At 68.0% G+C, this 57,671-nt stretch carries 46 protein-coding genes (2 of these 46 only partly in view); 27 read left to right on the top strand and 19 right to left on the bottom strand.

Going from position 1 to position 57,671, the window contains the following annotated elements:
* Window positions 1-142, top strand: partial view of a response regulator gene (locus SB771_RS00970; RefSeq protein ID WP_006759394.1) — the final stretch only. 224 nt of this gene lie to the left of the window's left edge; 142 of the gene's 366 nt are visible here — the last part of the coding sequence; its start codon lies beyond the left edge, outside the window; the stop codon is at window positions 140-142.
* 14 nt (window positions 143-156) lie between these two features.
* Here the strand turns inward: SB771_RS00970 and SB771_RS00965 are convergent, their stop codons facing one another.
* Complete coding sequence (locus tag SB771_RS00965; protein ID WP_175659762.1) at window positions 157-1,038, bottom strand: LysR family transcriptional regulator; 882 nt, start codon at window positions 1,036-1,038, stop codon at window positions 157-159.
* Between the two features lie 134 nt (window positions 1,039-1,172).
* Between SB771_RS00965 and SB771_RS00960 the strand changes: the two genes are divergently transcribed.
* Window positions 1,173-2,582 carry an MFS transporter gene (locus SB771_RS00960; protein ID WP_175659457.1) on the top strand — a complete coding sequence of 470 codons (1,410 nt, stop codon included), beginning with the start codon at window positions 1,173-1,175 and terminating at the stop codon, window positions 2,580-2,582.
* 118 nt (window positions 2,583-2,700) lie between these two features.
* Window positions 2,701-3,495 carry an enoyl-CoA hydratase gene (locus SB771_RS00955; protein WP_175659456.1) on the top strand — a complete coding sequence of 265 codons (795 nt, stop codon included), beginning with the start codon at window positions 2,701-2,703 and terminating at the stop codon, window positions 3,493-3,495.
* Window positions 3,496-3,634: 139 nt separating this feature from the next.
* Here the strand turns inward: SB771_RS00955 and alr are convergent, their stop codons facing one another.
* Window positions 3,635-4,756 (bottom strand): alanine racemase, encoded by a 1,122-nt coding sequence (gene alr / locus SB771_RS00950; protein WP_175659455.1) that lies wholly within the window; start codon window positions 4,754-4,756, stop codon window positions 3,635-3,637.
* A gap of 303 nt (window positions 4,757-5,059) precedes the next feature.
* On the opposite strand from alr, the gene SB771_RS00945 reads away from it, so the two are divergent.
* Window positions 5,060-5,431 carry an MAPEG family protein gene (locus SB771_RS00945; protein WP_126225183.1) on the top strand — a complete coding sequence of 124 codons (372 nt, stop codon included), beginning with the start codon at window positions 5,060-5,062 and terminating at the stop codon, window positions 5,429-5,431.
* Between the two features lie 42 nt (window positions 5,432-5,473).
* On the opposite strand, the gene SB771_RS00940 is transcribed toward SB771_RS00945, so the two are convergent.
* On the bottom strand, window positions 5,474-6,421 hold the full coding sequence (locus SB771_RS00940; protein ID WP_105788729.1) for a LysR family transcriptional regulator: 948 nt from the start codon (window positions 6,419-6,421) through the stop codon (window positions 5,474-5,476).
* 120 nt (window positions 6,422-6,541) lie between these two features.
* Here SB771_RS00940 and SB771_RS00935 point away from each other — a divergent pair, with 120 nt between their 5' ends.
* The 9 genes from SB771_RS00935 to SB771_RS00895 all read left to right on the top strand — a co-directional run bounded on the left by SB771_RS00935 (window position 6,542) and on the right by SB771_RS00895 (window position 17,977).
* Window positions 6,542-10,078 carry an ABC transporter ATP-binding protein gene (locus SB771_RS00935; RefSeq protein ID WP_175659454.1) on the top strand — a complete coding sequence of 1,179 codons (3,537 nt, stop codon included), beginning with the start codon at window positions 6,542-6,544 and terminating at the stop codon, window positions 10,076-10,078.
* Between the two features lie 548 nt (window positions 10,079-10,626).
* On the top strand, window positions 10,627-11,379 hold the full coding sequence (gene glnH / locus SB771_RS00930; RefSeq protein ID WP_175659453.1) for a glutamine ABC transporter substrate-binding protein GlnH: 753 nt from the start codon (window positions 10,627-10,629) through the stop codon (window positions 11,377-11,379).
* Window positions 11,380-11,394: 15 nt separating this feature from the next.
* Entirely contained in the window at window positions 11,395-12,102 is a 708-nt protein-coding gene (glnP, locus tag SB771_RS00925) for a glutamine ABC transporter permease GlnP (RefSeq protein ID WP_168736227.1), read from the top strand.
* On the top strand, window positions 12,099-12,827 hold the full coding sequence (glnQ, locus tag SB771_RS00920; RefSeq protein WP_175659452.1) for a glutamine ABC transporter ATP-binding protein GlnQ: 729 nt from the start codon (window positions 12,099-12,101) through the stop codon (window positions 12,825-12,827). Before glnP ends, glnQ begins: the two co-directional genes overlap by 4 nt.
* Window positions 12,828-12,847: 20 nt before the next feature.
* Entirely contained in the window at window positions 12,848-13,897 is a 1,050-nt protein-coding gene (locus SB771_RS00915; RefSeq protein WP_175659451.1) for a C45 family autoproteolytic acyltransferase/hydolase, read from the top strand.
* Between the two features lie 15 nt (window positions 13,898-13,912).
* On the top strand, window positions 13,913-15,247 hold the full coding sequence (locus tag SB771_RS00910) for an aspartate aminotransferase family protein (protein ID WP_175659450.1): 1,335 nt from the start codon (window positions 13,913-13,915) through the stop codon (window positions 15,245-15,247).
* Between the two features lie 25 nt (window positions 15,248-15,272).
* On the top strand, window positions 15,273-15,827 hold the full coding sequence (locus tag SB771_RS00905) for a carboxymuconolactone decarboxylase family protein (RefSeq protein WP_012365801.1): 555 nt from the start codon (window positions 15,273-15,275) through the stop codon (window positions 15,825-15,827).
* Window positions 15,828-16,035: 208 nt separating this feature from the next.
* Complete coding sequence (gene lpxO, locus SB771_RS00900) at window positions 16,036-16,935, top strand: lipid A hydroxylase LpxO (protein WP_175659449.1); 900 nt, start codon at window positions 16,036-16,038, stop codon at window positions 16,933-16,935.
* Window positions 16,936-17,128: 193 nt separating this feature from the next.
* Window positions 17,129-17,977, top strand: a complete 849-nt coding sequence (locus SB771_RS00895; RefSeq protein WP_175659448.1) for an extensin — start codon at window positions 17,129-17,131, stop codon at window positions 17,975-17,977.
* Between the two features lie 114 nt (window positions 17,978-18,091).
* Here the strand turns inward: SB771_RS00895 and ahpF are convergent, their stop codons facing one another.
* On the bottom strand, window positions 18,092-19,690 hold the full coding sequence (gene ahpF / locus SB771_RS00890; protein ID WP_175659447.1) for an alkyl hydroperoxide reductase subunit F: 1,599 nt from the start codon (window positions 19,688-19,690) through the stop codon (window positions 18,092-18,094).
* A 124-nt stretch (window positions 19,691-19,814) separates the two neighbouring features.
* Window positions 19,815-20,378, bottom strand: coding sequence for an alkyl hydroperoxide reductase subunit C (ahpC, locus tag SB771_RS00885; protein WP_011658525.1), 564 nt, complete (start codon window positions 20,376-20,378; stop codon window positions 19,815-19,817).
* 320 nt (window positions 20,379-20,698) lie between these two features.
* On the opposite strand from ahpC, the gene SB771_RS00880 reads away from it, so the two are divergent.
* Genes SB771_RS00880 through SB771_RS00870 form a run of 3 tightly spaced genes read left to right on the top strand, consistent with a single transcriptional unit; the run spans window position 20,699 to window position 23,730 of the window.
* Window positions 20,699-21,712 (top strand): ABC transporter substrate-binding protein, encoded by a 1,014-nt coding sequence (locus SB771_RS00880; protein WP_175659446.1) that lies wholly within the window; start codon window positions 20,699-20,701, stop codon window positions 21,710-21,712.
* Between the two features lies 1 nt (window position 21,713).
* On the top strand, window positions 21,714-23,018 hold the full coding sequence (locus tag SB771_RS00875) for a dicarboxylate/amino acid:cation symporter (protein WP_175659445.1): 1,305 nt from the start codon (window positions 21,714-21,716) through the stop codon (window positions 23,016-23,018).
* Between the two features lie 10 nt (window positions 23,019-23,028).
* A complete protein-coding gene (locus SB771_RS00870; protein WP_175659444.1) occupies window positions 23,029-23,730 on the top strand; it encodes an aspartate/glutamate racemase family protein in 702 nt (233 codons plus the stop codon).
* A gap of 88 nt (window positions 23,731-23,818) precedes the next feature.
* Here the strand turns inward: SB771_RS00870 and SB771_RS00865 are convergent, their stop codons facing one another.
* Window positions 23,819-24,712, bottom strand: coding sequence for a LysR substrate-binding domain-containing protein (locus tag SB771_RS00865; RefSeq protein WP_011658529.1), 894 nt, complete (start codon window positions 24,710-24,712; stop codon window positions 23,819-23,821).
* A gap of 177 nt (window positions 24,713-24,889) precedes the next feature.
* On the opposite strand from SB771_RS00865, the gene SB771_RS00860 reads away from it, so the two are divergent.
* From SB771_RS00860 to SB771_RS00850, 3 genes are read left to right on the top strand one after another with little or no spacing between them, the layout of a single operon-like run.
* The gene (locus SB771_RS00860; protein WP_175659443.1) at window positions 24,890-26,056 is read left to right on the top strand and encodes a branched-chain amino acid ABC transporter substrate-binding protein; all 1,167 of its coding nucleotides are present in this window, start codon (window positions 24,890-24,892) and stop codon (window positions 26,054-26,056) included.
* Window positions 26,057-26,073: 17 nt separating this feature from the next.
* The gene (locus SB771_RS00855) at window positions 26,074-26,613 is read left to right on the top strand and encodes an L-2-amino-thiazoline-4-carboxylic acid hydrolase (protein ID WP_105785281.1); all 540 of its coding nucleotides are present in this window, start codon (window positions 26,074-26,076) and stop codon (window positions 26,611-26,613) included.
* A complete protein-coding gene (locus SB771_RS00850; RefSeq protein WP_175659442.1) occupies window positions 26,606-27,862 on the top strand; it encodes a Zn-dependent hydrolase in 1,257 nt (418 codons plus the stop codon). Before SB771_RS00855 ends, SB771_RS00850 begins: the two co-directional genes overlap by 8 nt.
* Before the next feature lie 10 nt (window positions 27,863-27,872).
* Here SB771_RS00850 and SB771_RS00845 read toward each other — a convergent pair whose 3' ends face one another.
* From SB771_RS00845 to SB771_RS00800, 10 genes are all read right to left on the bottom strand, one after another.
* On the bottom strand, window positions 27,873-28,709 hold the full coding sequence (locus SB771_RS00845) for a c-type cytochrome (RefSeq protein WP_175659441.1): 837 nt from the start codon (window positions 28,707-28,709) through the stop codon (window positions 27,873-27,875).
* Between the two features lie 348 nt (window positions 28,710-29,057).
* On the bottom strand, window positions 29,058-30,359 hold the full coding sequence (locus SB771_RS00840) for a hypothetical protein (protein WP_175659440.1): 1,302 nt from the start codon (window positions 30,357-30,359) through the stop codon (window positions 29,058-29,060).
* Window positions 30,356-32,179, bottom strand: a complete 1,824-nt coding sequence (glmS, locus tag SB771_RS00835; RefSeq protein ID WP_175659439.1) for a glutamine--fructose-6-phosphate transaminase (isomerizing) — start codon at window positions 32,177-32,179, stop codon at window positions 30,356-30,358. Before glmS ends, SB771_RS00840 begins: the two co-directional genes overlap by 4 nt.
* 122 nt (window positions 32,180-32,301) lie before the next feature.
* A complete protein-coding gene (locus SB771_RS00830) occupies window positions 32,302-32,790 on the bottom strand; it encodes a hypothetical protein (protein ID WP_011658536.1) in 489 nt (162 codons plus the stop codon).
* Complete coding sequence (gene pgaC / locus SB771_RS00825) at window positions 32,768-34,039, bottom strand: poly-beta-1,6-N-acetyl-D-glucosamine synthase (protein WP_175659438.1); 1,272 nt, start codon at window positions 34,037-34,039, stop codon at window positions 32,768-32,770. Before pgaC ends, SB771_RS00830 begins: the two co-directional genes overlap by 23 nt.
* A complete protein-coding gene (gene pgaB, locus SB771_RS00820; RefSeq protein ID WP_175659437.1) occupies window positions 34,036-36,129 on the bottom strand; it encodes a poly-beta-1,6-N-acetyl-D-glucosamine N-deacetylase PgaB in 2,094 nt (697 codons plus the stop codon). The genes pgaC and pgaB overlap by 4 nt, the downstream gene beginning before the upstream one ends.
* 15 nt (window positions 36,130-36,144) lie before the next feature.
* Entirely contained in the window at window positions 36,145-39,276 is a 3,132-nt protein-coding gene (pgaA, locus tag SB771_RS00815; RefSeq protein WP_175659436.1) for a poly-beta-1,6 N-acetyl-D-glucosamine export porin PgaA, read from the bottom strand.
* Window positions 39,277-39,381: 105 nt separating this feature from the next.
* A complete protein-coding gene (locus SB771_RS00810; protein WP_175659435.1) occupies window positions 39,382-40,152 on the bottom strand; it encodes a hypothetical protein in 771 nt (256 codons plus the stop codon).
* 85 nt (window positions 40,153-40,237) lie between these two features.
* Window positions 40,238-40,678, bottom strand: a complete 441-nt coding sequence (locus SB771_RS00805) for a hypothetical protein (protein WP_175659434.1) — start codon at window positions 40,676-40,678, stop codon at window positions 40,238-40,240.
* A 684-nt stretch (window positions 40,679-41,362) separates the two neighbouring features.
* Window positions 41,363-42,355, bottom strand: coding sequence for a LysR substrate-binding domain-containing protein (locus tag SB771_RS00800; RefSeq protein WP_175659433.1), 993 nt, complete (start codon window positions 42,353-42,355; stop codon window positions 41,363-41,365).
* Between the two features lie 661 nt (window positions 42,356-43,016).
* Here SB771_RS00800 and SB771_RS00795 point away from each other — a divergent pair.
* The 7 genes from SB771_RS00795 to SB771_RS00765 all read left to right on the top strand — a co-directional run bounded on the left by SB771_RS00795 (window position 43,017) and on the right by SB771_RS00765 (window position 54,313).
* On the top strand, window positions 43,017-44,432 hold the full coding sequence (locus SB771_RS00795; RefSeq protein ID WP_041491637.1) for a circularly permuted type 2 ATP-grasp protein: 1,416 nt from the start codon (window positions 43,017-43,019) through the stop codon (window positions 44,430-44,432).
* A gap of 64 nt (window positions 44,433-44,496) precedes the next feature.
* The gene (locus SB771_RS00790) at window positions 44,497-45,438 is read left to right on the top strand and encodes an alpha-E domain-containing protein (RefSeq protein ID WP_011658544.1); all 942 of its coding nucleotides are present in this window, start codon (window positions 44,497-44,499) and stop codon (window positions 45,436-45,438) included.
* 8 nt (window positions 45,439-45,446) lie between these two features.
* On the top strand, window positions 45,447-46,457 hold the full coding sequence (locus tag SB771_RS00785; protein WP_175659432.1) for a transglutaminase domain-containing protein: 1,011 nt from the start codon (window positions 45,447-45,449) through the stop codon (window positions 46,455-46,457).
* A gap of 93 nt (window positions 46,458-46,550) precedes the next feature.
* Window positions 46,551-49,985: a DUF2126 domain-containing protein gene (locus SB771_RS00780; protein ID WP_175659431.1), complete on the top strand. Its 3,435-nt coding sequence runs from the start codon at window positions 46,551-46,553 to the stop codon at window positions 49,983-49,985.
* A 212-nt stretch (window positions 49,986-50,197) separates the two neighbouring features.
* Entirely contained in the window at window positions 50,198-52,804 is a 2,607-nt protein-coding gene (locus SB771_RS00775) for a circularly permuted type 2 ATP-grasp protein (protein ID WP_175659761.1), read from the top strand.
* Entirely contained in the window at window positions 52,798-53,856 is a 1,059-nt protein-coding gene (locus tag SB771_RS00770) for a transglutaminase N-terminal domain-containing protein (protein ID WP_175659430.1), read from the top strand. Before SB771_RS00775 ends, SB771_RS00770 begins: the two co-directional genes overlap by 7 nt.
* A gap of 184 nt (window positions 53,857-54,040) precedes the next feature.
* Window positions 54,041-54,313 (top strand): hypothetical protein, encoded by a 273-nt coding sequence (locus tag SB771_RS00765; protein WP_060346405.1) that lies wholly within the window; start codon window positions 54,041-54,043, stop codon window positions 54,311-54,313.
* A 62-nt stretch (window positions 54,314-54,375) separates the two neighbouring features.
* Here SB771_RS00765 and pip read toward each other — a convergent pair whose 3' ends face one another.
* Window positions 54,376-55,308 carry a prolyl aminopeptidase gene (gene pip, locus SB771_RS00760; RefSeq protein WP_006760245.1) on the bottom strand — a complete coding sequence of 311 codons (933 nt, stop codon included), beginning with the start codon at window positions 55,306-55,308 and terminating at the stop codon, window positions 54,376-54,378.
* Between the two features lie 319 nt (window positions 55,309-55,627).
* Between pip and SB771_RS00755 the strand changes: the two genes are divergently transcribed.
* Complete coding sequence (locus SB771_RS00755; protein ID WP_175659429.1) at window positions 55,628-56,779, top strand: acyltransferase family protein; 1,152 nt, start codon at window positions 55,628-55,630, stop codon at window positions 56,777-56,779.
* A 28-nt stretch (window positions 56,780-56,807) separates the two neighbouring features.
* On the opposite strand, the gene SB771_RS00750 is transcribed toward SB771_RS00755, so the two are convergent.
* Complete coding sequence (locus SB771_RS00750; RefSeq protein ID WP_175659760.1) at window positions 56,808-57,626, bottom strand: multidrug ABC transporter ATPase; 819 nt, start codon at window positions 57,624-57,626, stop codon at window positions 56,808-56,810.
* 34 nt (window positions 57,627-57,660) lie between these two features.
* A protein-coding gene (locus SB771_RS00745) for a hypothetical protein (protein ID WP_041491437.1) crosses the window boundary here: on the bottom strand, window positions 57,661-57,671 show its end. 373 nt of this gene lie beyond the right edge of the window; the window shows 11 of its 384 coding nt (coding positions 374-384); its start codon lies off the right edge, out of view; its stop codon occupies window positions 57,661-57,663.

Genomic DNA, 57,671 nt, shown 5'->3' with positions numbered 1-57,671 from the left:
GTCGGTCAACATCGTGATGCTGACGACCGAAAGCAGCCCGGCGATGAAGGAGCGCGGCAAGGCCGCTGGCGTGAAGGGCTGGATCGTGAAGCCGTTCAAGGGCGATGCGGTGCTCGACGCGCTGAAGAAGCTCGCGGGCTGAAGCGCGCAAGCCCGCTACCGGGCGGATGACGCGGCGGTTGCGAATTCGTCGACGACGGCTTCGATCACGGCCTGCACACGTGCGGTCTTGTAGAGATCGGCATGGGCGACGAGCCACACGTCGAAATGATTGCATCGCCGGGCCATGAGGCGCACCAGTTCCGGCTCGGCTTCGGCGCGGAAGCACGGCAGCTCGGCAATGCCGAGCCCTGCAAGCGCGGCCTCGACCAGCATCATCGTCGACGATGTCTGGAACATCACACGGCCGCGCGAAGTCGGTTCGCCGCATAGCGCGTCCCACATCGTCGGCATCACCGGCTGCTGGTACATCACCAGATCGTGTCCGTCGAACGCGCTGCCCGCGACCGGTTCGCCGCGCTCGGCCAGGTAGTGGCGCGATGCATAGATGCCCGTTTCGAGATGTCCGAGCCGCCTGACGATCAGGTCCGGCGATTCCGGCCGCAACGTGCGAATCGCGAGATCCGCCTCGCGGCGCGTGAGATTGGCGATTTCGGTCGACGTCACGCACACGACGTCGATGCCGGCATGCCTGTGCCGCAAGCGGGCGATGGCGGGAATCACGAAACGCTTGCCGAGCGAGTCGGTCGTGGCAATGCGCACGGTTCCCGCCAGCTGCTCGTCGAGCCCCATCACGCGCCGTTCGATCGTGAGCGACGCCCGTTCCATCGTTTCGGCCGGTTCGAGCAAGGCTTCGCCCGCGGTCGTCAGCACGTAGAGGGCCGGCGTTCGGAGAAACAGGCGGGCCGAAAGCTCGTCTTCGAGCGCGGCGATCCGGCGCCCCACCGTCGCCTGATCGACGTTCAGTTGCGCCGCGGCGCCGCGCAGCGTGCCGGTGCGCGCCAGGGCCAGGAAGAAGCGGGCATTGTCCCAGTTCATGCGGGTCGACAGTGTCATCGGGCAAGGCGGCGGCGGGGAAGTGAGGATGCATATCTGCATCAGGGAAATGCAAAATTATCACTTTTCTGCATCGCATGCGGTTTCTAGACTCCCGGCATCTGCCTGGAGATCTCATGACCGATTGCAATGCTGTTTCCGTTCCCGTATCCATGACGGCAGCGAGCCGCCCGACGGCGCGTGAGCAGCGCTTCACGCTGGCGCTTGTCGCGATCGGAATGTTCATGGCGGTACTCGATACGACGATCGTCAACGTCGCGCTGCCCGCGATGCGCACGAATCTCGGCGCGACGGTCGCGGAACTCGCGTGGATCGTCGACGCGTATACGCTCAGCTTCGCGGCGCTGATCCTCGCGGGCGGCGCGCTGTCCGACCGGTTCGGCGCGAAGCACGTGTATCTCGCGGGGCTGGCGCTGTTCGTCGGCGCATCGGCGGCGTGCGGCGTCGCGTCGTCCGTGGCCATCCTCGTGGCCGCGCGTTTCGTGCAGGGCATCGGCGCCGCACTCTTTTTGCCCGCGTCGCTCGCGGTCGTGCGCAGCACTTTCGATGTACCTGCCGAGCGGGCGCGCGCGATTGCGGTCTGGGCGGGCATCGCGTCGGTCGCGGTGGCCGTGGGGCCGGTGCTGGGCGGCATCCTGGTGGATGATTTCGGCTGGCGCAGCGCTTTCCTGATCAATGTGCCGACCGGCGCGCTCGCCTTCGCCGGGGCGGCAGTGCTCGTTCGGGCGTCGGTCGCGCGGCATGCGCGCCACTTCGATTGGGCCGGCCAGTGCATCGGTGCGACGGCACTCGGCGCGCTGTGTTTTGCCGTGATCGAATTGCCGACGCGCGGCCCTGGCGCCGCGGAAGTCCGGTGTGCACTTCTTGTTGCCGGGCTCGCTGCGGCCGTGCTGATCGTCGTCGAGCGGCGCGCCCGCAATCCGATGGTTCCGCTGGCCTGGTTTCGCAATCGTATATTCGTCGCGATGAACCTGATGGGCAGTCTCGTCTATGTCGGCTACTTCGGTCTGCTGTTCGTCCTGAGCCTGTACCTGCATGGGCGCTTCGGCATGAGTGCGCGGCAGACGGGGCTGACGCTGTTGCCGTTTGCGCTGAGTTTGTCGCTTGGAAATCTGTTGTCGGGGAAATGGCAGGGCCGCGTCCACCCGGTCCGGCTGATGGCAAACGGCCTCGGGATGGCGGCGCTGGCCATTCCGGCGCTCGCGGTCGCGCTCACGCTGCGCGCGCCGTGGCCGGTGGTCTGGGCGGCGATGGCCGCCTTCGGCACCGGGACCGCGTTGTCCGTGGCGCCGATGATCGCGACCGTGCTCGAACAGGTGCCTGCGGATGCGGCGGGCGTGGCGTCGGGCTTCCTCAATGCGGCGAGACAGGCAGGGAGCCTGCTCGGCGTGGCCATCGCAGGCGCCGCGACGATACTGTTGCCGAATCTGACCGACGCGCTGTGGGCGATCGCGGCGGTCGGCTGTGTCGCCTATGCGACCGCGGCCTTTGCCGCGCGGACGGCGGGCACGGCGAAAGGCACGTGACTGGACGCCGCGCCGAATGTGGAGGACCATTTCGTCGATACGCCGCGAACGCGCGTGCACGATCGCTGCGCTGTTCGCGCCGCACCGAATCCTGCCGAACCCTGTCGAGCGGAACATCATGGAACCCGATCAAGAGACTGCCGAGCCGATCCTGTTGCGCGACGCGCACGACGGCGTCGTCACGCTGCGGCTGAACCGGCCGCAGCAGTTCAACGCGTTGTCGGAGGCGATGCTCGCGAGCCTGCACGACGCGTTCGAATCGCTGGCCGCCGATCCGCACGTGCGCTGCGTCGTGCTCGCCGCGCAGGGCAAGGCGTTCTGCGCGGGCCACGACCTGCGGCAGATGCGCGGCAAGCCCGAACTCGATTACTACCGCACGCTGTTCGCGCAATGCAGCCGCGTGATGCTCGCGATGCGCGCATTGCCGGTGCCGGTGATCGCGCGCGTGCAGGGTATCGCGACGGCGGCCGGCTGCCAGCTCGTCGCCGCGTGCGACCTTGCGATTGCGGCCGATACCGCGCGTTTCGCGGTGTCGGGCATCAACGTCGGGTTGTTCTGTTCGACGCCGGCCGTCGCATTGAGCCGCAACGTCACCGCGAAGCGCGCGTTCGACATGCTCGTGACCGGGCGCTTCGTCGACGCGGCGACGGCCGCCGCGTGGGGGCTCGTCAACGAGTCCGTCCCCGCGGATGCGCTCGATGCGGCTGTCTCGCGCAAGGTCGCGGAGATCGTCGCGAAGAGCCCGGCGGCGGTGCGCTACGGCAAGCAAATGTTCTACCGGCAGCGTGAGTTGCCGCTCGACGAAGCCTATGCGTATGCGGGCGACGTGATGGCGCGCAACATGATGGAAGAGGATGCAGGCGAAGGGATCGATGCGTTCCTGGAGAAGCGTAAGCCGACGTGGCGCTCGTGAGCAGCGTGGCGGTAGCGCGTGCTCGTTCGCCTGCGTTCCGAGCCCGCCGTAAAAGCAAACGGGCCGCTTGCAACGCGGCCCGCAAATGGGTCTGGATGCGCCACGACACGACAGCGTGCCGCCGCATCCGTGACTTCCATCAACGCCCGTGGCTGCCCGTACGCAGCACCGCCTCCACCGTCGACCCCCCCGGCGGCACGATCACGACCGGCACGCGGCGTGCGAGCGCGCACATCAGCTCGTAGCCGATCGTGCCACTGGCTTCCGCGACATCGTCCACCTTCACCTGATCGCCCCACAGCTCGACGCTCGACCCAATGCCTGCGTTCGGGCACGGCGTCAGGTCGACGGTCAGCATGTCCATCGACACGCGGCCGACGACGCGCGTCATCACGCCGTCCACCGCGATCGGCGTGCCGGTCGGCGCGTGGCGCGGATAGCCGTCCGCGTAGCCGCACGCGACTACACCGATCCGCATCGGCCGGTCCGCGGTGAAGCGGCGACCGTAACCGACCGTCTCTTCCGGCGCGAGCGTCTGCACGCCGATGATCTTGCTGGTCAGTGTCATCGCGGGCATCAGCGGCGTGTCGGCGATGTGCCGTGCCGCGCCGGTCGGCGACGCGCCGTACAGGATCGTGCCAGGCCGCACCCAGTCGCGGTGCGCGCGCGGATGCCACAGCACGGCCGCCGAATTCGATGCCGAGCGCTCGCCCGGAATCCCGGCCGTGGCCGCATCGAACTGCTCGAGCTGCCAGTCGACTTCGCCTTCGTCGGCGTTCGCGAAATGCATCATCAGCGTGATCTTGCCGATCGACGGCGCGGCCGCCGCGCGTTCCCACGCGGCGCGGAACGCGTGCGGCCGGTAGCCGAGCCGGTTCATCCCCGAGTTCATCTTCAGCTGGATGTCGAGCGGCTGCCGCGGCTTCGCGGCGATCAGCAGGTCGAGCTGTTCGTCGCAGTGCACGGCCACCGTCAGCCGGTGGCGATCGGCCAGTTCGACGTCCGCCGGCTCGAAGATCCCTTCGAGCAGTAGCACGGGCTTGTCCCAGCCGAGCTCGCGCACGCGCACGGCTTCGTCGAGATCGAGCAGCGCGATGCCGTCGGCGGCCGCGAGGCCCGGATAGATCCGTTCGATCCCGTGACCGTATGCGTTGGCCTTGATCACGGCCCACACGCGCGATTGCGCGGCGGTGCGGCGGATGAAGTCGAGGTTGTGGCGGACGGCGTCCGGACGGACATGGGCGACGATGGGACGGGGCATGGGCAGGCTCGGGTCGAAAAGTCGTTCGGCGCGCGGCGGGGCGGCGCGGGTCGGGCAGAGTGGCGTGGCGATGCGCCGAGCCAGTGTTGAACGCTATCTTATTGGTGTTCGACCAGTTTTAATTAACGTATTTATCGGTGATTTGGTGGAATTTTTTGCGCCGGATGTGTGCTGCCACGGGCCTCAGCACCGCGCACGGCCGAGTCTCCCGTCTAGAAAACCGGTGCCTGAACAGCACCGCCCGATGCTAAGCTCTGCGCGACCCTGTCATTGATCAATGTAACCATAAAGGAGGAGACCTGGATGACCACGTCCCAGCTGTGCCTGTTCATCGTCGCGCTGTTGCCGTTCCCGCTGACGTTCCTCGCCAAGGCCCGCAAGGGCTACGACAATCACACGCCGCGCGAGTACCTGGCGAAGCTCGAAGGATGGCGCGCACGGGCGCAGGCCGCCCACCAGAATGCGTGGGAAGCGCTTGCACTGTTCACCGCCGCGCTGGTGGTCGCCTGGCACAACGGCGCGAATGCGCACCACGTCGACCAGATCGCGATGGGGTTCGTCGCGATCCGCGTCGCCTACACGCTGATGTACCTGCTGAACTGGGCGGCGCTGCGCTCGCTCGTGTGGTTCGGCGGAATGGTGTGCGTCGTCGCGCTGTTCTTCGCGGCGCCGTGACCGGCCGGTGAGCAGGCGGGGCCGGCTTTGCGTGCCGGCTTGCTACGCGCCGCCCGCGCCCCTTGCGTGACTGTCGTTGGATGCGGGCGCAACGATCTTTGCGACGAACGGCGGCGCGTCCGCTTCGCGGCGCAGGAACGCGATCAGCGGATCGAGCAGCCGGTGCCGCGTCGACGGGTGGCGGCGCAGCACGAAACGCCATGACGCATCGCGTGCAAGGCCCGGCACCAGCGGCACCAGCCGGGCGCTACGCAGTTCGGGCTCGATGAGCGGCATGCGGCCGAGGGCGATGCCTGCGCCGCCGAGCGCCGCGCCGATCACCTGGCTGAAGCTGCTGTAACGGACGATCTTCGTCTCGAAGTCGTCCGGCAAGCCGAATTCCGAGGCCCAGTTGCGCCAGTCGATCTCGGGGCTGTTCTCGTGCATCTCCTGCAGCAGCCGCGAGCGGCACACATACCCCGATGCGTACGGATACAGCTCGGGGCTGCATACCGGAAACACGGTCTCCCGCATCAGCACGTCGTCGTCGGCTCGCAGCCGGTGCGCGGGCACGTGCACGATCGCCAGATCGACGCTGCTGCGCGTGAAATCCGGTTCGTCGTCGAGCACGACGGCATGCAGCGGCGTTTCGGGATGAAGTGACGAGAATTCCGCGAGACGGCGCGCGAGCCACATCGACGAAAACGGCGCGTTGGCGGAAACGGTGAGGCGCTGCTCGGTGCCGCGAATTTCGGCACAGGCGTCGGTCAGGCGCGCCAGCGCGTCGCTGACTGCCGGCAGCAGGCGCGCACCGGCCGGCGTGAGACTGATGCCGCCGAGTCCCGTGCTGCGTTCGAGCAGGCGCGCGCCGAGCGATTCCTCGAGAGAACGGATCTGGTGGCTGACCGCGCTCGTCGACACGTTCAGCTCGACCGCCGCGCGCGCGAACCCGCCGAGGCGGACGGCCGCTTCGAAAGCCCGCAGTGCGCTGAGGGGAGGAAGGTGCGACATGCGGGGTATTGTAGTTGACTCAACACCCGTTGAAAAATCATCTTTTGCCGCGCGCGGGCGGCGCGGGTAGCCTCGATCCGGTCAAGAAAAAACGCAACGCAACACCGACCGGAGGACTGCATGTATTTCGACCGACGACTATGGGCCATGATGGCGGGACTGCGCTGGCGGGTGGCCGCGGCCGTTGCGCTCGGGCTGCTCGCGATGGGTATCGGCATCCTCCGTTTCGTGTTTCTCGGCCGCGTGCTGGCGCTGGTCTTTTCCGGCGCACCGGCGCGCAGCATCGGCGAAGCCGTCGTTGCAACGGCGGCCTGCGTGCTGCTGCGTGCGTGGCTCGATCATCGCCGCACGGTGCTCGCGCAGCACACGGCCGGGCGCGTGCAGGCCACGCTGCGCGCGCGCCTGTTCGACCGGATCGCCGCGCTCGGCCCCGCATGGTTCAGCGGCGAACGCACGGGCGGCGTGATGCTGGCCGTCGTCGATGGCGTCGAGCAACTGCAGACCTTCTTCGGCGTCTACCTGCCTCAGCTCGTGATCGCCGCGTGCGCGCCGGTGATGATCTTCGCGGTGCTCGCGTGGTGGGACGTGCCGACGGCCGCGATCCTGCTGGTCGCGGCGCTCGTCACGCTCGCGCTGCCTCAGCTCGTGCATCGCGCCGACCGGCGCGCGGCGCTCGCACGCTCGGCCGCCTTCAAGGCGTTCGGCGAGGAGTTTCTCGACGCGGTGCAGGGCTTGCCGACGCTGAAGGCGTTCGGGCAGGGCACCGCGTTCGGCGCGAAGCTGGCCGCGAAGGCGCGCGCGCTGTCCGACAGCACGTTCTGGGTGCTCGCGCTCGGCCTGCTGACGCGGCTCTTCACCGATCTCGGCACCGGCCTCGGCGCGGCCGCGGCGATCGCGGTCGGTGCATGGCGCGTGCGGCACGGCGACATGAGCCTCGAGGCGCTGTTGATCGTGCTGATGGCCGGCAGCGAAATCTTCCGGCCGCTGCGCGACCTGCGTGCCGTACTGCACCAGGGGATGATCGGTCAGTCGGCGGCGAATGCGATCCACGCGCTGCTCGACGCGGGCAGCCGCGCGCCGGCCGCCGACGCGCCGCGCATGACGGACCTGCGCGCGGAGATCGCGTTCGACGGCGTCAGCTTCGCGTATCCGGGTCGCGCGGACGCGCATGCGGCGCTGAGCTTCTCGGTTCGCGAAGGCGAGACGGTGGCAATCGTCGGGCCGAGCGGCGCGGGCAAGTCGACCATCGTGCGCCTGCTGCTGCGCCAGCACGACGTGCAGGGCGGTGCCGTCCGCATCGGGGGCCACGACGTGCGTATGCTCGACGCCGACCAGGTGCGCGAGATGATCGCGGTGGTCGCGCAGGATGCGACGCTGTTCGACGGCAGCGTCGCCGACAACCTGCGGCTCGGCCGCCCGGACGCGAGCGACGCGGACATGATCGCGGCCGCGCGCGCCGCCAACGCGCATGATTTCATCTCGGCGCTGCCCGACGGTTACGCGACGCGCATCGGCGAACGCGGGCTCATGTTGTCGGGCGGCCAGCGCCAGCGCCTCGCGATTGCCCGCGCGCTGCTGCGCGATGCGCCGATCCTGCTGCTCGACGAGGCACTGTCGTCGGTCGATGCGGAAAACGAAGCGCTGATTCAGCAGGCGCTCGACCGGCTCACGCGCGGGCGGACGACGCTCGTGCTTGCGCACCGCCTGTCCAGCGTGATCGGCGCCGACCGCATCCTGGTGCTCGATCAGGGGCAGGTGGTCGACGAGGGCACGCACGCGGCGCTGATCGCGCGCGACGGCCCGTATCGCCGGCTGATGGGGCCGCAACTGGAAGCGGTTGCCGAATCCGTCGGCGCGGCGACGACGGCCGGCGCGACCGCGCGCGCGTCGTCGGGCCCGCAGGTGCGGCCGCTGAACGACGATGCGGCGACGATCGGCTGGCCGGAAACCTTGCAGACGCTGCTGCGGTTCGTGCGTCCGTGGCAGGGCAAGGTCGTGCTGACCGTGCTGTTCGGCATCGGTCGCGTGCTCGCGTTCATCGGCGTCGGCGTGATCGGCGCGATGGTGGTCGGCGCGGTGTCGGCCGGCCACGCGAGCCCCGTGCTCGTCGTCGCGCTGCTCGTGATCGCGCCGGTGGCGGCCGTGCTGCACTGGCTCGAATCGTGGCTCGCGCACGACATGGCGTACCGGCTGCTCGCGGAAATGCGCATCGCGCTGTTCGCGACGCTCGAACGCCTCGCACCGGCCGGGCTGCTGCGCCGCCGTTCGGGCGATCTCGTCTCGCTCGCGACGCAGGATGTCGAGACCGTCGAATACTTCTACGCGCACACGCTGGCGCCCGCGTTCGTCGCGGTACTCGTGCCGGCAGCCGTGCTGGTGCTGCTGGCATCGGTCGCGTGGCCGCTCGCGCTCGTGCTGCTGCCGTTCCTGTTGTGGGCCGGGCTGGCGCCCGTGCTGGCGCGGCGCGACGTCGACCGGCTCGGCACCGGCGCGCGCGACGCGCTCGGCCAGCTCGGCGCGCACCTGACCGAAACGATCCAGGGGCTGGCGGAGCTCACCGCGTTCCAGGCGATCGCGCGCCGGCGCGTGGCGTTCGTGGCCGAGGTCGATGCGTACCGCAAGCAGCGCGCGAAGCTGCTCGACGACCTGTCGACGCAAAGCGCCGCGCTGGAAATCGCGAGCGGGCTCGGCGGCCTGGCCGTCGCGGCGCTTGGCGCGCTGCTGTGTGCGCGTGGCTGGTTTCCGCGCGAGTCGTTGCCGCTGCTGGTGCTGGTTGCCGTGGCCGCGTTCATGCCGGTTGCCGAAATCGGCCAGGTTGCGCGCCAGCTAGCCGACACGATCGCGTCGACGCGCCGGTTGCGCGCGCTGGAGAAGGAGCCCATGACCGTGACGGACGGCACGCACGCGATGCCCGGCAATCCGGCGGTGCGTTTCGAGGCAGTGTCGTTCACGTATCCGGGCCGCGGCGTGCCAGCCATCGACCGCGTGAGCTTCGAGGTGCCGCCCGGCAGCACGGTTGCGCTGGTCGGCGCGTCGGGCGCCGGCAAGTCGACGGTCGCGAGCCTGCTGCTGCGCTTCTGGGATCCGCAGCAGGGCCGCGTGACGCTTGGCGGCGTCGACTTGCGCGATCTGCGGCTCGACGACCTGCGCCAGCACATCGCGCTGGTTGCGCAGGATACCTACCTGTTCAACGACACGCTCGAAGCGAACATCCGGCTCGCCGCGAATGATGCGTCCGACGCGGACGTGCAGCGTGCGATCGATCATGCGGCGCTCGGCGAATTCGTCGCACGGCTGCCGGACGGGCTCGCGACGCGTGTCGGCGAGCGCGGCGTGCAGCTGTCGGGCGGCCAGCGCCAGCGTGTCGCGATCGCGCGCGCGTTCCTGAAGGATGCGCCCGTGCTGATCCTCGACGAGGCAACGTCCCATCTGGACACGATCAGCGAGCAGCAGATTCGTGCGGCGCTGGAAGACCTGATGACGCAGCGCACGTCGATCATCATCGCGCACCGGCTGTCGACCGTGCGCAATGCCGACCTGATCCTCGTGATCGAGCAGGGCAGCGTGATCGAGGCCGGACGGCATGCGGAACTGATGGCGCGGCAGGGTGCGTATGCGCGGCTCGTGTCGCATCAGGCGAGCGGGGTGGCGGCGTGAGCGACGCCGCATCGGAGCGTCGCCGTCCGGCGTTTTCGCGAGAATTCCGCACCGTTCGTTGAGCCGCGCCGGCGGTTGCCGGCATCGCGGGCACGGCCGTCCCGGCACGGCGCCGAGCCGAATCGCCGACGCTCCACACGAGCGAACCCACGCACGGGCGGTGGCGATTTCCCGCGCGGTTGCGCTGTCGTCCGCCCGTCGCCCTGGCGGCGCGGGACGGCCGACCCGCCCGCCCGTACTCAGCGCCGCCAGCCGCGCTTCACGCACCGCCATCCGCTCACGCACCGCCATCCGCCCGCGCGGCGCGATCCGGCCCGGGTGCTTCGCCCCGGGCCTCTCCCTTTCCTCTGACCTGTCCGTCCCGCGCGGCTCGGGCTTACCCCGATGCATTTACCTGTTGCGCGTTTTTTTGTTGTCGTAGTATCGCGGTTGACAACACATGTTGCACTAATGTCTAATTTGGCATCGCATGTTGCGGTGCGGCTTGATGTCGTCGTTCCCGTCGGCCCGCTGGCCGGCCACATCGCTCAATCATGTGGAGAGAAACCATGAGTCGCCGTTCCTTCCTGAAAGCCGTCGCGGTGGTCGCCGCGCTCGGCGCCAGCATCGCGCACGCGGATACCAAGACGCTCGTCGTCGGGACCGATACGTCGTTCATGCCGTTCGAGTTCAAGCAGGGCGACAAGTACGTCGGCTTCGATCTCGATCTGTGGGCGGAGATCGCAAAAGACCAGGGCTGGAAATACACGATCCAGCCGATGGATTTCGCGGGCCTGATCCCGGCATTGCAGACCCAGAACATCGACGTCGCGCTGTCGGGGATGACCATCAAGGAAGAACGGAAGAAGGCGATCGACTTCTCCGCGCCGTACTACGACAGCGGTCTCGCGGCGATGGTGCAGTCCGGCAACACGACGATCAAGTCGATCGACGACCTGAACGGCAAGGTGATCGCCGCGAAGACGGGCACCGCGACGATCGACTGGATCAAGGCGCATCTGAAGCCGAAGGAGATCCGCCAGTTCCCGAACATCGACCAGGCCTATCTCGCGCTCGAAGCGGGCCGCGTCGACGCGGCGATGCACGACACGCCGAACGTGCTGTTCTTCGTGAACAACGAAGGCAAGGGCAAGGTGAAGGTCGCGGGCCAGCCGGTCAGCGGCGACAAGTACGGGATCGGCTTCCCGAAGGGCAGCCCGCTGGTGCCGAAGGTCAACGCGTCGCTCGTGAAGATCAAGTCCGACGGCCGCTACGCGCAGATCTACAAGAAGTGGTTCGGCGCCGAGCCGCCGAAGATGTGAGCGTGACGGCGCGCCATGGCGCGGCCGAGCGGCCGCGCCGGTCTTGAATCGAACGGGGAGCGACAAGTGAATTTCGATTGGTCGGCGATCTGGGCGGCGTTGCCGGACCTGATGGACGGGGTCCGGTTGACGGTGTTCATCGCATTACTGGGGCTGGTGGGCGGTTTCATCGTCGGGATGATCGCGGGCATGTTCCGCGCATACGGACCGAAGGCGATGAACGTGCTCGCACAGGTCTATATTGAGTTGATTCGCGGCACGCCGATCGTCGTGCAGGTGATGTTCCTGTATTTCGCACTGCCGCTGCTCGCGCATATCCGCATCGACGGTCTGACGGCCGCGATCATCGCGATCACGGTGAATTCCGGCGCATATCTCGCGGAAGTGGTGCGCGGCGCGCTGCTGTCGATCCCGAAGGGGCTGACGGAAGCGGGCCTCGCGATGGGGCTGTCGATGCCGCGCGTGCTGCTGAAGATCGTCGGGCCGCTGGCGTTCCGGCGGCTGATTCCGCCGCTCGGCAACCAGTGCATCGTGAGCCTGAAGGACACGTCGCTGTTCATCGTGATCGGCGTCGGCGAACTGACGCGCAAGGGGCAGGAAATCATCGCGGGCAATTTCCAGGCGGTCGAGATCTGGAGTGCGGTGGCCGTCATCTATCTGATACTGACCGGCGTGATGACGCTGACGCTGCGGCTCGTCGAAAAGCGGATGAAAATCTTATGAGCATGATCGAATTCCAGAACGTGTCGAAGAGCTTCGGCCATGTGCCGGTGCTGAAGAACATCGACCTGAAGATCGACGCGGGCGAGGTGGTCGTCGTGGTCGGCCCGTCGGGCTCGGGCAAATCGACGATGCTGCGCTGTATCAACGCGCTCGAGAAAATCACCGGCGGCGAGCTGCTCGTCGACGGCCAGAGCGTGCGCGGCAACGCGACGACGATCCGCAACATCCGGCTCGAAGCCGGCATGGTGTTCCAGCAGTTCAACCTGTTCCCGCAAATGACCGCGCTCGAGAACGTGATGTTCGGGCCGATGCAGGTGCGCGGCGCGTCGCGCGCCGATGCGCGCGACCAGGCGATGGCGCTACTCGACAAGGTCGGCCTCGAATCGCGCGCGAATCATTACCCGTCGGAACTGTCGGGTGGCCAGCAGCAGCGCGTCGCGATCGCGCGGGCGCTCGCGATCCGGCCGCGGCTGATGCTGTTCGACGAGCCCACCTCGGCGCTCGATCCGGAGTTGCGCCACGAAGTGCTGAAAGTGATGCAGGATCTCGCTACCGAAGGGATGACGATGATCGTCGTCACGCACGAGATCGGCTTCGCGAAGCGGGTCGGCACGCGCCTGCTGTTCATGGATCAGGGCGGCATCGCCGAGGACGGCCACCCGGTCGACCTGATCGACCGGCCGCCCACGCCGCGCCTGCAGGAATTCCTCAAACACGTATCCTGAACGAAACCGAACCACGCGACATGCCGCTTTCCCTTTCCCCCGTCATCGCCGGCACGCCGTTCGAGATCGGCGTGCGTCTCGGCGAGCTTGCCCGCCCCGTGTTCGATACGTACATGCAGCAGAGCAGCGCATGGCAGGCCGTGCGCCGCTGGCGCGGCCATCCGTTCGTCGCCGCGCTGCGGCAGGGGGCGCTCGCCGCATACCCCGATCTCGTCGCGGAACTGGACGGGATCGCGGCGGGCGTCGGCTGGCCGGCCGAGGACATCTTCCTGTGGAACTGCCGCGGCGAGTTGATCCATAACGCGCCCGACGGCTGCACGACGCTCGCCGCGCGCGATGCGCACGGCACGCGCTGGATCGCGCACAACGAGGACGGCGATCCGTACCTGCGCGAGCGCTGCCTGCTCGTCGACGTGCAGCCGCAAGGCAAGCCGGGCTTCATCAGCTTCTATTACCCGGGCTCGCTGCCCGGGCATACGTTCGCCGCGAACCGCGCGGGTATCGCGCAGGCGATCAACAACCTGCGGATCCTGACGCCGGCGGCCGGCGTGCCGCGGATGATCCTCGCGCGCGCGGTGCTCGACGCGACGTCGCTCGATGCGGCCGCCGACGTGCTGCGCACGCATGCACGCGCGAGCGGCTTTCACCATACGCTCGGCGCGACCGGCGATGCGCGGCTGCTGAGCATCGAGGCGAGCGTCGCGCGGTGCTCGGTGGTCGACGTCGCGCGGCTTGCCGGCCATGCCAACCATCTCGTACATCCCGGCTGCGAAGCTGAAGCGCAGATCGTCACGCAATCGTCCGGCGATCGCCAGCGCCGCGTCGATGCGCTGACACAGGGCATCGACGCGATCGACGAAGCCGCGCTGCTGCGCGTGCTCGGCGATCGCGCACCGGAAGGGCTGCCAATCTATCGCGACGATCCGGCCGATCCCGACGACGAGAACACGCTGGCGACCGCGGTGTTCGCCATTCGCGATGCAGCGATCGACGTCACCATCCATCAACACGGCACGCAGCGCTTCGCGACGCGCATCGTGCCGTCCGCGCACGCGCGCAACGCGTCCTGATCCATGAGGCAACGCATGACGACCGTTTTTCATCGCGCTCCCCGCGCCACCTTGCCCGTCGCCGTTGCAGGCGACGGCATCGAGATCATCGATTCGACCGGCAAACGCTACATCGACGCGTGCGGCGGCGCGGCCGTTTCGTGTCTCGGCCATAGCAACCAGCGCGTGATCGATGCGATCAAGCGGCAGGTGCAGCAACTGCCGTACGCGCATACGTCGTTCTTCACGACCGACGTGGCCGAGGAACTGGCCGACCGGCTCGTCGAGGCAGCGCCGGCCGGTCTCGAACACGTGTATTTCGTGTCGGGCGGCTCCGAGGCGATCGAAGCCGCGTTGAAGCTCGCGCGCCAGTATTTCGTCGAGAAGGGCGAGCTGCAGCGCCGCCATTTCATCGCACGCCGCCAGAGCTATCACGGCAACACGCTCGGCGCGCTCGCGATCGGCGGCAACGCATGGCGGCGCGAGCCGTTCCTGCCGCTGCTGATCGAAGCGCACCACGTGAGCCCATGCTATGCGTATCGCGACCAGCACGCGGGAGAAACCGACGAAGCGTATGCGCAGCGCCTGGCCGACGAGCTCGAGCAGAAGATCGTCGAACTCGGCGCGGAAAACGTCGCGGCGTTCGTCGCGGAAACGGTGGTCGGCGCGACGGCCGGCGCGGTGCCGCCGGTGCGCACCTACCTGAAGAAGATTCGCGCGGTGTGCGACAAGTACGGCGTGCTGCTGATCCTCGATGAAATCATGTCGGGGATGGGGCGCACCGGTTATTTGTTCGCATGCGACGAGGATGAAGTCGCGCCCGATCTGCTGACGATCGCGAAAGGGCTCGGCGCGGGTTACCAGCCGATCGGCGCGACGCTGGTGAGCGACCGCATCTATCGGACGATCGTCGACGGGTCGGGGTTCTTCCAGCACGGGCACACGTATCTCGGCCACGCGACGGCCTGCGCGGCCGCGCTCGAGGTGCAGCGCGTGATCGCCGAAGAGAAGCTGCTCGACAACGTGAAGGCGCGCGGCGAGCAACTGCGTGCGTCGCTGCGCGCGCATTACGGTGCGCATCCGCATGTCGGCGACGTGCGCGGCCGCGGGCTGTTCGTCGGCGTCGAGCTCGTCCGTGATCGCGACAGCAAGGCGACGTTCGCTCCCGCGTTGAAGCTGCATGCGGCGGTCAAGCGCGAGGCGATGCAGCGCGGCCTGATGGTGTATCCGATGGGCGGCACGATCGACGGCGTGAACGGCGATCACATCCTGATCGCGCCGCCGTTCGTCTGCACCGCGCAGCAGATCGATACCATTGTCGAACGGCTGTCCGGCGCGATCGATGCGGCGCTGGCATCGGCCGGCGCGTGAACCACGACCTCACCGAGTCCCGACCGTGACAGACAGACTGCCTCCCTTCGATCCCGCATCGGCCACCGACGAACAGAAGGCCGTGCTGGCCGACATCCTCAGCGGCCCGCGCGGCAACCTGAACGGGCCGTTCCTCGGCTGGATCGCGAGCCCCGAGCTCGCCCAGCACGCGCAGCGGCTCGGCGCGTTCTGCCGCTATCGCACGGGCCTGCCGCTGCGCCTGTCGGAGCTCGCGATTCTCGTGACCGCCGCGCGCTGGCGCTCGCAGGCCGAGTGGCACATCCACCATCCGATCGCGCTCGACGCCGGCGTGCCGGCCGCGACGGCCGACGCGATCCGGCGCGGCGTCACGCCGGCGTTCGAATCGGACGACGATGCGCTGATCCATGCATTCGCGACCGAGCTGTACGACACGCAACGCGTGAGCGATGCGACATTCGCGCGCGCGCAGGCGCGTTTCGGCCACGAGACCGTCGTCAACCTCGTCGCGCTGCTCGGCTATTACGCGCTCGTCGCGATGACGCTCAACACGTTCGGTATGCGCGCAGACGGACAAACTGATTTGCCGTTTCCGGAATAATCGACGCATGCGCGTGCGTCGGCAGATGCCGCGCGCGCAGTCCGATTGCGCCGAAAAGCCCGTCAGCACGGGCTTTTCGGCGTTTTGGCTGGGCCCGATCGACATCCTCGCCGCGTCTTGTTGATGCACATCGCAGCGCCTGCGCGTCAGCGCAGAAAATTTTCCCCGTACCTAGAATTTCTGCAAAACGCTTACGGGGGATGTATCGATGCGGTGGGTCCTGTTGATCGTGTTCATTGCGTGTGTCGTTCATACGCACCGGCGCGGCAAGGTTCGGCACAGGTTGTTCAGGCAACTATCCGATCACTCGACCTTCACCGCGCCGTTGAACTGCTTTTCATACGCGTTCTCTTCGGTGCCGACCACACCGTTTCTCGACCCGCGGCACTTTCCGGAACTCGCGGTGCTGCAGCGCGAATGGCGGACCTTCCGCGAGGAAGCCCTCGCGTTGCGCGATGCGAGCCGGATCAAGGCGTCGGGCGAGTACAACGACATCGGCTTCAATTCGTTCTTTCGCAACGGCTGGAAGCGCTTCTACCTGAAGTGGTACGACGCGCCGCATCCGTCCGCACAGGCGTTGTGTCCGCGCACGGTCGAGATCCTGTCGCGGATTCCGTCGATCAAGGCCGCGATGTTCGCGCAGCTGCCGCCGGGCGGCAAGCTCGGGCTGCATCGCGATCCGTATGCGGGCTCGTTGCGCTACCACCTCGGGCTCGACACGCCGAATGACGACGCGTGCCGGATCGTCGTCGACGGCGAGTCGTACGCATGGCGCGACGGCGAGGCCGTGATGTTCGACGAAACCTATCTGCACTGGGCCGAGAATCGCACCGCGCACGATCGCGTGATCCTGTTCTGCGACATCGACCGGCCGATGAAATATCGCTGGGCGCAGCGCGTCAACGATGCGTTCGGGCAACTGCTGATGCGCGCGGCCGCGTCGCCGAACGAAACGGGCGACCGCACCGGCGGCCTCAATCATGCATTCAAGTACCTGTATGCGATTCGCCGCGCCGGCAAGCTGCTGAAGGCGTGGAATCGCACCGTGTATTACGTCGTCAAGTGGGCGCTGTTCGGCGGCATCGCGGTCGCGATCTTCTGCCTCTGATGGGGCGCGAGCAGGCGGGTGTCGAACCGTCTGACGATAGGGCGGCGCGGCATGGGTCCGGCCCCGCCGGCGCTGCCCCGGCGCTGCGCCCGCGCTGCGCCCGCATCAATGCAACCAAATGTATTCATTCGGGATCTGCCGCGAACCCACGCGTATGATGGCTCGTTCACGTCGATAAGATCGGTGAGCAAGCATGAGAAGGATCCGAAAGACTTTGATGATCGTCGGCGGACTGCTGCTGGCTGCGGCAGGCAGTGGCTACGTGATGCTGCTGCGCGACGACCACCGCGCGATCGCGGAGGCCGGCATCGGCGATGCCGCAGCGCCTGCCGCCGCGGTGCCCGCGGCGAACGGCGACCATACCGCACAAGGCACGATCGCACCGCCGGCGGCGGTGGCGGTGCCGTCCCCGCACGTCGACGACGCCGTGCCGCAACGCGCGGCCGTGCCGCCGCCGGCCGCCGCTCCCGCGCGCACCAACGCGGCGGCGCCATCCACCGCCGTCGTGCCGGTGATCGCCGGGCAGGCGCCCCCCGCGAAACCGACCGCGCCGCCGCCGACCGTTCACGTCGTGACGGTCGAGCCGGAGGATTCGACCCCGGCGAAAGCCAAGCCTACGCCCGCGACGCCGCAGGCCCCGGTACAAGCCGCGCAACCGCAACCAGCGGCACGAACGGCGCAGCCGGCGCAACCCGTGCAATCCGCACCGCCGGTCCAGTCGGCGCAGGCGAGCCGCCCGAGTCAGCAAGCACAGCCGGCTCAACGCGCGGAGCGCAAGCGCGACGGGCTCGAACGGCACGCGGCAACACCGTCCGGCACGAAATCCGAAACGCCTGAAACCGCCGCGCTCGTGCATGAATCGGCGAAGCTCGATCCGTCGTTGCCGCCGCCGCAATACGTGGCGACGCCGAGCGTCGATCGCGCGCGTCCGTCGGCCGGCGGGAATGCGGTTGCCGCCGCGATGACCGAGCAGCTGGTCAGGCAGTCGAGCAGCTTCAAGGCGCCCGCATCGGCGAGTGCCGCGCCCGCCGCGGCCCAGTGAGAACGGTGCCGGTGCGCTCGCACCGCGCCGCACGACGCCGGATGAAAAAAGACCCCGCACGCCGACCAGGGCATGCGGGGCCAAGAGAGACGAATCCGGGCGGTGCGTCGCGCGTTACGCGGCGATCGCTTCTTCGGCCTGGGGCGTGTCGGCCGTGGCCGGCGTCGCATCCTGCCGGATCAGGTGGTCGAACGCGCCGAGCGACGCCTTCGCGCCTTCGCCGACCGCGATCACGATCTGCTTGAACGGCACCGTCGTCACGTCGCCGGCCGCGAACACGCCGGGCACCGACGTCGCGCCGCGTGCATCGACGACGATCTCGCCGTGCTTCGACAGTTCGATCGTGCCCTTCAGCCATTCGGTGTTCGGCACGAGGCCGATCTGCACGAACACGCCTTCGAGATCGACGCGCTTCGCTTCACCCGAACGCAAATCCTTGTAGACGAGCCCGTTCAGCTTGCTGCCGTCGCCGGTCAGCTCGGTCGTCTGCGCCTGCGTGACGATCGTCACGTTCGGCAGGCTGCGCAGCTTGCGCTGCAGCACCTCGTCCGCGCGCAGTTGCGCGCCGTATTCGATCAGCGTGACTTCCTTCACGATGCCGGCCAGGTCGATCGCGGCCTCGACGCCCGAGTTGCCGCCGCCGACCACCGCGACGCGCTTGCCCTTGAACAGCGGGCCGTCGCAGTGCGGGCAGTACGCGACACCGCGGTTGCGGTATTCGCGCTCGCCCGGCACGTTGATTTCGCGCCAGCGCGCGCCGGTTGCCAGGATGATCGTCTTCGCCTTCAGCACCGCGCCGTTCGCGAGGCGGATCTGGTGCACGTCGCCCGGAATCAGCGCGTCGGCGCGCTGCACGTCCATGATGTCGACGTCGTACTGCTTCACGTGCTGCTCGAGCGCGGTGGCGAATTTCGGCCCTTCGGTTTCCTGCACCGACACGAAGTTCTCGATCGCCATGGTGTCGAGCACCTGGCCGCCGAAACGCTCGGCGACGACGCCCGTCGCGATGCCCTTGCGCGCCGAGTAGATCGCGGCGGCCGCACCGGCCGGGCCGCCGCCGACAATCAGCGTGTCGAACACCGGCTTGTTCTCGAGCGACTTCGCGGCGCGGGCGCTGGCGCCCGTGTCGAGCTTCGCGAGGATTTCCTTCACGCTGCTGCGGCCCTGGCCGAACGATTCGCCGTTCAGGAACATCGTCGGCACGGCCATGATCTGGCGCGCTTCGACTTCGTTCTGGAACAGCGCGCCGTCGATCGCGACGTGGCGGATGCGCGGGTTGATCAGCGACATCACGTTCAGCGCCTGCACGACTTCCGGGCAGTTCTGGCACGACAGCGAGAAATACGTTTCGAACGCGTAGTCGCCGTCGAGCGCGCGGATCTGTTCGATCACGTCGTCGTCGAGCTTGATCGGATGGCCGCCCGTCTGCAGCAGCGCGAGCACGAGCGACGTGAATTCATGGCCCATCGGGATGCCGGCGAAGCGGATGCCCGCCGGCTTGCCGGGTTCGCCGATCGAGAACGACGGCTTGCGCTCGGCGTCGTCGCGGCGTTCGGTCACGGTGACGCGCGACGTCAGCGACCCAATCTCGTTGAGCAGCGCAAGCAGTTCCTGCGACTTCGCGCTGTCGTCGAGCGACGCGACGAGTTCGATCGGGCGCGTGATCTTTTCGAGGTACGCTTTCAGTTGATTCTTGAGATTGGCGTCGAGCATGGCGTTTCGGATTCCGTATTGATAATTCTGGTCGGGCACGTCGTGCCGGAGGAGGGTGCGGGCCGCACGGGGCGGCCCGCGGCGCGTCGCTCGCGCGCCTCGGGCGAGGCGCGCGCAGCGAGCGTCAGATCTTGCCGATCAGGTCGAGCGACGGGGTCAACGTTTCCGCACCCGGCGTCCACTTGGCCGGGCACACTTCACCCGGGTGCGCCGCGATGTATTGCGCGGCCTGCACCTTGCGCAGCAGTTCGCCTGCGTCGCGGCCGATGCCGTTGTCGTGGATTTCGCACAGCTTGATCTCGCCTTCCGGGTTGATCACGAACGTGCCACGCAGCGCCATCCCTTCTTCCTCGATCAGCACGTCGAAGTTGCGCGACAGCGTGAGCGTCGGGTCGCCGATCATCGGGTACTTGATCTTGCCGATCGTGTCCGACGTGTCGTGCCATGCCTTGTGCGTGAAGTGCGTATCGGTCGACACGCCGTAGATTTCGACACCCAGCTTCTGGAATTCCGCGTAGCGGTCGGCGAGGTCGCCCAGCTCGGTCGGGCAGACGAACGTGAAGTCGGCCGGGTAGAACACGACGACGGACCACTTGCCCTTGAAGTTCTCTTCGGTCACGGGCACGAATTCGCCGTTGTGGTATGCGGTTGCCTTGAACGGCTTGATTTGGGTGTTGATGATCGGCATCTTGCGAGTTCCTTTGGGGTGGTGTTGATGAAGTGTTCCCAGTATCCGGGTTGACCCCGAGTTTGTGAAATTGCTTGTTTCAATCCACGGCATCGGGAATTCCTATCTGCTTCCGGCCCCCGTTGCGGCGGGCCGTCCGGACGGCCCGTGACATCCGGGCCGGGCCTTCCGGCGGATTTCGGCCGGGCGGCGCTTCTGACACATTGGGCGGGCGGGAGCGTGCGGCGCCGAACCACGGCCATGCGCTTCGCGCCAGGGCCCGGCACCCGTTCGGCACGAACGGCTGCGCGGTCGTTCGACACTCGCCGTCAATCACCGCCATGAACCTCTTTTCCGGACGCGCCGCGCGCGTGCTGCTTGCGTGGTGCCGCGACATCTTCCTCGAGCGCCGATGCGTGCTTCGGCACGTGCGCGGCGCGGCGTGCGCATTCATCGCCGTGTCGTGCGGTGCGCCGGCGCTGGCCCTCGATGCAACCGCGCCGTTGGCGACGGCGACGGCCCCGACGGCCGCGACGGCCCCCACGGCCGCGCCCGCCACCACCGCCACCGCCACCGCCACCGTCACCGCCACCGGCCTCGTGCCGCTACCCGACGGCCGGCTGCTCGCGCCAGAGTTCGCGCGCATCGTCACGCGCGGCACGCTCGTCGTCGCGGTGCTCGGTGTCGACCAGCCGCCGTTCTTCCAGTCGCGCAACGGCGCGTTGGCGGGCGTCGACATCGACCTCGCCGACGAACTCGCGAAAAAGCTCGGCGTGGCCGTGCAGTTCGACCGCGACGCGCGCACCTTCGACGACGTCGTTCACCTGCTCGCGACCGGGCAGGCCGACGTCGCGATCAGCAAGCTGTCGCGCACGTTGCCGCGGGCGCAGGTGGTCAGCTTCAGCACGCCGTACATCAGCCTGCGGCGCGCGCTGCTAATCAACCGCGTCAGCTTCGCGGAACTCGCGAAAGGGCGGCCGCTGCCGGAAGTCGTGCGCGACTACCGCGGCACGATCGGCGTCGTCGCGCGCTCGGCGTACGCCGAATACGTGCGCAACGACTTCCCGGCCGCGCAGGTGCGCACCTATCCGAGCTGGCCGGCGACGCTCGACGCGCTGAACGCCGGGGCGGTCACGGCCGTGTATCGCGACGAGCTCGCGATCAAGCTCGTGATGCAGGACGACCCGAGCGCACCGATCCGGCTGCGCGTCGCGACCTTCGACGACCTGACCGACGCGCTCGCCGTCGGCGTGCCGGTGTCCGCGCCGACGCTGCTCGCGTTCGTCAACCAGTTCCTGGCCGAGCGCAACAAGCGGCTCGACGTGAAATCCCTGCTCGATGCGATGGGCCACTGAAATGAACATGAACGACACCCGCAGAATCAAGCCCCGCATCGAGCGGCTGCATGCGTTCGCGATCCATCCGTTGACGGTGTTCGGCAGCCTCGCGCTCGGGATCGTGGCGGGCATGCTGTGGCCGGCCGCCGCGCCGCAGTTCGACTACGTGGGCGAGGTGTACGTCGGCCTGCTCAAGATGACGGCGCTGCCGTTCATGACGGCCGCCGTGATCTTCAGCCTGCAGCGGTTGCTGCGCGAGGGCAGCGCATCGGATCTCGTGATGCGCGTGATCGCGATCTTCGGCTGCGTGTCGGTGTTCGTCGTGGTGGTCGGCGCGGTCGTGCTGGTCGCGATGCGCCCGGGCGAGCATCTGTCGAACGCGACGCTGAAGGCGTTCGGCGCGCTGGTCGGCAGCGACGGCGCGGCGAGCGACACCGTGATGACGCTGTACGGCACCGATCCCGCGGAGAAGTCGTCGGGCCTCGCCGACATGCTGATCGCGCTGGTGCCGGGCAACTTCTTCGCGGCGCTCGCGAGCGGCGACACGCTGAAGGCGCTGGTGTTCTCGCTGTTCTTCGGCTTCGCGTCGGGGCGCGTGCCGGCGACCATCTCGGCGGCGCTGAGCCAGACGCTGGAGACCGTCTATTTCACGTGCCAGAAGATCATGCACTGGCTCGCGTATCCGACGCCGATCGTGCTGTTCTGCGGCGGCGCCGCGCAGATCGGCACGTCCGGGTTCGGGCCGCTCGAGGCGATGTTCCGCTTCGTCATGGCGTTCGTGGTCGTCACCGTCGTGCTGATCGCGGCGGCGATCGCCGTGATCTGGAAGCGCTCGGGCGCGACGCTGGCCGACACGCTGGGCGGCTTGCGCACGCCGTTCGCGATGGCGCTCGCCACGCGCAGCAGCGTGGCCTGCATGCCGAGCATGATCGAGTGCCTGGCCGACGGCTTCGGCTTTGCGCGCGCGCGCGTCGAGCTGGTCGTGCCGCTCGCCGTGTCGTTGCTGCGCGTCGGGCCGATGGTCTATTACGCGAGCGCGACGCTGTTCGTCGCGCAACTCTACGAACGCTCGCTCGGCCCCGGCGAGCTGTGCGTCGTGCTGGTCGCGTCGGTGCTGGCCGGATTCGCGTCGACGGGCACGTCGGGGGTCGTGACGGTGTCGCTCGCCGGCATGGTCTGCGCGGCGCTGCACCTGCCGTTCGAGGCCGCGTTCGTGCTGTTCGCGGCGGTCGATCCGTTCTGCGAGATATTGCGCACGCTGTTGCTGGTGATCGGCAACTCGGCCGTCGTATCCGCGATCTGCGCGCGGCCGCCGCGCGCGTGAAGGAGACATCATGGCGCTTGTCGGGGTATTGGGCGGAATGGGGCCGCTGGCCACGGTCGACTTCATGCATCGTGTGATTCGCCTGACGCGCGCGCGCTGCGACCAGGAGCACCTGCCGATGATCGTCGCGAACCTGACGCGGACGCCCGATCGCTCGCGCGCGATCCTCGACGGCGGGGCCGATCCGCTGCCGGCGCTGCTCGACGGCGTCGCGCTGCTGAACCGCTGCAGTGTCGACGTGATCGCGATCCCGTGCAATTCGGCGCATCACTGGTATGCGCCGCTGCGCGAGTGCAGCGCGGCGCCGGTGCTGCATATCGTCGATGCGTCGGTGGCCGCGGTGCCGGCCGGCGTGCGGCGCGTCGCGGTGCTCGCCACGGGCGGCACGCTGGTGTCGGGCTTCTACCAGGCGGCGCTGCGTGCGCGCGGCTTCGAGCCGGTGATGCCGGCCGTGGCCGCGCAGCGCGATATCGCCGCATGCATCGCGGCCGTCAAGGCGGGGAAGATCGATGCGTCGGTGCGGCGCCTGTCGCGCGCGCTCGCGACCCTCGCGCGACGGGACGTGGGCGTCGCGGTGATGGGCTGCACGGAAATTCCGATCGCCGCGCGTGCATTGCGCGATGCGCCGTTCGCGTTGATCGACAGCACGCAGGAGCTGGCGCGGGCGACGGTCGCTTATGCGGCCGAGCGCGGCTGGGGGCGGGCAGTGTGACGCGCGGCTCTCCGGCATGCATGACGGACGCCGCTCGCGCAGGCCACGCGTGCGCCGCCGCTCGGCCGGCAGGCGGTGGACCGGCCGCTCAGGCGGCGATCTTCCTCAGCCAGTCGGCAAGCCGTCTCGCGCCGTCCGGCATGTCCGCATCCTCGCGCGTGCACAGGTAGTAGTCGCGCCCGTCGTCGAGCGCGTGGTCGAACAGTTGCACGAGTTCGCCGCTCGCCAGTTCGCGCTCGACCAGCGGCGCGCGCAGCAGCGCCGCGCCGAGATCCGCGCGCGCCGCGCTCAGCGTCAGTTGCCCGTCCTCGAACATCGGCCCCACCGCATGCGACACGTGCCGCACGCCGGCGCCCTGCAGCCAGTTGACCCAGGTGCTGCGATCCTCGTCGTGCACGAGCGGCGCCCGCGCGAGATCGGCCGGCGTGCGGAACGGCCCGTGGCGCTTCAGGAACGACGGGCTGCACATCGGCACCATCGCGCCCGGCAGCAGCCGCTCGCAGCGGTAGCCGGGCCAGTCGCCGGTGCCGAAGCGGATCGACAGGTCCGACGCGTCGCTTCGGTAGTTGCGGTGATGGGCGTACAGCACGGTCACGTCGACGTCGGTGTTGTCGGCGAGGAACGCGTGCAGCCGCGGAATGAACCAGCCGATGCCGAGCAGCGGAATCAGGCTGATCGTGATCTGCCGCAGCGACGAGCGGTCGCGCACGAAGCGCGTCGCGCTGCGCAGCACCGAGAACGCGGCGCTGATCGAGCGGTAATAGTCGCGCCCTTCGTCGGTGAGCGCGAGCAGCCGGCCTTCGCGCACGGTCAGCGGCGTCTGGATGAACGCTTCGAGCAGTTGCAGCTGATGGCTGACCGCGGACGGCGTGATGTCGAGCTCGTGCGCGGCAGCGGTGACCGAGCCGAGACGCGCGAATGCCTCGAACGCGCGGACGGCGCGCAGCGGCGGATCATGCGGCAATTGTTCGATATTTTTCATGTGTAGAATTTTATCGAAAAATCAGGGTAAGCGACAATCTTAAAATACGCTGTATTTACAGGTGTTTACGCTATTGTGTCGGGAATGGCATAAGCATCCAACAATTGAGTATTTGGGGTGTGGATGTCAAATCTTTAATATTTTTCATGTTTTGATTCGAATCACTGGTCCCCGCACATGAAAATCGCCTTTCTTCCCGCCCGTCTCGCCTTCTCCGCGGCCGCGCTGATCGCGGCCGTTCCCGCCTTCGCGCAACCCGCGCCGCAGACGATCCTGATCGGCCTCGCCGCGCCGCTCACCGGCCCGTCCGCGCGCATCGGCAAGGACTTGCAGAACGGCGCGCAACTCGCGATCGACGACGCGAACGCGAAACATCCGAGCATCGGCGGCAAGCCGGTCGTCTACAAGCTCGTTGCGGCCGACGATCAATCCGACCCGCGCACGGCCGTCGCGGTCGCGCAGCAGCTGGTCGACCAGCACGTGATCGGCGTCGTCGGTCACTGGAACACGGGCTGCAGCGTGCCGGCGTCGCGCGTCTATCGCGATGCGGGCATTGCGCAGATCGCGCCGGCCTCCACCGGGCACCAGTACACGCAGCAAGGCTATGCGACGGCGTTCCGCATCATGGGTCACGACGATGCGGGCGGCAATTTCACCGGCGCCTATGCGGTGAAGACCCTGAAGGCGAAGCGCATCGCGGTGATCGACGATCGCACGTCGTTCGGCGCGGGGCTGGCCGACCAGTTCATCAAGGGCGTGCAGGCGAACGGCGGCACGATCGTCGATCGCCAGTACGTGAACGACAAGACGACCGACTTCAGCGGCGTGCTGACCGCGATCAAGGGCAAGCGCGCGGATCTCGTGTTCTTCGGCGGCCTCGACGCGCAGGCCGCGCCGATCGCGCGCCGGATGCGCCAGCTCGGCGTGAACGCGCCGCTGCTCGGCGCCGGCGGTTTCGTGAGCCAGACCTTCCTGTCGCTCGCGGGCAAGGACGGCGAAGGCGTGACGGCGCTGGAGCCGGGCCTGCCGCTCGACCGGATGCCGGGCGGCAAGGCGTTTGACGCGCAATATCGCGCACGCTGGCACGCGCCGATCGAGCTGCACGCGCCGTTCGCGTACGACGCGGCCGCCACGCTGATCGCGGCCACCCAGAAGGCCGGCACGACGCAACCCGCGAAGGTGGTCGCGGCCGTGCGCGCGATCGACCGGCCCGGCGTGACTGGCCGGGTCGCGTTCGATCAGCAAGGCAACCTGAAGGACCCGGCGTTCACGATCTACCAGGTACGCGGCGGCAAGTGGACCGTCGTCGACGTGCTCGGCGGCGCGCGCCCCGCAACGAAATAACGACGGAGACGTTTCCCATGACCGACACGACCCAAGCAGCCGCGGCGGCACCCGAGGACACGCGCCTCGGCATCCTCGCGCGGCGCCGCATCGAAGCGGAAATCATCAAGCCGATCTACGAGATCATGAAGCGCGAATTCGGTACCGAGCGCGCGCAGGCCGTGATCGCGGAAGCCGTGCGCGGCGCGGCCGTCGACGCGGGCCGCACGTTCGCCGCGCAGGAGCCCGACGGCACGAGCGTGCAGTCGTTCATCGCGCTGCAGGTGCTGTGGGAGAAGGACGATGCGCTCGACGTCGAGGTGCGCCGCGCGGACGACGCGCACTACGACTACGACGTGCATCGCTGCAGCTACGCGGAGATGTATCACGCGATGGGCCTCGGCGAGATCGGCCACTTGCTGAGCTGCGCGCGCGACAGCTACTTCATCGAGGGTTACGACCCGCGCATCGCGCTCACGCGCACGAGCACGATCATGCAGGGCGGCAAGCGCTGCGATTTCCGCTATGCGCTGCAGGCCGCGCCGCGCGACGACGCAACGGAGGCCGGCAATGCGTGACGAACTCGCACGCGCACCGCGGGTCGACGGCGCGCGGCTGTGGGCATCGCTCGAACGGATGGCGCAGATCGGCGCGACGCCGAAGGGCGGCGTCTGCCGCCTCGCGCTGACCGATCTCGACCGCGAGTCGCGCGACCTGTTCGTGGAGTGGGCGCGCGACGCCGGCTGCACGGTGCGGGTGGACCGGATGGGCAACGTGTTCGCGCGACGCGCGGGCCGCAATCCCGACGCCGCGCCGGTGATGACGGGCTCGCACGCCGATTCGCAGCCGACCGGCGGCCGCTACGACGGCATCTACGGCGTGCTCGGCGGCCTCGAGGTCGTGCGCGCGCTGAACGATGCGGGCATCGAGACCGAGCGCCCGATCGACGTCGTGATCTGGACCAACGAGGAAGGCTCGCGCTTCGCGCCGGCGATGATCTCGGCCGGCGTGTTCTCGGGCGTCTATCCGCTCGAATACGGGCTGTCGCGCACCGACGGCGCCGGCAAGACGATCGGCGAGGAACTCGCGCGGATCGGCTATGCGGGCACCGAGCCCGTCGGCGGCTATCCGGTGCATGCCGCGTACGAACTGCATATCGAACAGGGCGCGATTCTCGAGCGCGCGGGCAAGACGATCGGCGTCGTGACGGCCGGGCAGGGACAGCGCTGGTACGAGGTGACGCTGACGGGCGTCGACGCGCACGCGGGCACGACGCCGATGGAATTCCGGCGCGACACGCTGGTGGGCGCCGCGCGGATGATCGCATTCGTCGATGCGCTCGGCCGTCGCCATGCGCCGCACGCGCGCGCGACGGTCGGGATGATCGAAGCGCGGCCGAATTCGCGCAACACGGTGCCGGGCAACTGCTTCTTCACGGTCGAGTTTCGTCATCCCGACGATGCGGTGCTCGACGAGCTCGATGCGGCGCTGCGTGCGGAACTGGCACGCGTGGCAGCCGACGCCGGCCTCGGCGCGCGGATCGAGCAGATCTTCACGTATCCGCCGGTGCCGTTCGCGCCGCGCTGCATCGATGCGGTGCGCGACGCGGCGCAGGCGCTCGGGCTGTCGCACATGGACATCGTGTCCGGCGCGGGCCACGACGCGTGCTATGTCGCGCGCGTCGCGCCGACCGGCATGATCTTCGTGCCGTGCGTCGACGGGCTGAGCCACAACGAGGCCGAGGCGATCACGCCGGAATGGTCGACGGCGGGGGCCGACGTGCTGCTGCGCGCGGTGCTGCACAGCGCGCAGGAAGCGGGCGCTTGACCGGCGCGGCTTACTTGCCGGCCTTGCGCCGCGCGATGTACGCGAGGTAGGCGACGATCTGGTCGAGTTCCCGGTCGCTCAGTTGCTCGGGCGGGAACGCCGGCATCACGCGGCCCGGCCAGTCGCGCACCGATGCCGGGTTGCGGATGTAGCGGCGCAGCGCGGCCGGCTGGAAGTAGTCGACCGGATTCATCGGCGCGTTCAGGTCGGGGCCGGCATGGCTGCTGCCCGCGCCGTCGAGGCGGTGGCACGCGAGGCATTGCGTGACGAACAGCCGCTGGCCCGCGCGGGCCGGATCGTTTGCCGGCAGCGCCGAATCGACGGCGAGCGACGGCCAGCGCGCGAGCGGCGACGATTCGACCGTGATACGCACGATCTGATACGGCCACTGCTCGCCGCGCACCGACGACGCGTCCGGCCCGAGCCACACGAGATAGAATGGCCCCGCGCTGACCTGCTTGCCCGGCAGCTTCGGCCACGGGTGCGCGGGATCCTCGATCGCGAGCCACGCGACGGCGCCGGCCGGCGCACGGCGGCGCGCAAGATCCAGCGGCAATTGCGCGGCGAAACCATCGGCCGCGCGCGTTTCGAGCACGCCGTCGGCGGCTGGCGGCGTGTCGCCGAGCAGCGCGGCGAACGGCACCGCGCGGAACGTCATCGGCCGGCCGTACGCAATGTCGCGCGGCACGTGGATGTCCGTCGCGTCGGCGCGCGCGAGCAGCGCCTCGCGCGTCAGGACGCGCGGCGTGCCGTCGGTGTCGAGTTCGAGCGCGCCCTGCGCGGACGCGCGCGTGGCGATCAGGCACACCATCAGCAGCAACAGCGAAAACCACCGGCGCTTCAGCATTCGTACTCCGTGGAAGGGGCGTTGCGGCGGCGGCGGAAGAGGCGAGCGCCGCGGCCGATGGAAGGAATCGGGCGACAGTCTATCCGGTAAGGGCGGCGCTGGCGACTGCGGCGCGACAGCCGAGGGGCGGGAATCGGACCTGTCGACGGCAGCGTGTCCGGCTACCCGATCGCCGGATGCATGCGCAGGGATCGCGCCGCGCGATTCGCGCAGCGGTGCATCGGGCCGACGTGCCGCAGCACGCGCATCATTACGCGACCAACGGTGTGCCGACGACGCACAAGGAAGCGGCCGACTCAAAAGGCATCGGTGGTTCGCGTCGATCCGGACGATCGACGCACATCGTTGTCAATGCGTCGGACACTGCACGTCGGCCTTCGGCAACGGCGTGTCCCGCGCCGAGTCGAAATCGGCTTCGCGCGCACCGGATGGTGTCAGCGACACGAAATGCATCGCCCCGCCGCGTGCGGGGAACCCGGCGATGCCGGTCGAGCCCCACGGAATCGGCGAACGCTGTACGCCGCTCACCGACATGCCCGTTGCCGAAAGCGCCAGCGTCAGTAGCCGCCCGTCGCGGGTCGGCACGTACGCATGCGTGCCGTCGACGCCGATCCCGGATTCCCGCACCGACGCCGGCAGGCAGTCGAGCGTGGCGACGCGACGGCCGTCCGGGTCGATCAGCATCGCGACGCCGCGATTGTCCGCAGTGGTCGTGACGACGACGAAGCGGTCGACCGCCGGCACGTAGGCCGACGAATACACGTAGTACTGAATCGCGTCGTTCAGCGCCCCGAGCTTGTCGAGCTTGGCCGTGACGGGGTCGAACATCGCGTATTCGAGCGTCGCGTCCGTGCTGCCTTCGATGTATTTCTGCCAGAGCAGCAGCGCGCGGCGCGGCGAACCCGCGACCATGGGCCACCACTCGCGACGGCGCGGCGCGACCGGCACATGGTTCAGCACGTGGCCTTCGGCATCGTAGGTTTTCACGTAGACGCCGTTGCCGGTGCCGAGATTGTCGACGCCGCCGCCGTCGATCCAGTCGGCGGAATAGAACACGACGAAGCGTTCGCCCACCGCGGCGACGTGCCCCGAATGGCCGCCCGCTTCGACGTCGTTCGGGTAGGGCTTGACCGGCTTCAGGTCGCGCCGGTAGATGCCGTATCGCTGGCTGACCGTGTCCGGCGTGTCCCAGCCGTCCTCGAACGTGACGAAGATGTCGCCGCGCGGGTTCTGCGCGATCGACACCGGTTCCTGCGCCTCCGGGCGGCTGATGAACGTATGGACGCGCAGCAGGCCCGGCTTGCCCGGCAGCCATTCGCCGACATACACGTCATGCGGCCAGTTGCCGTTGCGCAGCGCGCCGCGCGGCGCGATGCCCGAGCTGCTGAAGAACACCCAGCGTCGGCCGTCGCCGGCGTCGGCCACGCCGATCCCGTGCATGAAGCGCCGCGCGTCGCCGCGTTCCTGCGGCGACGTGGGTTCCTGCACGGTGACTGTATGCACGACCGGTGCGCCCGCGCACGTGTACGACGGCGCGGCGGCGGCAACGCACGCGCCGCACAGAATGGCCGCGACGCGCCACGCGGCGGCACGTCGGGCCGCGCGTGCGCGTAGCGCGAACGCGTGCGCCAGGTCGTGCCGCTCCGTCATTCGACGGTGACCGATTTCGCGAGGTTGCGCGGCTTGTCGACGTCGGCGCCGCGCGCGCAGCCGACGTGATACGCGAGCAGCTGCAACGGAATCACGTTGACGATCGGCGACAGCGCATCGCCCGATTCGCGCACGCGGATCAGGTGCGTATCACGATCGGCCTCGATCTCGAGCTGATGCCCCGCGAGCACGTACAGCCGTCCGCCGCGGGCGCGCACTTCGGCCATGTTGGACTTCAGCTTCTGGAACAGGCGGTCGTCCGGCGCGATCGTGACGACCGGCATCGCGCTCGTGACGAGCGCGAGCGGGCCATGCTTCAGTTCGCCGGCCGGATAGCCTTCCGCATGGATGTACGACACTTCCTTGAGCTTCAGCGCGCCTTCCAGCGCGATCGGATAGTGAATGCCGCGCCCGAGGAACAGCGCGTTCTCGGTGCGCGCGAACTTCGCGGCCCAGCCCATGATCTGCGTTTCCAGCGCGAGTGCGTGGGCGATGCGCTCCGGCAGTTCGTGCAGCTTCTTCAGGTGCATCGCGACCTGCGCGGCGTCGAGCCGGCCGCGCTGCTGCGCGAGCGTCAGCGTCAGCAGGAACAGCGCGACGAGCTGCGTCGTGAACGCCTTGGTCGACGCGACGCCGAGTTCGATGCCGGCACGCGTCAGGAAGCAGAGCGGCGCGCTGCGCGCGATCGAGCTGGTCGCCACGTTGCAGATCGCCATCGACATGTCCTGGCCCATCTCTCTCGCGCGCTCGAGCGCGCCGATCGTGTCGGCGGTCTCGCCGGACTGCGAGATGCCGACGACCAGCGTCCGTGGATCGGGCACGGTATCGCGATAGCGGTATTCGCTCGCGATCTCGACCTGGGCCGGGATGCCCGCGATGCCCTCGAGCCAGTATTTCGCGGTCAGGCCCGCGTAGTAGCTGGTACCGCAGCCGAGCAGCAGCACGCTGCGGGTCTTCGACAACAACGCGCGCGCGCTTGCTTCGCCGCCGAACAGCGCGGGCGAGATCGTGTCGATGCCGTCGATCGTGCTGGCGATCGCCTTCGGCTGCTCGAAGATCTCCTTCTGCATGAAGTGCTGATAGGGCCCAAGCGCGGCGTCGTCGTCGCGCGCCTTGACCTCGCACAGCGGACGCCTGGCTTCGCACCCGACCGAATCGACGACGTCGATGCGATCCGGCGTGATCAGCGCGACGTCGCCGTCTTCGAGGTAGACGAAGCGGTCGGTCAGGTCGCCGAGCGCCGCGCAGTCGGACGCCAGATAGTTCTGGTCCGCGCCGATGCCGATCACGAGCGGCGAGCCGGCGCGCGCGGCGACGAGCCGCTGCGGTTCGCGCGCGCTCAGCACGGCGATCGCATACGCGCCGTGCAGCCGCTTGACCGCGCGGATCACGGCATCGAACAGGTTGTCGCGATAGACGCTGTGGATCAGGTGCGCGATCACCTCCGTGTCGGTTTCGCCGCGAAACGTATAGCCGCGCTGCCGCAGTTCGGCGCGCAGCGCGTCATGGTTTTCGATGATCCCGTTGTGCACGACCGCGATCGTGTCGCCCGACATGATCGGATGCGCGTTGACTTCCGACGGCGCGCCGTGTGTCGCCCAGCGCGTGTGCGCGATGCAGGTCTGCGCTTCGAGACCGAGCGTCAGCACGCGGTGCTGCAGGTCGGCCACGCGCCGCAGCGTGCGTTCGCTGCGCAGGTGGCCGTCGCGCAGCACGGCGATGCCGCACGAATCGTAGCCGCGATATTCGAGCCGGCTCAGCGCATTGACCAGTTGCGGCACCTGATTCTTCAGGCCGCTTGCTCCGACGATTCCGCACATGATTCACCTCGTCTAACAGGGAAGTTGCTGGCTGGCGCGCGCGACGCGCGGCAGCACGCTATCAGGAGCGGTGTCGCGCCCCGCGGCATGCGTCGCGCGCGGCGCGGCACGTCTGCCCGGACCTATTCGCGCGGTTGGGCCCCTGCATGCGCGACCCATTCGATGCCCGAGATCGACCCGTTCGCGTCGTGCGACGCGACGAGAATGCGCGTCGTGCGTCGTGCGCCGCGCCGGCGGGCGCCCGCGAACGCGGTCGGCGCGACCGAGCGCACCTTCACGCTGGCCGAGCGCCGCAGCATCTTCGACACGCGCCACCGGTACGCGAGCGGATGCACGACGCGCCCCGCGATCAGCCACATGACGATCGTGCCGGCGATCAGCGCGATGCTCGTCACGTAGAACACGATCTGTTCGATCGGCATCTCGGCCTCGTTGAACGGCAACAGGTAGCGGTAGGTATAGATGCAGATCGATGCCCAGACCCCACCGACCAGCGCGGGCCGCATCAGGCGGAACCACGCGACGAGCACGGGTCCGACGATGCCGCCGCGCTCGGCGATCAGTTCGCGCGGGGCGCGCAGGGAAAGGTCAATAATCGGCGCGTTCTTCATGTTGAATGCCTCGGTCGGGACTGACCCAAACGGCGCGCTTGCCGCGGCCCCGCAAGACGACGGCGGGCAGGGCGACGACGGTGGTGATCATGCTGATCAACCAGAACGCGACGGGGTACCAGATGGTGTCAAGGAAGTACATCAGGAGTTTTTCGTCGTAACGACGATCGATCATGCTGCCGATGATCAGCTGCAGGATGCAGGTCGCCACCAGCAGCATCCCGTGCCAGTGCGGCACCACGGATACATGCCAGCTCGGCGGAAGCGGATAGACGACGTTGATCAGCGCGAGCAGCAGGATGAACGACATCGAGTACGCCCACGCGATGCCGATCAGGTACTCGATGAACAGCGGCCACATCATCATTTGCGTCGGCCGCGCGAGCGTGCCCGCGTACTTCATCAGCACCTGGATGCCGCCCTTCGCCCAGCGCAGCCGCTGACGGTAGAGCCCCCTGACCGTCTCGGGCATCAGGATCCAGCTGAGCGCGTGCGGCTCGTACACGACGCGCCAGTCGCGGCATTGCAGCTTCCAGCTGATGTCGATGTCCTCGGTCAGCATGTCCGAGCTCCAGTAGCCGACATCGGCGAGCGCGGTCTTGCGGAACATCGTGATCACGCCCGACACCGTGAAGATGCGGCCGTACACCTGCTGCGTGCGCTTGATCAGCCCGACGATCGACGAGAATTCGCCGACCTGCATGCGCCCGAGCAGCGACGTGCGCGTGCGGATGCGCGGGTTGCCGGTGACCGCGCCGACGCCCGGATCGGTCAGGAAATGCTCGAGCATCCAGCCGATCGCGTCGTGCGCGAGCAGCGCGTCGCCGTCGATGCAGAGCAGGTATTCGGCGTTCGATACCGCGGCCGCGGTCGTGAGCCCGACCGCCTTGCCTTCATTGCGCGCGTGATGGATCACGAGCAGCCGCGGGATCTCGACGGCCAGCTCGTTGAGGATCTCGCCCGTGCGGTCCTGGCTGCCGTCGTTGACCGCGATGATGTCGTAGTTCGGGTAGTCCATCGCGTTCAGATGCCGGATCACGCTGCGCGCGTTCGCCGCTTCGTTGAAGCACGGCACGACGATCGAGATCTTCGGGATGCCGCTCGACGCGATCGTGCGCATCGACAGCTCGCGGCCCTCCTCGAGCAGGAAGTAGTGAACGACGCCGCCGATCATCCACAGATACGACATGAAGAACGGATAGTAGAAGACGAAGTCCTGCAGGCGCTGGATGATGCTGTGGGAGTTCATGGCGTCTTGGTTCCGGGCGTGTGCTGCATCTGCATCAGCGCGTTGATCGAGTTCTGGTCGAGGCGGGACTTCAACGACATCACGTCGCGCATCGCTTCGAGCTGCGGCTGGCCGTTCAGGAAGTTGTCGGGGTAGTAGCCGAAATTCACCGCGCCCTTGCTGCGCAGCCGCCGCATCTGCGCGAGCAGCGTGCCGGCCGGCACGGCCTTGTGCGCGCGCCAGTCGTACGACTGCAGTTCGAACACGGTGCGCTCCAGGCCGCGCTGCTTTGCACGAACGGCCTGCACGAGCTGGTCCAGCCAGCCTTCCGGATCCTTCGCCTGTTCCATGTACGGCATCGCCATCAGCGCGACGTAGTCGTAGGTCGCGAGGAAATCGTCGTAGTTCTGCGCGTACCACGCTTCCGATTCGGGCTTGAGCACCGGCATCGCGAAGATGTTGCGCGCGGTCAGCACGTCGCCCGCATTCTGGTGGGCGAGCACGATCTGCGAGAGCTGGCGGGTCAGGTCGACCAGGTAGCGCGACTTCTGGCGCGTCCAGCGCTTCATCAGGTCGGGGTTCTCGCGGATCTTGCCGATATCGGCCGGCAGCCCCCACTGCGAATAGGTGCGCAGCGCATGCTTGCCCGCATCCTCGTAGTCGTCGAGCACGGCATCGTCGCTGAACAGGATGCCGCTGAACGACGCGTGCTTGGTGAGATCCTCGTAGATCTGCTGGATCATCAGCCGCGCGTCAGGATCGAACGGGCTCAGCCGGAACACGCGCGTGCCGTTCTCGCGGGCCGGCGCGCCGCCGTAGGCGCTCACGGCCTCGATCCCGCGCTGCTTGTCGGCCGGCGGCCGGAACGCGAGCACCGGCATCCATGCGTACACCTGCACGTTGGCGCGCGTGTTGAGCTGCCACGCGGCGCGCGAGAACAGGTCGGCGCGCATCGGCAGGTGCCGGTTCGGGAAATACACCGCTTCGGCCACGCCCGTGCCTTTCGGATCCGCATACGCCTGCAGGTACACCGATTTCGGCTGCATCCGGTAGATGCGTTCGATCAGCTTGCCGAGATTCGCTTCCTGCCGCGCGGGATCCGGATCGTAGACCTGGTCGAGATCGACCTGCACGATGCGCTCGGGCACGTCGACGTCACCGCGGTTGGACGCCGGTTCGCGCATCGAGCGCTCGAACCCGCCGATGTCGACGTCATACATCATCAGGATCCGTCTCAACCGGTCCAGCGGCACGTCCGGCGTATTCGGACCGGCGTCGAGGCTGAACTGGATGTCCATGCCGAGCGACGTCGATATCTTGCGCACGGGCTGGTTTTCCGCGCCGTATGGCCACACCATCGAGCGTGCGACGATGCCGGTGTGTTCGCGGATCTGCCGCACGCAGGTCTGCAGGTCGTTGTGCACGCGCGCTTCGAATTCGGCGTCGGTTTCATAGCGCTTCTCGTTCTGCAGGTAGAGGTGCGAGGTGGTCGCCGGCAATTCGTTGCCTTGCGGATTCGCGATCGCGCCGTGATGGAGGTTGTGGGTGTGGCAGCCGAGCTCGACGAGGTGCGACTGGCCGAGCTTCTTCACCTCGTCCCACGACAGGAAGTAGTCGCGCGGCAACTGGACCTTGTCGCTGATGCGGATCGGCGTATCCGGCGGTGTATCGATCCACGCGGTGACGATGCCCATCACGGCCGGATACTTGAAGCGCTCGAGCAGCGGCAGCACCTTCGTGTAGTGGCTGCGAAAGCCGTCGTCGAACGTGAGCAGCACCGAGCGCGGCGGCAGCGGCTTGCCGCCGTGCCGCGACTCCTCGATCTGCTTGACCGTGATGGTGTGGTAGTTGTTGGTCTGCAGCCACGAGAAGATCGCGGTCAGCGTGCCGGTATCGACGGCGAACGGGTCGACCATCGCCGACGGGGAGGTGAACGACGCCATCAGGTTGTCACGCACGTCATGCAGGCAGATCACGCGAAACGTCTTGCCGTCGGCCGGATCGGACGGCGGCAGCAGGTCGATCATCTTGGCATTGGTCACGCCCGGGAACAGCGAACAGGCGGTAAAGGCGCCCATGCATCCGCACATGAAGGTCCGTCTGGATTGCATCGTACGATCTCCTTGCTAGAACGGCAGGTTGAGCGACAGGAAGCCGGTTTCGGAGCGTTCGCGCTCGCCGTCGTACGCGTGGCTGCTGACCTCGACGCCGTAGCTCAGCGTGATGTCGTGCTTGAACGTCCACGCGTGCTCGAGCCGCGCGCTCCACAGCGCACTGGTGCCGAATCCGCGCTCGTTGTAAGCGCCGCCCGATACCGAGATGCGCTGCTGCAGCCCCATGTCGCCCTGCTTCCACAACGTCAGCTGGTGCATCACGGTCGCCGCGGCCGCATAGTCGCGGCTCGGGCTGAAGTACGGTGCGTCCCGGCGCGTATTGCTGCCGGTGCCGAGATCCAGCGATACGTTGACGAGCTGGTTGGCGGCCGTGTACACGCGCTGCGTGGCGGTCGCCGTGATTTCCTGATGCAGGTTCGAATCGCTGTAGCGGCTCACGCCATAGCTCAGCTTGACTTCGCGCCGGTCGTTCTGGCGATACACCACCGACACGTTCGCCGAGCGGCCCCAGATGTGCGCGGCATACGCTTTCCACGGCAGCGAGTTGTCGTTGCTGTCGAGCCCGCCGGAGACAGTCCAGTAGTCGTTCAGCGCATAGGCGATCGACCCGCGGCCGCCGGTTCGGCCGTCCCCGCCGAACGAGCGCGTGACTTCGCCGAGCACCGTCAGCGGCCCGTGCCGGTAGTCGCCGCCGATGCCCGTGCGGGTGCGGCTGAGGCTGCCGTTGTCGGTTTGCGCGTGGCCGAAGAACGTGTGCGAGAACACCCGCCAGTTGTCGCCGAACGGTTGCGAATAGATGTAGCTGTCGGACGTGAAGCTGTTGTCGGCCAGCGCGCTGTTGCCGTGCTCGAAGCTCAGGTCGGTCGTGAATATCGGGCTGCGGTAGGCCTTGTAGTCGCGCTTGAAGCTGCGCACGGCGCCGCTGTCGGGGAACGTGTTGTCCAGGGTCTGGTCGACGGTCTTCGCGCTTGCGTAGTCGTCCGCCGTGAGCGACGCGCGGCCCAGGCCCGCCAGCATCTCGACGCTGTCCGGGTGGTCGGCCAGCGACGCGCGATACATCGAGATCGCCTGGCGCGGATGCGCCTGGCCCGACACCGCGTCGGCGTGGGCGGCGCGAACCTCCGCGTTGAACGGCACCTCCTTCTCGAGTTGTTCGAGCGCGGCGATCCCTTCGTCGGCGTGACCCGTGAAGATCAGGTATTGCGCGCGCAGCCGGTAGTAGCGCAGATAGTCGCTTTCTCCCGGGCCGTAGTTGCGCACCTCCGTGGCCGGCGGCAGCGACTTGCCCATGTCGTCGAGCACCTGCTTCGCGTCCGCCGCGCGGGCCCGGTCGACGTACGACCAGAACAGCCCTTCGCGCAGTTCGATCGCGCGCGTGCGCGCACCGTACTGGAAGCCGCGCGTCGCGCGGTCCGTCGGCGACGCGGTCGCCTGATTCAGCGCACGCTGGTAGACGGCATTCGCCTTGCCCGGTTCGCTCAGGTACAGGTACGCGTCGCCGACGGCCGCCAGCGCGTCGATCGAGATCTCCGCGTCGGGCGGGATCGTCTCGAACGTCTTGACGGCCTTCGTCATGTCGCCGCGTGCCGCGAGGGCGATCGTGCGGTCGCCCGCGAGCGCCGTCCTGACGGGCGTGTACTCGGGTGTGGCCGGCATCCGCTGGTCGAGGTCGTCGGCCGCGCGCAGCGCGTTGTCGAGCCCGTCGAAGCGGTCCGAACTCGTCATCGCGCGCGACTTGTCGCGTCCGCCGCGCACCTGCTGGCGAATCGACAGTTCTTCCAGTTGCGCGATGTCGACGGCGGAGAACGCATCGGGCCGCATTTTCGCCTCGTCGATCGCCTTGACCGCGCCGCCGCTCGTCGCGAGGCCGAACACGTCCTTGCGCACGGTCTCGACGTCGGCGGTACGGAGATCCGGCGCCTCGGCGTTCGGCGTTTCGACGTCAGGGCCTTGCGAGCGTTGCATGGATTCGCCGGGTAGCTGGGCGCCGGGTGTCTGTGAACTCGGCCCTTGGGACGACGGCGATTGCGCACCCGGCATCTGCGTCACGGGCGCGGGCGAGTTCGGCATCGGCGTGCCGGATGCCTGAGCGGTTTGCGTCGGTGAATTCGGCGGCGTGGTGGTGGCGGTTTGCGTGGGCTCCGGCGGGGGGGCCGAGGGTTGCGCGCTCGTGGCAGGCGCCGACGCGGTGGATGCGGAGGGTTCGGATGTCGTCGCGGCGGTAGGCGCCGGTGTATCGGGCGGTTGGGTGCTGGTGGCCTGTGCAGGCGGCATCGGTGTGTCCTGCGTCTGTGCGATCGGTGCAGGTGTATTCGGCGGTGCGGTGTCGGATGCCTGCGTCGGTTGCATCGGCGCGTCCTGCATCTGTGCGGCCGGTGCCGGCGTGTTCACGGGTGTGGTGTCGGACGCCTGCGCGGGCGGCATCGGCGCGTCCGGCGTCTGTGCGATCGGTGCAGGTGTATTCAGCGGTGCGGTGTCGGACGCCTGCGCCGGTTGCATCGGCGCGTCCTGCATCTGGGCGATCGATGCAGGCGTATTCGGCGGTGCGGTGTCGGATGCCTGCGTCAGTTGCATCGGCGTGTCCTGCGTCTGTGCGATCGATGCAGGCGTATTCGGCGGTGAGGTGTCGGATGCCTGCGCCGGTTGCATAGGCGCGTCTGGCATCCGCGCGACCGGTGTCGCCGCGTTCGCAGGCGCGCTGTCGGACGCCTGCGCCAGTTGCCTCGGCCCGTCGGGCGTCGGCGCGACAGGTGTCGGCGGATCGGGGGGCTGCGCGCCCGGCGCCGGCTCGCCCGATTGCGGCGCTTCCGGCTCCACCACCACCGAGATCGGCATAGGCGATGCCTGAGCGATCTGCATCGACGCGTCGGACGCCAGCGCGATCGGCGTGGGCGCATGAGGAGGCAGCGTGCCCGAACCCTGGGCGGCCTGCATCGGCGCGCCCGTCGGCTGCAAGTCGGGCGGCAGCGCATCCCGCGCGCCGTGGGTCTTGGCGATTTCGCGCGCGCTGCCCGGTTCCGCGTCGCCTTCGGCGGCAAAGCAGGGCCCGGACGCGACGAGCAGCAACAGCAATGGCGCATGCAGGAGGATCCGCCGGTTGGACGGAGCGACGGTGGTGCATTGTTCTTTACGATTGTTAGCCACGGTATGTCCTCACTTCTTATTGATCACATCGGTTGCATGCCCGACGACGCTCGTCGCCCGCCATCACGCTGCCGGGTGGCGAGACCCGGCAGCGTGATGGCCGGCTCACAGGCGGTTACGGATCGCTTGTCCAAGCAGCGCGCGCGATTCGCTGTTCTTCGGGTCGATCGCGAGTGCCCGGCTCGCGTTTTGCTCCACGCAGTTCCATTGATCCATTTGTGCGCACGAGCGCGCCTTGGCCAGCGCGCGAGCGCCTTCCACCTCCGCGCGCGTGACGCTGGCGGCCTGCATGTGCGCCGAGTCCGCTGTATACGAATGCGGCTGAACGCTCGGCTCGGCGTCGGTGGATTTTTTCGTGCGCGCCAGCGCCTGCGAACGTGACGTCCGGTGCGCGTCGGTCGAGCGAGTGGAGCGCGCGCCGGCGGATGCGGCAGACGCGTTGGCCGCGAGCGTCGTGGATGACCCATGCGCGCGGCGCGTGTGTTTCGCGTTGGAACGGGCCGCCATTGGCGGCGGCACGGTGGGTCCGGCCGCCGCCGACACCACGGGCGCGGCCTCCGCCGCCGACGATTTACCCGGCGCGGCCTGTGCGACGGTCGATGCGGCCCCGGCGGACGCGGAGGGGCCGGACGCGTTGTCCGTTACGGCCACGATGGCGTCGCGAGACTTCTGGATGGCGGTGCCGACCACGCCGGCGATGTCGCGCGTCACGGTCGTGTGGGCTGCGTTGCCCATCCCCACGTCGCGCTCGACATACGCGAACGCACCGAAGATCGCGGCAAACGCGACGATGCTGAGGGCCGCACTCTTGCCCGGGCCCCAGGAGGGTTTCGGCTGACGGACCGGCGCGTCGTCCGGTCGCTCTGCGCGAGTCATTCCATGCTCCTCGTTTCGGTGGATAGCGGTGGATCGCGGTGAATGGCGCGATCGTGCGGTGTCGGCACGCGGATTCGGCAGGCGCTCACCATTTCAACTGCGTGGTGAGCGCGCCCGTTTCGACGATCGCGAACTGCGTCGCTCCCTGATAGGTGCCTTCGACCCGGTAACTGGCCTCGGGCACGCTGAACAGACAGCGCGGCCCCGTGGCCTTGAATTCCAGCAGCACGCGGCCGTGTCGCCGCAGCCGGACCTGCACGTTGGATAGCGGCTGACCGGTGCTGCCCGCGACAAACGACACACCGAGGTTGTACGGACGGCCGTCGGGGGGAAGCGGCGCCGTACCGTCGATTCGTGCATCACCGCAGATGTACGAAATCACGTATCGCTCCGGGCCTGAGCCGGACGCGGGCATCTCGGTTTGGGTTTGGGTTTGGCCCTGGGCCACGGCGTCGACGCAGAGCGCGAATACGACGACGAGGCCGAGCAACGGCCGAGCATGCTGTTTAAACGACGAGGAAGACATTGCCACCTCCATCCGGAATCAATGACAACGCATTTATTCCGAGTCGAAATTATATGCGTGCTTTTACGACATGCTATTGATACACGATGGGTTTTCAACAAACAATTGTGTGTAGCCCGCACGACACGCCGTTTAAAATGTCTTATTTAAATAGGATTGGCATTTATTCGACGAATCCTTAAAATCATAATAAAGTCGATGTTGCCGGACATGAAATTTGCTCGACGGTAGCGATGAGCCATGCGGAAACTTACGACGTAAGAGGTACCGGAATTTGTACCGAAAAATAACGACTGATAAAAGAACGTTTTGCCTCTGTATTCGAGGCATTTCCATGACATCGGTACAAATGGCGTGAAAATAGAAAAAGAGGGTGCGACGGTATTGGCATGAATCGTCGTTCCATGCAAATCGAAACTTTTATTGTGATCTGTAACAGGGTATTTCCGCTGTTGAAACCGGAAAGTTATTCGGGATCAGGTATTTCTGATAGAAAGAAATGCAGTCCGGACTCGCAAACGTTTGGCTATTTAACTCGCTTGAGCAAGCGTGCGATATTCGCATCGACACTCCGTGCAGGAGCGGAAAATGCGGGCGGCCGACGCCGTTGGGATGACGGCGCGACGCGCGGTTATCCGCGCATCGTGCGCCGACGAGTCAGGCGATGAGTGACGGGGAAGGACGTTATCGGCTGCCGCCGACGCTGCGGCGAGCGATGCGCACGGCCGGTGCGACCGGCTCCGCCGCGAGCGGGCCGTCGGCCGCGGTGCGCGGCCGGTTCATGATGTAGGTCCACAGCTGTTCGGCCGCGAGCCCGCGCTTGCGCGCGGAACGGTACAGGCGGATCTCGAGCTCGGTGATCCAGTCCGCCGAGCCTGCCCGCACGAGCGAACCTTCCGCGAGTTCCTTCGCCACGCAGCTTTCGGGCAGCCAGCCGATCCCGTGCCCGGCCACGACCATCCCCTTGAGCGCCTCGGACATGTGCGTCTCGAAGCAGCGGTGCAGCGCATACGATTCTGACGCGTTCAGCAGCAGCATCTCGACCACGTTCCCGAGGAACGCGCCCGACGAATACGCGAGCAGCGGCAGCGGCGCGTCCGCCGTGCCCGGCAGTTCGAATACCGGCCGGCCGTGCGCGTCGGGCGTCGACACCGGCAGGATCCGCTCGACGCCGAGCGTGACGAACGGGAAGTGGTTCGGATCGAGCACGATCGGCAGTTGCGGATGGTGATAGCCGAGCAGCAGGTCGCACTCACCTTCGACCAGTTGCTGCACGCCTTCCGGTACGTTCACCGCATTCACGCGCGCGGTCACATGGCCGACTTCGCCGTTTAACTGCTTGAGCCATTCGGGGAACAGCGTGAACACGAGCGTATGCGCGACCGCGAAGCGCACGACCTGGTCGCTGGCCGCGAACTGGTCGTAGCCGTTCACGAGGTTGCGCGCCGCATACATGCTGCGCAGGATGTCCGCGGCCAGCCCGCGGAACATCTGCCCGGCCGGCGTCAGCGTGATGGGGTTGATGCTGCGGTCGACCAGCTTCGCGTCCATCCACGTTTCGAGCGCGGCGATTCGTCTGCTGAACGCCGACTGCGTGAGGTGCCGATGACGCGCGGCCCGGGAAAAGCTCTTGGTATCCGCAAGGCTCAGGAAATCTTCCAGCCACTTCGCTTCCATTTCGATCTTCGCTTGTTATGGTCGGGCGCCCACAGGGGCGGCGGCGCCGTTTCGCTGCACGAACCTTCTAGCCTACCGCGCCTCGCGCGCCGGCAGCCGATGTTTTTTTTCGATCGGTGTCAGTCGAAATATGCATGAGCATTGTCGGCGGCATTACGGCTGCATAAGTTTGAGGCGCCGGACCCGGCTAACCAGTTAGTTCACCGCGTCGAACGCTGGTGCGGCCGCAGACGGTACTTCCCCAGGGCCGGCCTGCGCAGGTTGCGTGGCCGGCCCGCTTTCCCGCGAGCGGTTGCGCCGCGCCATCCTGCTCGGCGAACAGGGGCGGGAAATCGAGGCGCCCAAGGCCATGGCGAGCGGTGCGGGGCACAATTCACCACGACGGGCACAACCGGCACCGGCGCCCATTTGGTGCAGTGCAGATTGCGCATTCATGACACGCGGGGGAACTATGTTCGACTGGCGCGCGCGATCGCGGCGCGTCGATGCGGCGGAGAGAGCCGTCGCTGCACCGTCGTGGTGCGTCATGGCGCACGAGCGTGCGCGCGGCGGCGCCAAAAGGGGGGAATCGAGCGGATAGCGCAAGGCACGTTCCTTGCAAAGAAGTGAGTACGCCGGTCCGGCATGCGCAATGCCGGGGAGAACGATGGAGAACAATTCGATGAAACCGTTCGATGAAATGCTGCAATCCGGCGACATGGTGAGACCGCCTTACGCGCGCCTCAAGCAGTGGCTCGACACGCAGAACCCAGCAAGCCTCGCCCAGAAGGCCCACGACGCCGAAGGGGTGTTCCGCAGGACGGGCATCACGTTCGCCGTGTACGGCGACGCGCAGGCCGCCGAGCGGCTGATTCCGTTCGACATCGTGCCGCGCATCATCTCGGGCGCGGAATGGAGCCGCCTGTCGCTCGGCATCGAGCAGCGCGTGATGGCGCTCAATGCGTTCCTCGACGATATCTACCACCGCCAGGAAATCGTCCGCGCGGGCATCGTGCCGAAGCACCTGATCGCACACAACGAGGCGTTCATCCCGGAAATGATCGATTTCCGGCCGCCCGGGAACGTTTACACGCACATCATCGGCGTCGACATCGTGCGCACCAGCGAGAACGAATTCTATGTGCTGGAGGACAACGCGCGCACGCCGTCGGGCGTGTCGTACATGCTGGAAAACCGCGAAACGATGATGCAGCTCTTCCCGGAGCTGTTCCAGCAGGTCAAGGTGCGCCCGGTCGAGACCTATCCGCAGATGCTGCGGCAATCGCTCGCGGCCGTGTGCCCGCCGGGCGGCAACGCCGACAACCCGACCATCGCCGTGCTCACGCCCGGCATCCACAATTCCGCGTACTACGAACATTCGTTCCTCGCCGACCAGATGGGCGTGCACCTCGTCGAGGGCAGCGACCTGCAGGTGGTCGACGGCCGCGTCGCGATGCGCACGACCGAAGGCTTCCGGCAGATCGACGTGCTGTACCGCCGCGTCGACGACGCGTTCCTCGATCCGCTCACGTTCCGCCCCGACTCGGTGCTCGGCGTGGCCGGGATCATGGATGTCTACCGCGCCGGCAACATCACGATCGCGAACGCGCCGGGCACCGGCATCGCCGACGACAAGGCGATCTACTCGTACATGCCGGAGATCGTCGAGTTCTACACCGGCCGCAAGGCGTTGCTGGAGAACGTGCCGACCTGGCGCTGCGGCGAAGCCGACAGCCTGAAATACGTGCTCGACCATCTCGACGAACTGGTCGTGAAGGAAGTGCACGGCTCGGGCGGCTACGGGATGCTGGTCGGGCCGTGCGCGTCGAAGGCCGAACTCGAGGCGTTCGCCGCGAAGCTGCGCGCGCGACCCGCGAACTACATCGCGCAACCCACGCTGGCGTTGTCCACGACGCCGATCCTGACCGAAGCCGGCCTCGCGCCGCGCCACGTCGACCTGCGGCCGTTCGTGCTGGTGTCGGACCGGATCCGCATCACGCCGGGCGGGCTCACGCGCGTCGCGCTGCAGGAAGGATCGCTCGTCGTCAACTCGAGCCAGGGCGGCGGCACCAAGGACACCTGGGTGCTCGCCGACTGAGCCGGGCACGACCGCGCGCGCCGCAGCCGGCGCGCGAACCGAACGAAGACGGAGTGGACACGAGATGCTTCTGGGACGAACTGCGAGCGGGCTCTACTGGATGTACCGCTATATCGAACGCGCGGAGAACATCGCGCGCATCGTCGATGCCGGGCTGCGGATGGCGCTCACGCGCACGGCCGACGCGCCGGCCGAATGGTCGTCGGTGCTGGTCAGCTCGGGCGCGGACGACGGCTATCGTCAGAAGTACGACGCATATGCCGCCGATACCGTGACCGACTACCTGCTGCGCGATCGCGACAACCCGTCGAGCGTGCTGTCGTGCATCGAGGCCGCGCGCTCGAACGCGCGGATGGTGCGCACGGCGCTCACCCGCGAGGCGTGGGAGAGCGTGAACGGCGCGTGGCTCGCGCTGCGCCGCGCGCTTGCGGAGCCGGTGCCGGAGAGCGGGCTGCCGGCGGTGCTCGACGAAGTGAAGCGCGAAACCGCGCTGATCCTCGGCAGCTTTTACAGCACGATGCTGCGCAACGAGATCTTCGATTTCGCGCAGATCGGCGCGTTCGTCGAGCGCGCGGACAACACCGCGCGGATCATCGACGTGAAATATCACCTGCTGCTGCCGTCGGTGTCGCACGTCGGCACGATCCTCGACAACTACCAGTGGGAGACGATCCTGCGCTGCGTGGCCGCGCATCGTTCGTACCGCTGGGTGTACGACGTGCAGTACAAGCCGATGAACATCGCCGACTACCTGATCCTGAACGGCCGCATGCCGCGTTCGCTGCGCTATTGCTACGGGCGCGTCGTGTCGAGCCTGAACCTGCTCGCGAAGGATTACGGCGTGACACACCCGTGTCACGACACGGCCGCGAAGATCCTGCAGATGCTGTCCGACACCTCGGTCGAGCGGATCTTCAAGAGCGGCCTGCACGAGTTCCTGACCGACTTCATCGGCCGCAACAACAGCCTCGGCGCCGATATCGCCCAGGCCTACAACTTCGACTGAGACTTGCCATGCGACTCGCCATCCGACACATCTCGCGTTATCAGTTCGACGATCAAGCCACCCACGCGCTGCAACGGCTGCGGCTGCGCCCGCAATCGGGGCCCGGGCAGACGGTGCGCGCGTGGCAGGTCACGATCGACGGCGTCGAGCCGACCTTGTCCTATGCGGACGGCTTCGGCAACCGGATCGATCTCGTGCGCCACGACCCCGGCGCGAAGAACGAGATCGTCGTGGTCGCGGCCGGCGTCGTCGAGACGCAGGACCGTGCGGGCATTCTCGGCAACTCCGAGGGCTATGCGCCGCCGTGGATCTTCGAGCGCGAGACCGCGCTCACGAAGGCCGGCGACACCGTGCGCGAGCTCGCGCAGGCGCTGCCGATCGAGCCGCACAGCCTCGATGCGCTGCACTGGCTGATGACGGAAGTGCACGATCGCATCGCGTACGCGCCGACCCTGGCCGACGCGCCGGTCGACGCGGAAACCGCGCTGCAAAACGGCGAGGGCACGAGCCGCGACCATGCGCATGCGTTCATCGCGGCCGCGCGCGTGCTGAAGATTCCCGCGCGCTATATCTCGGGCTACGTGCTCGCCGACAGCGCGATGCAGCGCATCGCCGACGCGAAGCAGAGCGTGAGCGACGAGAACCAGGAGGAAGCGCTCGCGCTGCAGAGCGGCGAGGGGATGGAGCAGGCGCTTGGCGCGTCGCATGCCGCGCAGTCGCAATCCCAGTCGCAGTCGCAGGGGCAGTCACAGTCGCAGGGGCTGCAGCAGCCGGCGCTCGGCGCGCAGCCGCAAGCGGCCGCGCTGATGCAGCAGCCGGCAGGCCACGCGTGGGCCGAGGCCTATGTCGAAGGGCTCGGCTGGGTCGGCTTCGATCCGTTCATGAACCGCTGCCCGGACGAGCGCTACGTGCGCATCGCGGTCGGCCTCGACCATCGCGACGCGCAGCCGGTGACAGGAGTCGGCGCGCGCGCCGTCGGCGTCGAAATCAGCGTCGTGCAGTCGCCGGAACTGGTCTGACGCGCCCCTTCGCCGAATTCGCCGTGCCGTGCCGCCGCAGCGACGGCGACGCGGCGTGCGCGGCCGGCCCAACCCGAACCGAGCGGCTCCCCCATGCCCATCCACGTCGCGCTGCATCACACCACCCGCTACCGTTACGACCGGCCCGTCAATCTCGGGCCGCAGATCGTGCGGCTGCGGCCCGCGCCGCACTGCCGGACGCCGATCATCGCGTATTCGATGACGGTCGAGCCCGCCGAGCACTTCATCAACTGGCAGCAGGACCCGTTTTCGAACTATCTCGCGCGGCTCGTGTTTCCGGAGCGCACCGAACACTTCGAGATCACGATCGATCTCGTCGCCGAAATGTCGGTGTACAACCCGTTCGACTTCTTTCTCGAAGCGAGCGCGGAGCAATACCCGTTCAGCTATGACGATGCGCTGAAGACCGAACTCGCGCCGTACCTCGCGTGCGATCCGGCCACGAGCGACGCACCGCGGTTCCGCGCGTATCTCGACAGCGTCGACCGCACGCCGGCCGGCACCACGAACTTCCTCGTTGCGCTGAACCAGCAGCTGCAGCGCGACATCGGCTATCTCGTGCGCATGGAGCCGGGCGTGCAGACGCCCGAGCAGACGCTCGAGCTTGCGTCCGGGTCGTGCCGCGACAGTGCATGGCTGCTCGTGCAGCTGTGCCGGCATCTCGGCATCGCCGCGCGCTTCGCGTCCGGCTACCTGATCCAGCTCACGCCCGACGTGAAGGCGCTCGACGGCCCGAGCGGCACGTCGGTCGACTTCACCGACCTGCACGCCTGGTGCGAGGTCTATCTGCCGGGCGCCGGCTGGATCGGCTTCGATCCGACGTCGGGCCTGCTCGCCGGCGAAGGACATATTCCGCTCGCATGCACGCCGCAGCCGACCAGCGCCGCACCGGTCGAAGGGCTGATCGACGAATGCGAGGTGTCGTTCGAGCACGAGATGGCGGTGACGCGCGTGTACGAATCGCCGCGCGTGACGAAGCCGTATACCGAGTCGCAATGGGATGCCGTGCGCACGCTCGGCACGCAGGTCGACGGCGCGCTGACGGCCGGCGACGTGCGGCTGACGCAAGGCGGCGAGCCGACCTTCGTGTCGATCGACGATCGCGACGGCGCCGAGTGGAACACCGATGCGCTCGGCCCGACCAAGCGCGGCTACGCAACCGAACTCGTGCAGCGGCTGCGCGCCGAATACGGCGAAGGCGGCTTCCTGCATTTCGGGCAGGGCAAGTGGTATCCGGGCGAGCAGTTGCCGCGCTGGGCGCTGTCGATCTTCTGGCGGGCCGACGGCCAGCCCGTGTGGCAGGATCCGTCGCTGTTCGCCGACGAGCGCGAGCCGTCCGCGCTGACGACCGACGACGCGAAGCGCTTCATCGACGCGCTGGCCGCGCGCCTCGGCCTGACCCACGAATTCGTGCAGCCCGGCTACGAGGACGTCTGGTACTACCTGTGGCGCGAGCGCCGGCTGCCCGTCAACGTCGATCCGTTCGATTCGCGCCTCGACGACGAACTCGAACGCGCGCGGCTGCGCAAGGTGTTCGATCAGAAGCTCGACAGCGTGGTCGGCTACGTGCTGCCGCTCAAGTGCGCGGACGACGAGTCGGGGAGCGAGCGGTCTGGCCTCGATGGTCCGCGCTGGCAGACGGGCCCGTGGTTCTTCCGCGACGAGCGGATGTATCTCGTGCCCGGCGATTCGCCGATGGGCTACCGGCTGCCGCTCGATTCGCTGCCGTGGGTCACCGGCGCCGACTATCCGTACCTGGTCGAACGCGATCCGTTCGCGCCGCGCGCCGCGCTGCCGGACGCGACCGCGTTCCGTGCGCGTCACGTGGGCACGGCCGACGCGCCGCGCTATCTCGCCGGCGCGCATCGCGAAGCGCCCACGCAAACGGTCATGCAGTGGCGCGGCGACGGCACCGACGCAGCCGGACGGCACGCGCCCGGCCTGCAGGACCCGCAGCGCCGCCCCGAGCGCTTCGAATCGGCCGGATGGATCACGCGCAGCGCGCTGTGCGCCGAAGTGCGCAAAGGCATCTTGTACGTGTTCATGCCGCCGCTCGCCGCGCTCGAGGATTATCTCGACCTGCTCGCGGCGATCGAGCTGACCGCGCACGCGATCGGCGTGAAGCTCGTGCTCGAAGGCTATCCGCCGCCGCGCGATGCGCGGCTCAAGCTGCTGCAGGTCACGCCCGATCCCGGCGTGATCGAGGTGAACATCCATCCGGCCAGGAGCTTCGACGAACTCGTCGAGCAGACCGAATTCCTGTACGACGCCGCGTGGCAGTCGCGCCTGTCCAGCGAGAAATTCATGGTCGATGGCCGGCACGTCGGCACGGGCGGCGGCAACCACTTCGTGCTCGGCGGCGCGACGCCGGCCGACAGCCCGTTCCTGCGCCGCCCGGATCTGCTCGCGAGCCTGATCGCTTACTGGCACAACCATCCGTCGCTGTCGTACCTGTTCTCCGGGTTGTTCATCGGCCCGACGAGCCAGGCGCCGCGCGTCGACGAGGCGCGCAACGACCAGCTCTACGAGCTCGACATCGCGTTCGCGGAAATCCAGCGCAACAAGCTGCTGTACGGGCAGGACATGCCGCCGTGGCTCGTCGACCGCGTGCTGCGCAACCTGCTGATCGACGTGACCGGCAACACGCACCGCAGCGAGTTCTGCATCGACAAGCTGTATTCGCCCGATTCGTCGACCGGCCGGCTCGGCCTGCTCGAACTGCGCGCGTTCGAGATGCCGCCGCATGCGCGGATGAGCATCGTGCAGCAACTGCTGCTGCGCGCGCTGGTCGCGCGTTTCTGGGCCGCGCCGTACACGACGCCGCTCACGCGCTGGGGCACCGCGCTGCACGACCGCTTCATGCTGCCCGCGTTCCTGAAAATGGATTTCGACGACGTGCTGGCCGAGCTGCGCGACGCCGGCTTCGGGTTCGATCCGGCGTGGTTCGCGCCGCACTTCGAGTTCCGCTTCCCGCTGTTCGGCCAGATCGCGGTGAACGGGATGGAACTGTCGCTGCGCGGTGCGCTGGAGCCGTGGCACGTGATGGGCGAGGAGGGCGCGCCCGGCGGCACGGTGCGCTACGTCGATTCGTCGGTCGAACGGCTCGAAGTGCGCGTGACGGGGCTGAACGACAACCGGCACGTCGTGACCGTCAACGGCCGCCCGCTGCCGCTGCAGCCGACCGGCACCGTCGGCGAATATGTCGCGGGCGTGCGCTACAAGGCGTGGGCGCCGCCGTCGGCGCTGCATCCGACCATCGGCGTGCACGCGCCGCTCACGTTCGACATCGTCGACACGTGGCTGCAGCGCTCGCTCGGCGGCTGCCGGTATCACGTCACGCATCCGGGCGGCCGCAACTATGCGACGTTCCCGGTCAATGCGTACGAGGCCGAAAGCCGCCGGCTCACGCGTTTCGTCGAGATGGGACACACGCCGGGACGGATGATGGCATCGGCCGCCGCGCCGAGCCGCGAATTCCCGTTCACGCTCGACCTGCGGCGGCCCTGAGCGCCGGATGAACGGACCGACGACGATGCGCGGTTCGCGACCTCCCGGCGCGCCGGCCGGAGTGCTAGGATGCGGGCAGGCCGCGGCTGCCCGCCGCGTCCGCCGTGCCCGGCCGCCGCTGCGGCGGCGCGCGGGCACGGCCGCACCCTGACGACGGAACGATACCGACCGTGCCGCTCATTCACCCCGACAATCTCGCCGACGCCGACGCGATGCCCACGCTTTTCGATACCGGCGCGCAGCCGGACGCCGCGGAACTGGCCGCCGCGCTTGCGGCGCCGGCCGCGGCCGGCCGCTACGACGAACTGCGCGGCAGTGCCGCCGGCCTCACCGCGCCGCTGCTCGCGCCCGCATGGCGCAGCTTCTTCACGTCGATCGGCCCCGACGGCGTGGCCGACCTCGACCGCCGCGCCGACGCGTTGCAACGACGCATGCGCGAGAACGGCCTGTTCTACCAGCTCCACGAGCAACGCGCGGGCGACGGCGCGGCCGGCCCCTGGTCGCTCGACCTGCTGCCGCTGATCGTCACGCCCGAGGACTGGGTCGCGATCGAGCGCGGCGTGCTGCAGCGCGTGCGGCTGCTGAACGCGACCATGGCCGACCTGTACGGCCCGCAGACGATCCTGGAACGCGGGCTGCTGCCGCCCGCGCTCGTCACCGGCCACCCGGGCTACCTGCGCGCGATGCGCGGCGCGCGCGTGCCGGGCGACACATGGCTGCACATCGTTGCGTTCGATCTCGCGCGCGGCCCCGACGGGCAATGGCGGATCGTCGCGCAGCACACGCAGGGCCCGTCCGGGCTCGGTTATCTGCTCGAAAACCGCCTGATCGTGTCACGGCTCTTTCCGCGCGGCTTTCGCGGGCTGCGCGTGCAGCGGCTCGCGTCCGCGTACCGGTCGCTACTGCAGAGCATGCAGACGCTCAGCCCGGCCAGCAAGAATTCGCGGATCGTGCTGCTGACGCCGGGGCCGCACAGCGCGACCTACTTCGAGCATGCGTATCTCGCGCGCTATCTCGGTCTCACGCTCGTCGAGGGCGGTGACCTGACCGCGCGCGACAACCACGTATTCCTGAAGACGCTGCGCGGGCTCGAGCCCGTGCACGGGATCCTGCGGCGCGTCGACGACGCATGGCTCGATCCGCTCGAACTGCGGCCGGATTCGATGCTCGGCGTGCCGGGGCTGCTGCAGGCCGTGCGCGCGGGCAACGTGCTGCTCGCGAACGCGCCGGGTTCGGGCTTCCTCGAATCGCCGGGCATGCTCGGCTTCATGCCGCGCCTCGCGGAAGCGCTGCTCGGCGAAACGCTGACGCTGCCCGCCGTGCATTCGTGGTGGTGCGGCGAGGCCGCCGCGTGCAACGACGCGCTGCCGCAGCTCGCGCGCAGCATCGTGAAACCGTCGTATCCGCCCGACGCTCAGGCCGGCGGCGGGTTCGATCCGGTGATCGGCGCGCGGCTCACGCCGGCGCAGCTGGCCGAGTGGCGTGCGCGGATCCTCGCCCGGCCCGAACATTACACGGTGCAGGCAGACCTGCCTTTGTCGCAGGCGCCGACCTGGCCGGGGCGCGACGCGCCCGACGGTAACGGCGGCGCGCGCATCGTGCCGAAACCGCTGCTGCTGCGTGTGTTCGCGCTCGCCGACGGCGCGCAGCGCTGGCGGCTCCTGCCGGGCGGCCTGTCGCGGGTCGGCACGCGCGATACGCTGTTCAACGCGCCGATGCCGCGCGGCGGCAGCACCGTCGATACATGGGTGATGACCGAAGGCATCGTCGATTCGACGACGCTGCTGCAGACCCGTCTCGGCCCCGACGATCTCGTCGAGCACCCGCGCGCGATCGCGAGCCGCGCGGCCGAGAACCTGTTCTGGCTCGGCCGCTACACCGAGCGCGCGACCAGCCTGATGCGTCTCGCGCGCGCCGCGCTGGAACGGCTGCGCGGCGAGGACGACGTCGACAGTCCCGCGCATCTGGAGCTGATCGACACGCTGTGCCGCGACACGGGGCTGATCGCGTCCGACGCGCCGAACGCCGTCGATGCGCCGCGTGCGTTCCAGCACGCGCTCGCGACGTCGCTCACGCGCGGCGCGGACCGCACGTCCGGCATCGCGTCCTGCCTGTTCGGGATGCGCGGCGCCGCCGCCGCGATCCGCGAGCGGCTGTCGAGCGATCAGTGGCGGCTGATCGACGACGCGACGCAATTGTTCGCCGACAGCGCCGACCATCCGGAAGCTGAAGAACAGATCGGCAACGAGGCGCTGCAACTGCTGGAGCGGCTGGGGCTGCTGCTCGGCGCGATCACCGGCGCGCAGACCGACAACATGACACGCGACGACGGCTGGCGGCTGCTGTCGATCGGCCGGCAGATCGAGCGGCTGGACTTCCTGTGCAGCGTGCTGAAGTTCGCGTTCGACGAGGGCGCCGTGCACCGGCAGGACGGCTTCGAGCTCGTGCTCGAACTGTTCGACAGCACGATCACGTTCCGCTCGCGGTTCCAGCGCGGCTTCGACGTCGCGCCGCTCCTGTCGCTCGTCGTGCTCGACACCGACAACCCGCGCTCGCTCGGCTGGGTCGTGCAGGCGCTGCGCGGCCGGCTGACGAAGGTCGAGCGCAGCGAAGGCTATGCGCTGTCCGAACTCGCCGAGACGATTCCGGACGTGCCCGCGTGGTCACTGCACGAATTGTGCGAAACCGGCGACGACGGCCGGCACGACAAGCTGCTCGAGGCGCTCGACACGACCGTGAAGGCGGTGTGGGAATTGTCGAACCGGATCGGCGAGCGCTATTTCAGTCATGTGCGCGACGCGGGCAGGACGCTATGGTGACGACGAAACATGCGGCGAAGATGTCGCCTGCGCCGGCTTCCGGCAGCGCGAAGGACGTGCCGGCGGCGACGCCAGCAACACCCGCCACGCCGACCACCGTCGCGCCCGGTCGCGTGCTGCGCGTGACGCACGACACCGAATACCGCTACGCGGCGCGCGTCGAATCCGCGCAGCACCAGGCGCGGCTGCAGCCGCTCGCGACGCCGCGCCAACAGGTGCAGTCGTTCGCGCTCGACATCGAGCCCGCCCCGGAGTCGGTCTGCACCGAGATCGATGCGTTCGGCAACGCGCGCGCGTCGTTCGCGCTGAACCAGCCTCACGATGCGCTGCTCGTCCGCAGCCGCAGCACGGTGCGCGTGAGCGCGCCCGTCTGGTCGCTGGGTGCCCGCGGCGCACCGCCACCCGCGATCGCGAACCCCGACGCCGAGCATGCAATGGCGTGGGAAGCCGTGCGCGAGCGCTTGCAGTTTCGTGCGGGGCAGCCCTACGACGCGGCGAGCGAGTTCGTGTTCGCGTCGCCGCATGTGGCGTGCGATCCCGAACTGGCCGCGTATGCGGCCGCGAGCTTCACGCCGGGGCGGCCGCTCGTGCAGGCCGCGTGGGACCTGATGCGGCGGGTTCACGCCGATTTCGCGTATACGCCGAACAGCACCGACATCACGACGACCGCGCTCGATGCGTTGCGCTTGCGCAAGGGCGTCTGCCAGGATTTCGCGCACGTGATGATCGGCGCGCTGCGCTCGCTCGGGCTCGCCGCGCGCTACGTGAGCGGGTATCTGCTGACCCAGCCGCCGCCCGGCCAGCCGCGGCTGATCGGCGCGGATGCGTCGCATGCCTGGATCGACGTGTACGACCCGGCATGGCCCGAAGATGGCGGCTGGCTGCAACTCGACCCCACCAACGACCGTGCGCCGGGTGACGACTACGTGATGCTGTCGATCGGCCGCGACTATGCGGACGTGACGCCGTTGCGCGGCGTGATTCGCGGCGGCGGCGCGGATCAGGAGTTGAAGGTCGGCGTGACGGTCGAGCCGCTCGACGAAGCGTCGTGATGCGCGGTGATCGGCCTGACGCACCGCTCGCCGGCCGTTTAAGTCTTCGTTAATACTGCCCGCCTAGCATGATGGTGCCGGCGAACGGATCGGACCCGGTCCGGCGCCGGCGGCACGCGCGGGTGCGTCGACGTCACGGCGCCGCGCCGTCGCGCGCAGCCATTCCCTTGCAACGGCGGCAGAAATGATCAAGAACTTCGACTACCCGCTCGGCAACGAGACGATCGCGCTCTGCGCGAGCTTCGGCGCGGGCCCTGCGTTCCGCCGCGTGCTCGTGAGCCGCGCGGATTCGATGGAGACGCTGGTGGTGCTCGACGCGCGCGGCCTGTCCGGCCTGCTGAAGGTGGCGACCGAGGAGCCGGAAGGGCTGCTCGACGATGCGATCCGCAAGGTCGGGGACGAACAGCTCGTCGAGCGCGCGATCAGCGGCCGGACGATCGTCGAAGCCGCGTTGTGAGCGGGGCGGCGCGTGCAGGCCGTGCCTGATGCGGCGCGCCGCGCCGTTTTGCGTGGAGTCGTTTACGCGGCGAACCGGTCCGTTGCGGCGAGCAGTGCCTTCAGGATGCCCGGTTCGTTGTACGCGTGCCCGGCGTCCGGCACGATTTCGAACGTCGCGTCCGGCCACGCTTTCGCGAGATCCCACGCGGTGCGTGCGGGTGTCGCGATGTCGTAGCGGCCCTGGACGATCACGCCCGGAATGCCGGCGAGGCGATGCGCGTCGCGCAGCAACTGGCCTTCGTCGACGAACCCGCGATTCACGAAATAGTGGTTTTCGATCCGCGCGAACGCGAGCGCATAGCGGCCGTCCGCGAAGTGCTCGGCCAGCGCCGGATCGGGCAGCAGCGTGATCGTGCGGCCTTCCCACAGGCTCCACGCACGCGCGGCTTCGAGCTTCGCGGCTTCGTCGTCGCCCGTCAGCCGGCGATGGTACGCGGCCATCAGGTCACCGCGCTCCGCTTCCGGAATCGGTGCGAGGAATTCTTCCCAAAGGTCCGGGAACAGCCACGACGCGCCTTCCTGGTAGTACCACAGCAACTCCGCGCGACGCATCGTGAAGATGCCGCGCACGACGAGCGCGCTCACGCGTTGCGGGTGTGTTTGCGCGTAGGCGAGGGCGAGCGCGCTGCCCCATGAACCGCCGAACACGAGCCATTGTTCCGCGCCCGTCATCTCGCGCAGCCGCTCGATGTCGGCCACCAGGTCCCAGGTCGTGTTGTTGTCGAGGCTGGCATGCGGCGTCGAGCGCCCGCAGCCGCGCTGGTCGAACAGCAGGATGTCGTAACGCTCGGGATCGAACAGGCGGCGATGGTCGGGGCTGCAGCCCGCGCCCGGGCCGCCGTGCAGGAACACCGCCGGCTTGCCGGACGGGTTGCCGCAGCGCTCCCAGTAGATGTGGTGGCCGTCGCCGGTGTCGAGGTGGCCGTGGGCGTAGGGTTCGATCGGTGGGTACACAGGCAGGGCTCCGGGTGAGGGTCGACAGGACGGCGGGACGACGCGCGCGGGATGCGGCGGAATACGGCAACGCCGCGCGCGGATTGCGGCGCCGCAAGGTTCGTTGTGTCTGCATCTGGCCGCCGCTGCCGCCGGACAATGCCGGTCATTATGCCCATTCATTCGGGCCGCTGCGCGGCGGCCCGCGCCCCTGAATTTTTGAAATAATTTCATTCCGATATTTTTCAGACAAAATCGCGGCGGCATGTCAGCGCTGGCTCGGAATCGGGAATTGCGCGCCGGCCTGCCATCCCTCCACCGTGCCAACGGAAGCCATCCGATGAACCATCGCGTCAAGCAGCTGACAGGGTTGCGCGCCGTCGCGGTCACGATGGTTGTCGTCGGCCACGCGGAGCACGTGCTGCCGGGCGGCTACACCGGCTGGCTCGCGCCGCTTCGGCTGATTGCCGACGGCCGGCTTGGCGTGCTGATCTTCTTCGTCCTGAGCGGGTTCCTGATCACCAACGTGCTGCGCGCGGAGTTCGCGCGCACCGGCGGAATTGCGCTGACGTCGTTCTACGTGCGCCGCGCGCTGCGGATCTGGCCGGCCTGCTACGTATATCTCGCGGTCGTCGGCATCCTCGCCGCGGCCGGCTGGCTCGACGTCGATCGCCGCCAGTGGCTGTATGCGGCACTGCATCTGTGGAACTACTCGGCGTGGTTCGGCCTGGCCGGCGACAACGCGCTGCATCCGGACGGCGCGTGGTATCTCGGTCACTTCTGGTCGCTCGCGCTCGAGGAACAGTTCTACTGGTTCTGGCCGCTGCTGTTCGTGTACGGCACCCGCCACCGCGGGACGCGCTGGCTGGCCGCGCTGATCCTGGCCGTGCCGCTGGTGCGCGCGCTCACGTATTTCGTCGCGCCGGCGCTGCGCGGGCAGCTCGCGATGATGTTGCATACGGGCGTCGATCCGATCCTGATCGGCTGCTATGCGGCGCTCAACCGCGAACGGCTCGAAGCGTGGATTGGCTCGTGGCGCGGCGAGACGCGCATCGTGACGGCGATCGTCTTCATCGTGCTGTTCGGGATGCCGCTTGCCGAACGTCGGCTCGGCGGCTTCTGGAATGCAACCTACGGCGTGACGATCGAGGCCGCGCTGATCGCGATCGTGATCGTCGTGCTGAATTTCCGCAGCGAGTTCTGGTGCGCGCGTTGGCTGCGGGCTGCGCCGGTCGTGTTCGTCGGCACGATTTCGTTCAGCCTGTATCTGTGGCAGCAACCGTTCGCGAATCCGGGTCTGCCGGTCGCGCATGCGTTCCCGCTCGGCATCGTGTGGGCGCTGCTGGCCGCGACGGCAAGCTACTTCCTCGTTGAAAAACCGTTCCTGCGGCTGAAGGATCGCTACACCGCGCGCGAGGCGCGACGCGTGCGCGACGACGCGCTGCGGATGCCGGCGCCGACCGATGCGATCGGGCCGAAGGTGGTGGAGTAGGCGGGCAAGGTGGCGGTCTGCCGCCGTCTTACTTGAAGCGCTTCCGCGCGGCGGGCGAATACCAGAAGTCGCGGAACATATCGATGCCGTACGATTGGCCGTCGTATTTGACGACCGTGCGCGCGGTTCGCTTGCCCGTCTCCGAATAGTCGCCGTCCTTGCGTTGCGTTTTCGTGACGTGTGCCGTGATCGACAAATCGGCGAAGCCATGGCTCGATGTTTTCTCGACGGCGATCGTCATGTTCGCATCTTCGCTGCGCGCGTCGCCGGTGCCTGGACCGCAGGCGTCGCCCTCGACACTGACCCAGCCGTACAGATTGGTGCCGAACACGGGACGAATGCGATTGCCTTCTCGAACCCACAGCGTCAGTTCTTCGCTCGCATTCGCATCGGGACAACTCGGCCCGCGCGCGCTGCTCAGGAACACGACACCGAATGCGCGTACGTCGGGCGACAGCCGATACGGCGCGGTGTCGATGCGATAGCTGTCCGGGCCGACTTCCGTCGTGGCATCTTCCTCGACGATCGAGCGCGCAGCCGCGACAATCTTGCCGCCCTCGACGAGCGCGATGACCTGGAGCTTGTTGTTGCCGCCCGGATTCTCGCTCTTCGGCAACGAATCGAACGCGACGGCTGCGATCGTTGTCTGTGGCGCGTTTGGCATCGCCTTGCACGCCGATGCGATGACGAGCCGGTCCGCGTCGCGCGTGGCGATGCGTGCACTCGCGATGCCGGCCCAGCGGGCGACGGCCGTGATGGCTGCGTCGTCGCAGGGCTGGTTGTCGGTGGCGTGAGCAGCGGGAGCGAGGACGAGTGCCAACAGCGGGACGAAGCGGGAGACTCTCATGGCGACAATGGGAAAGGTATTTCGCGTCTTTCGATCAGAGATCTC

Origin of the sequence: Burkholderia sp. SIMBA_051 (genome assembly GCF_046534915.1) — a bacterium.
Lineage (GTDB): Bacteria > Pseudomonadota > Gammaproteobacteria > Burkholderiales > Burkholderiaceae > Burkholderia > Burkholderia ambifaria.
This window is presented reverse-complemented; position numbering and strand designations above follow the sequence as displayed.

Coding starts and splice junctions, on each gene's coding strand:
- SB771_RS00830 (WP_011658536.1), bottom strand. CDS start 32,790: ATGAAGAACGCGCCGATTATTGACCTTTCCCTGCGCGCCCCGCGCGAA.
- SB771_RS00855 (WP_105785281.1), top strand. CDS start 26,074: ATGACCGACACGACCCAAGCAGCCGCGGCGGCACCCGAGGACACGCGC.
- SB771_RS00780 (WP_175659431.1), top strand. CDS start 46,551: ATGCCCATCCACGTCGCGCTGCATCACACCACCCGCTACCGTTACGAC.
- SB771_RS00910 (WP_175659450.1), top strand. CDS start 13,913: ATGACGACCGTTTTTCATCGCGCTCCCCGCGCCACCTTGCCCGTCGCC.
- ahpC (WP_011658525.1), bottom strand. CDS start 20,378: ATGCCGATCATCAACACCCAAATCAAGCCGTTCAAGGCAACCGCATAC.
- SB771_RS00875 (WP_175659445.1), top strand. CDS start 21,714: ATGAACATGAACGACACCCGCAGAATCAAGCCCCGCATCGAGCGGCTG.
- SB771_RS00965 (WP_175659762.1), bottom strand. CDS start 1,038: ATGAACTGGGACAATGCCCGCTTCTTCCTGGCCCTGGCGCGCACCGGC.
- SB771_RS00845 (WP_175659441.1), bottom strand. CDS start 28,709: ATGCTGAAGCGCCGGTGGTTTTCGCTGTTGCTGCTGATGGTGTGCCTG.
- SB771_RS00850 (WP_175659442.1), top strand. CDS start 26,606: ATGCGTGACGAACTCGCACGCGCACCGCGGGTCGACGGCGCGCGGCTG.
- SB771_RS00870 (WP_175659444.1), top strand. CDS start 23,029: ATGGCGCTTGTCGGGGTATTGGGCGGAATGGGGCCGCTGGCCACGGTC.
- SB771_RS00955 (WP_175659456.1), top strand. CDS start 2,701: ATGGAACCCGATCAAGAGACTGCCGAGCCGATCCTGTTGCGCGACGCG.
- SB771_RS00860 (WP_175659443.1), top strand. CDS start 24,890: ATGAAAATCGCCTTTCTTCCCGCCCGTCTCGCCTTCTCCGCGGCCGCG.
- SB771_RS00775 (WP_175659761.1), top strand. CDS start 50,198: ATGCCCACGCTTTTCGATACCGGCGCGCAGCCGGACGCCGCGGAACTG.
- alr (WP_175659455.1), bottom strand. CDS start 4,756: ATGCCCCGTCCCATCGTCGCCCATGTCCGTCCGGACGCCGTCCGCCAC.
- SB771_RS00945 (WP_126225183.1), top strand. CDS start 5,060: ATGACCACGTCCCAGCTGTGCCTGTTCATCGTCGCGCTGTTGCCGTTC.
- glnP (WP_168736227.1), top strand. CDS start 11,395: ATGGCGCGGCCGAGCGGCCGCGCCGGTCTTGAATCGAACGGGGAGCGA.
- SB771_RS00770 (WP_175659430.1), top strand. CDS start 52,798: ATGGTGACGACGAAACATGCGGCGAAGATGTCGCCTGCGCCGGCTTCC.
- SB771_RS00790 (WP_011658544.1), top strand. CDS start 44,497: ATGCTTCTGGGACGAACTGCGAGCGGGCTCTACTGGATGTACCGCTAT.
- SB771_RS00805 (WP_175659434.1), bottom strand. CDS start 40,678: ATGTCTTCCTCGTCGTTTAAACAGCATGCTCGGCCGTTGCTCGGCCTC.
- glmS (WP_175659439.1), bottom strand. CDS start 32,179: ATGTGCGGAATCGTCGGAGCAAGCGGCCTGAAGAATCAGGTGCCGCAA.
- SB771_RS00765 (WP_060346405.1), top strand. CDS start 54,041: ATGATCAAGAACTTCGACTACCCGCTCGGCAACGAGACGATCGCGCTC.
- SB771_RS00755 (WP_175659429.1), top strand. CDS start 55,628: ATGAACCATCGCGTCAAGCAGCTGACAGGGTTGCGCGCCGTCGCGGTC.
- glnH (WP_175659453.1), top strand. CDS start 10,627: ATGAGTCGCCGTTCCTTCCTGAAAGCCGTCGCGGTGGTCGCCGCGCTC.
- SB771_RS00795 (WP_041491637.1), top strand. CDS start 43,017: ATGAAACCGTTCGATGAAATGCTGCAATCCGGCGACATGGTGAGACCG.
- SB771_RS00960 (WP_175659457.1), top strand. CDS start 1,173: ATGACCGATTGCAATGCTGTTTCCGTTCCCGTATCCATGACGGCAGCG.
- pgaB (WP_175659437.1), bottom strand. CDS start 36,129: ATGCAATCCAGACGGACCTTCATGTGCGGATGCATGGGCGCCTTTACC.
- SB771_RS00785 (WP_175659432.1), top strand. CDS start 45,447: ATGCGACTCGCCATCCGACACATCTCGCGTTATCAGTTCGACGATCAA.
- pgaC (WP_175659438.1), bottom strand. CDS start 34,039: ATGAACTCCCACAGCATCATCCAGCGCCTGCAGGACTTCGTCTTCTAC.
- lpxO (WP_175659449.1), top strand. CDS start 16,036: ATGCGGTGGGTCCTGTTGATCGTGTTCATTGCGTGTGTCGTTCATACG.
- SB771_RS00915 (WP_175659451.1), top strand. CDS start 12,848: ATGCCGCTTTCCCTTTCCCCCGTCATCGCCGGCACGCCGTTCGAGATC.
- glnQ (WP_175659452.1), top strand. CDS start 12,099: ATGAGCATGATCGAATTCCAGAACGTGTCGAAGAGCTTCGGCCATGTG.
- SB771_RS00940 (WP_105788729.1), bottom strand. CDS start 6,421: ATGTCGCACCTTCCTCCCCTCAGCGCACTGCGGGCTTTCGAAGCGGCC.
- SB771_RS00935 (WP_175659454.1), top strand. CDS start 6,542: ATGTATTTCGACCGACGACTATGGGCCATGATGGCGGGACTGCGCTGG.
- SB771_RS00840 (WP_175659440.1), bottom strand. CDS start 30,359: ATGACGGAGCGGCACGACCTGGCGCACGCGTTCGCGCTACGCGCACGC.
- SB771_RS00880 (WP_175659446.1), top strand. CDS start 20,699: ATGAACCTCTTTTCCGGACGCGCCGCGCGCGTGCTGCTTGCGTGGTGC.
- SB771_RS00895 (WP_175659448.1), top strand. CDS start 17,129: ATGAGAAGGATCCGAAAGACTTTGATGATCGTCGGCGGACTGCTGCTG.
- SB771_RS00810 (WP_175659435.1), bottom strand. CDS start 40,152: ATGACTCGCGCAGAGCGACCGGACGACGCGCCGGTCCGTCAGCCGAAA.
- SB771_RS00865 (WP_011658529.1), bottom strand. CDS start 24,712: ATGAAAAATATCGAACAATTGCCGCATGATCCGCCGCTGCGCGCCGTC.
- SB771_RS00750 (WP_175659760.1), bottom strand. CDS start 57,626: ATGAGAGTCTCCCGCTTCGTCCCGCTGTTGGCACTCGTCCTCGCTCCC.
- ahpF (WP_175659447.1), bottom strand. CDS start 19,690: ATGCTCGACGCCAATCTCAAGAATCAACTGAAAGCGTACCTCGAAAAG.
- SB771_RS00800 (WP_175659433.1), bottom strand. CDS start 42,355: ATGGAAGCGAAGTGGCTGGAAGATTTCCTGAGCCTTGCGGATACCAAG.